Origin of the sequence: Streptomyces sp. NPDC005784, assembly GCF_042871525.1 — a bacterium.
Taxonomy (GTDB): Bacteria; Actinomycetota; Actinomycetes; order Streptomycetales; family Streptomycetaceae; genus Streptomyces.
This window is the reverse complement of the sequence record NZ_JBIAIQ010000021.1, coordinates 1-57,671: the sequence shown is the minus strand read 5'-3', so window position 1 is coordinate 57,671 and position 57,671 is coordinate 1. Positions and strand designations below refer to the sequence as shown.

The window sequence follows — 57,671 nt, the reverse complement described above, 5'->3', positions numbered from 1 at the left end:
CGGAGATCAAGTACACCGGGCAGTATTCGGTGAACCCCATGGACGGGGTGAACTTCCGCGCGCTCAGCGCCCGCCTTCCCTCGGTCCTGCGGCGGATCGCGGGCATGTCCTGGGCGGTCGACCGGACGGCGGTCGTCCTGCTGCTGGTCTGCCAGGCGGCGGTCGGGCTGGCGGCGGCCGGCCAGTTGGCCTTCACGTCGAAGGCGATGCGCCCGCTCCTTGGCGACGGCACCGTGCAGGAGAGGCTGCACCCGGCGCTGTCGGCGCTGATCGTCGTGGCGGTGATGGCTGCCCTGTCCCGCACCGCCGCAGCGGTCTCGGCCTACGGGGAGCGGCGCATCACCCCGAAGCTGACGACCGAGGCCGATACGACGCTCGTCGCCTCGGTCTGCCGGGTGGAGGCGAGCGCGTACAGCGAGGACGGCTTCCACGACCGCCAGGAAGCCGCGGAGATGGGGGTGATCCGTACCCATGTGATGGTCACCGACGCCCAGCAGCTGATGTCCTCGCTGATCAAGCTGGTGACGGCGTGCGGTGTCCTGTCCGTACTCGACTGGCGGCTACTGCCGTTCCTGCTGCTGGCCGTGCTTCCGGCCGGCATCGGCTCGGTACTCACCGCACGCGTGGACTACGAGATCCACTACGCGAACATCGCCAGCCGCAACGCCCGGGGAATGATGAGGTGGTGGGCGACGAGCCCCAAGTACGGGGACGAGGTCCGCGCCAACTCGATGTCCGGCTACCTGCTGTACTGGTACCGGACGCTGTCGCAGCAGTCCGACGCCCGCTCCCTGGCCGCAGCCCCCAAGGTCTTGCGGATCGCTCTGGCGTCCGCTGCGAGCAGTGGTGTGTTCCTGGTGGCGACCTGGGCGGCACTGTACTGGCTGGCGGCCACCGGCCAGATCGCGCTCGCGATCGCCGCGACCGCGGTGTTCGCTGTGCAGACCACCCTGGGCGCGCTGACACAGCTGGTCCGCAGCGCCGCCGCGGTCTTCCACACCAGTCTCTACCTCGGCGACATGACGGACTTCATGGACGAGGCCCAGCAAAAAGCCCCTCAACGAAGCGAGTTGACGGTGACGGCGCCCGTCGAAGAGGTCCGGGTCGAGGGTGTCGTCTACCGGTATCCAGGCAAGGACAAGCCGGCCGTCGACGGGGTGTCGCTGACCCTGCGGCGCGGGCAGATCTTGGCACTGGTCGGCGTCAACGGCTCCGGCAAGACCACCCTCACCCGTCTGCTCGCCGGGATCCTCCTGGCCGACAAGGGCAAGGTGACCTGGAACGGTGCCGATCTCGCCGAGGCGGACCGCGACACGGTGTGGAAGCTGACCGGACTGGTTCCGCAGGTCTTCGCACAGTGGCCGCTCAGACTGCGCGAGAACGTCACCCTCGGTCAGCCCCGCTCGCAGGAGGACACGGCTGTGTGGGAGGCGATCGATGCCGTCGGCCTGCGTGAGGCGGTCGAGGACCTGCCCGACGGGCTCAATACGCTGCTCGCGAGGGAGATCTTCAGCGGGGTGGAGCTGTCCGGCGGGCAGTGGCAGCGCGTGGCGTGTGCCCGGGGCCTGTATCGGCTCCCGGAGCTGCTGATCATGGACGAGCCGACGTCCCAGGTCGACCCGGAAGGGGAGCACCGGACGTTCGAGACGCTCAAAGCCATGGCGGCAGACCGCATCACGATCGTGGTGACGCATCGGCTGGAGAACACGAAGATCGCCGACGAGATCGTTGTGATGGAGGAGGGCCGGGTCACCGAGCAGGGTGCCTATGAGGACCTCGCCGCCGGGGGTGGAACCTTCGCCCGTCTGCTCGCCCTGTCCCAAGATCGCTGACCGCCCGGGTGCCGTCCCTACCGTCGGGGCGGCACCCACCTCCGTACTCATCCCGAATTTCCCCTTCCCGAAGGGACTTTGATGACCACCCAACGACGCGAGCCAGGCGCCGGGCAACTGCAGCTGGGCTTCCCCCGGTCTACGCCGACCGGGGGACGCCGTGATGAAGCCCGAGTCTGCTGGTAACCCGAGCTATCAGAACTTGCGCAATGCCTTCGACTCGGCGTCGGAGGGAGAGCGGGAGACCGGCCGGATCGAATAGTGCTGCGGTCATTCAAGCTGGACCCATCACCAGGCGATGGAGGGAAACAGTGATTCTCCTTGAGGTAGCTGACGCAGCGGCTCATCTCGTACTTACGCCTGAGGTCGATCAACGCCGTGGGATCCAGACTGGGCTCCGCGTAGGGGACTCGGTGGTGAAACGCGGCCAGACTCACGTCGATGTTCCCGTGGACTCCTTGAACAATCATCTGTGCGTAGTGGCTCGGCGCTAGGTCGGTTCTCTCGGCGGTGAGTTGATCGTGGAGTTGGAGAAACTGGCTCATGATTCGGTCCCGCAGACTGATCGCCGCGGCGCGAGCGGCTTGGAGGGACGCCTGTCATGGCCGACTGCCAGCCGTTGCTCGCCGAAGCCGGCAGGCCCCCACGGAGGAGGCAGTGCCCAGCGGGTGGATCCTGGAACAGGAGTTATGAATGGAGTCGGTAGCTGTCCCTTGTCCACGTTTCGTTGGAGCGGAACGATCTCTAGGAACCCGCCTCGGCCTTGTGGCAAACGGTGCAGGTGATGCGTCGCGCAAGGTGGGGCGAGGTGGCGAGCCCCATGCCGCGGACACGATGGATTGGGACGGGGCGAGTCTGGCTGTGCGCGGTACACAGCGCCGCTCCGCAGCGCATGCAGAAGGCAACGGCGACGGTGGCTGGCCGCTCTTGGTCGTGGCAGTCGTAGCAGTTCATCGTTGGCGTCCGTTCGGGTCGGGCACGGCGACGGGGTGTCGGGGCTGCTGAACTGGGGGTGGAAGCGCCGGGCTGAAGTAGCGCTGGGCGAGGGCGGTGGGCAGGACCGCGGTGAGGACGACCACGGTGACCAGGACGGAGAACTGGGCCTTGGTGACGATGCCGGCCGTGTAGCCGTACGTCGCGGAGATGGTGCCGAAGGTCAGGCCGGTGCTCATCAGCAGTGTGGTGAACGGCGCGTGGGGGTGGGCGTGTCGGCGGGCCAGGGGGTACACGGCCGCCGACTTGAGGGCGAGCTTCGCGCCCAGGAGCACGCCGAGCAGGCCGAGGTTGGCGATGACCAGGGGCAGGGAGACGTTCATCCCGGAGCGCAGGAAGAAGAACGGGGTCAGCAGCGCGAACGCGACGACGCGGAAGCGCTGTTGGGTGGCGCGGTGGCGGGCGAAGGCGCGGGAGAGGACCAGTCCGAGGAGGAAGGCGGGCAGAACGGCTTGGCTGTTGGCCTTCTCCGCCAGCCACATCAGGACCAGCAGGGCGGCGAACGCGCCTTTGATCTCGGGTTCGATGACGCGGTTGCCGTACTGGGCGAAGAACCAGCGTTCCAGGCGCGGCATCACGAGGATCAGCAGGACCGAGGCGGCGGCGAAGGGCAGCAGCCACCAGGTGGGCCGGATGAACAGGACGCTGAGCGCGAGGACGGTGGCCAGGTCGGTGACGAAGGTGGTGCTCATGATGAGTTTGCCGAGCGCGGTGGCGTTCAGGCCGGTCTCCACCAGGACCGCGTAGACGACGGCGAGCGAGGTGGTGGACAGGGCGGTGCCGCCGATCTCGGCGGCCTTCCAGGTCCAGTCGAATCCGTAGCGGCACAGCAGCAGCACGCCGGCGAACGGTGCGACGAAGGAGGCGGTGCCGATCAGCAGGCTCGCCTTCCATGTGGCCCGGAACTCGTCCGGGTCGACCTCGGCACCGGCCAGGAAGGTCAGTACGACGCTGCCGAAGGAGGCGAGGAAGACCAGCCACTGGGGTGCGGTCAGGTGGAGGGCGTTGCCGACGGCGACGCCGAGGAAGATCTCGATGACGGCCACCGACAGGCCCAGCTTCACCGAGAGCATGCTCGCGGCGAGGGCGGTGACGGCAAGGACGGCGGCGATGTAGTAGGCGGACTCCACGCGGTGCCTCCGCAGGGGTGAGCGGTTCCTGACGTGTGTGGTCAGGAACCATCAACCCCGGGAGGGTGGTTGGAGCCGCTGGGACAGCGGCTCGGGCGGGATCCATCGCCTGCTTCCGAGTGAACCCCTGCCGGCCGCGCGGGTCAAGGGCGCGCCCGGATGCCTGCCTCCGCAGCCGGCCGTGGGGCGGCGTGTCTTCCGATCTGTGGCCGGCGGGAGCAGACTCGGTCGTATGTTCCACCGGATCGTGGTGGCCTACGACGACTCGCCGGGCGCGCGCCGCGCACTGGAGCGGGCGGTCGAGCTGGCGCGCTCGTCCGGGTGCGAGCTGATCGCCGTAGCTGTGGAGGCGCATCTGCCGCACTACGGGGCGACCGTCGGGGAGGCGGCCGAAGAGCTGGAGGTCGAGGAGCGTTCCTGTCACCGCTGGCTGGCCGCCGCCGCGGCGTACGTCGCGGAGCGCGAGGTGGCGTTCAGGGGTGAGACCCGGGCCGGGCACCCGGCGCAGGAGCTGGTCCGGGCCGCCGGGGAGCACCGGGCGGATCTGATCGTGGTCGGGCACAGCGGGCACTCCTCGGTCTGGGGCCGTTTCCTGGGCTCCACCGCGGAGAAGACCAGTCGGCACGCCCCCTGCTCGGTACTGATCGTGCGCTGATGGTCGCGGCCAGCTAGCCCCGTCCGGCCCATGCCGGGCGGCGCTGGGCTGGCCTGGAACGGCAGAAGGCGCACACTGGAAGGGCACGCCCCCGGTCGGGAGTGCCGGTGATGGGGCTCACCGCAACCGCGGAGGCATCCGCTGACGGTCCCTGGTCCAGCCGTGCTGACCAGGAGGAGCCATGCCTGTATCGCCGACCGGCAGTGGCACTGCCCTGCGGCGCCGTGCCGCACTCCTCGTGACACGGATGCGTCCCCCTCCCGCTCCACCCCCGCTGCCACGCGCGGTCCAGGTGCGGGCGCTGCTCGCCGTGCTGGAGGACGCCGTCGCCACCCAGCAGCGAGCCGACGCTGCGGTGGCCTCCTGCGGGGAGCCCGGCCCCGTCTGCGGGCAGACCGCCCGGGACTGCTGCGACGCGAGCTCGGCCCTCCTCCATCTGCGCGCCCGGCTGCGGGAGTTGCCGCTGACCGACCCCGACCTCGCACAGAAGCGGGCGTACGCGGGGCGGCTCCTCGACTACGGCCAGTGGATGGTGCACCAGTCGGTGAACCTGGCCTTCACGGTGCACCCGGACGCCCGCACGGAGGCGGCCCGGCTGCAGCTGAACGGCCTGGGCCGGCCGGCGGACGATCTGCGGCGGATGCGCGACGCCCTCAACGCGGAGGGGGACGTGCCGTGAGGACAGGCGATCTAGCCCGCCGCCCGTGCCCCGGCCCGGTGGATGCGGACCCGGTCGAGCACCGCCAGCGCCTCGGTGTGCTCCAGCATGTCCCGCACGCCGAGCAGGAAGCACCGCAGCCGGTCCTCCTGGTCGACGAGTACGACCGTGCACGGGCCCTTCGCGGCCAGGTGGGCAGGGCGTTCGTGGTAGATCCGGCGGTCGGCGCCGAAGCCGGTGAAGCCGTGGAAGACGCTCGCCCCGGCCAGGCCCTCGCGATGGGCCCGGTGCACGAGTTCGGCGTAGGCGGGCCGGTGGTGCCACAGCACCGCCCCGTCGAGGTGGATGGTCAGACGGACGGCGCCTTCGGCATCAGGCATCGCCCACCTCCTCGTGCGCGCCGTTTTGACCGTACTGCCGCGTCGGCAGGGCGAACAGAGCCCGCGCCAAGCCGGGTTGCCGGGGCGGCCGGGCGAGAGCGGGACATCGACGAGGCAGGGAGGCCGTCATGGAGTTCGACGTGATCGTGGAGATCCCCCAGGGGTCCCGCAACAAGTACGAGATGGACCACGGGCTGCACCGTATCCGCCTGGACCGGCTGCTGTTCACCTCGACCAGGTACCCGGCCGACTACGGCTACATCGAGCACACCCTCGGCGGTGACGGGGACCCGCTCGATGCCCTGGTCCTGGTCGGTGAGCCGACGTTTCCCGGCTGCCTCATCGAGTGCCGGGCCGTCGGCATGTTCGTGATGAAGGACGAGCACGGCCCGGACGAGAAGGTTCTGTGCGTGCCCGCCCACGACCCGCGCTGGGCGAGTGTGCAGGACATCGGCGACGTCCCCGCTTTCGACCGGCTGGAGTTCACCCACTTCTTCGAGGTCTACAAGGACCTGGAGCCCGGCAAGTCCGTCGAGGGCTCCCACTGGGAGGGACGGGAGCAGGCGTGCGCGGAGATCGAGGCGTCCCGCAGGCGGGCCGCAGACCGGTCCGTGGGGAAGCCCTCGTGAGCGTGCCGGGCACGCTGGTCCTGCTGCGGCACGGGCAGAGCACCACCAACGCTGAGGGCCGCTTCACCGGCTGGGCCGACGTCCCCCTGACGGCCCACGGGGAGAAGCAGGCGATCGCGGCGGCGGAGCTGCTGGCCCGGGACGGACTGGTGCCCGATGCCGTACACACCTCTGTGCTGCGGCGCTCGATCCGCACCGCGGACATCCTCCTGGAGGAGCTGGACCGGTCCTGGATCCCGGTCCACCGCACCTGGCGGCTCAATGAGCGCCAGTACGGTGCGCTCACCGGCCGCGCCAAACGCGAGGTCCGCCGTGAGGTGGGGCCAGCGCGGTATCAGGCGTTGCGCCGCTCCCTCACCGCTGCCCCCGGCCCGCTGCCCGACGGTGAACTCGCCCGCCTGCGCGCGGATCCCCGCTACGCCGCCCTGCGCGGCGGCGGGCTGCCGGCCGTGGAGAGCCTGGCCGACATGATCGCCCGCGTCGCCCCGTACTGGGCGGATGTCCTCGCGGGGCAACTGTGCACCGGGCGCCGGGTGCTGGTGGTCGCCCACGGCAACGCGTTGCGCGCCCTGATCGCGGTCCTTGACCGGCTCACCGAGCAGGAGGTCGAGAACCTGAACATCCCGACCGGGGCACCGCTGCGCTACGGCTTCGACCGCCACCTGCGGCCCGTCGCACGCGGAGGTGGCTATCTGGATCCCGACAGTGCCCGAACGGCCGCAGCGGCCGTCGCCTCCGAAGGCCAGCCTTGAACGGACAGCCTACGAAAGCGAACCGCCCCCTCTCCGACCGGACGACGGAGGAACCCAGCATGTCCCTGCACATCGCTCACCTGCACGCCGTGGAGATCCTCGACTCCCGCGCCCGCCCCACTCTCGCCGTCACCCTCACAACCGCCGACGGCACCCGCGTCCGCGCCGGGGTTCCCTCCGGCGCCTCCACCGGCACGCGCGAGGCCGTCGAACTCCGCGACGGCGACAAGAGCCGCTACAACGGACAGGGTGTGCTGACGGCCGTCGGCCATGTCAACGGCGAGATCGCCCAGGCCCTCACCGGCCGCTCCTTCACCTCCGCCACCGAACTGGACCGCGCACTGATCGAGCTGGACGGCACCGACACCAAGTCCCGGCTCGGCGCCAACGCCATCATCGGCGTCTCCCTCGCCGCCACCCGCGCCGAAGCCGCCCTCGCCGGACGGGAGTTGTGGCAGCACCTCGCCCACGTCGCAGGCACGACACCGCGTTTGCCGGTGCCGCACTTCAACGTGGTCAACGGCGGTGCCCACGCCGCGAACAGCCTGGACTTCCAGGAGTTCATGCTCGCCCCGCTCGGCGCGCCGAGCCTGCCAGAGGCAGTTCGTGCCGGCGCTGAGGTCTACGGCCGGCTGAAGGCCCGTCTGTCCGCCGCGGGGCACGCCACCGGGCTGGGCGACGAGGGTGGCTTCGCCCCGGCCATCGACCGCCCGGAAGACGTCCTTCAACTCCTGGTCGACGCCATCACCGACGCCGGCTACACCCCTGGCCGGGACGGCATCGCCATCGCGCTGGACCCGGCCGCCAGCGAGTTCCGCCACTCGGCTGACGGGCTCTATCACGTGGCGGGCGACGCGCTGAGCAGTGACCAGCTCATCGACCGCTACGAGGCGATGACCGACCGCTTCCCGGTCTGGTCGATCGAGGACGGGCTGGCCGAGGACGACTGGGACGGCTGGGTCCGCCTGACCGAACGCCTCGGCGACCGCGTGCAGTTGATGGGTGACGACATCTTCGTCACCAACCCGGCCATCATCAGCGAAGCGATCGCCAAGAAGATCGGCAACTCCGCCCTGATCAAGGTCAACCAGATCGGCACGGTCACCGAGACCCTCGACGCGATGCGGATCTGCCGGGAGGCCGGCTACACGCAGCAGGTGTCCCACCGCTCCGGCGAGACCGAGGACTCCTTCATCGCCGACCTCGTCGTCGGCACCGGCAGCGGCCAGATCAAGTCCGGCGCCCCGGCTCGCGGTGAACGCGTCGCCAAGTACAACCGGCTCATTGAGATCGCCGCGGCCGAACCCGCGCTGCCATACGGGCTGAACCGCTGACGAGCACCTGGGTAAAGCCGTCGCATGGAGCGGCCGTCCGGAAAGCCGGCCATCTTGACTGCCGATCCGCGGAGTTGTTCACTCGTTTGTGGCGATGGATCCCGCCGGGACCGTTCTGGTCCGAACTGCCTGCCCGGGCTGATGGTTCCTGACCTGGTCAGGAACGCATGCCTTCCCGGAGGTGCGCAGGTGGAATCGCCGTACAGTGCCTCGCTCCCCGTACTCAGCTGTCGGCATGCCCCCACCCCTGCTGCTGCCGATCTCCCACGCATGTGTCTCCGACACTCCTTCGACGGGCTGGGCCGCGCCCCATGGCGGGCTCCCGCGGTTCCAGCCTCCAGCCCTTTGACGCGGGTCCCGCCGGGCGATCACCCGCGCGCCCGGTTCCGGCAAAGGGCACGGTTGGGGGCGTGCCGCCCGACGGGTGGCACGCCCCCAACTCAAGGTGCTCCTGGGATCAGCGCCGGGTAGCCGGCGTGACGGCCAGCAGCACCAGAGCGAGGACCTGGATGGCGATCACGACCGTGATCAGCACGGGGATCGAGTAGCCGTACAGGCCGCCGGTCAGTGCGCCACCGGCCAGACTCGCCACGCCGACGACGCCGGCGAACAGGCCGTAGGCGGTCGCCCGCCGTCCGCTGGGCACCAGATCGGCGACCGTGGCGCGCAGGGTGGACTCCTGGATGCCCATGGCCGCACCCCACACCAGGGACCCGACCACCGCGATCGCCACCGTGTTCGTGAACGCCAGCATCACGACGGCCGCGGTCAAGGGCGGCAGTGCCATCAGCACCCGCGCACCGTGACGGTCGTACAGCCAGCCCGTCGCGAGCGCGGCGAGGGCGTCGACGGCCATGGCGGCGGCGTAGAGCACCGGCACCCAGGCCGCTGCCATGAGATGCCGCTCGACCAAGTGGTACGACAGCACGCCGAAGGTGGCGAACCCGGTCGTGGTGGCGGCGGTGAAGGCCGCGTACGTCCAGAACGCGGCCGGAAGACGGCCGTCGGCCTCCGCCGCCTCGCCGGTGCTCGGTGCCGCCTCCCGTTCGTACGCCTCCGGGTCGGGCACCCGGGCCCGCAGCCACACCAGCAGCCCCAGCGCTGCGACTCCCGGGATGGCGAGCACGCCGAGCGCAGGCCCGTAGTCACCGCCGGTGACCGCGAGCATGCCGGCCACGACGAGCGGCCCGATCAAAGCGCCGACCTGGTCCATCGCCTCGTGCACGGCGAAGCCGCGCCCGCGCCCGGTCGCCGCGGTGGCGTGCGACAGCATCGTGTCCTTCGCCGGCGAGCGCACCGCCTTGCCCACCCGCTCGGCCACCACCAGCGCACACGCCGCCCACAGCACCCCTACGACGCCGAGCAGGGGTACGGAAGCCACCGTCAGCGCGTACCCCGCGATCGCAAGACCCCAGAAACGCCGGGTACGGTCCGCCAGCGGGCCGGAGACCAGCCGCAGCCCCAACGCCGCCGCCTCGCCGGCGCCCGTCACCACGCCCACCACCAGCGCCGACGCACCGAGCGAAGCCAGCAGCGGACCGGTGATCGAGCGGGCGCCCTCGTAGACGAAGTCCGCGAGCAGGCTGACCGCGCCGAACCAGACGACGAACCGCCAGGGCCCCATCCCGGCCGGCTGCCGAGCGGCCGTCCTCTTGATCAAGCCCACAGCGCCTCCGCGAAGGCGACCCCGACGAACACCGCGCCCAGTCCGGCCACCACGCTCGCGATCACGTTGGCGGCGGCGAAGAACCGCGCCCCGTCCTCGGCCAGCCGCAGCGTCTCGTACGAGAACGTCGAGTACGTCGTCAACGCCCCGCACAACCCGGTGCCCAACAGCAACTGCACCTGCGAGGAAGCGGCCCCGGCCACCACCGCCCCGCTAAGCAGGCCGAGCACGAAGCTGCCCACGACGTTCACGGCAAAAGTGCCCCAGGGGAAGACGGTGTCGTGCCGCTTCTGCACAGCACGGTCCGTCAGGTAGCGCAGCGGCGCGCCTATCGCTCCGCCAACGACGACCAGCAGCCAGTTCACGCCTCGTGCCCCCGGCCCACGTACCGGATGACCTCGCAGTCGTCGAGGATCACCAGCCCCTCGGTGACGAGTTCGTCGAGCTGCGGCAGAAAGGCACGCACCAGCTCCTCGGTGTCCACGATCACGATCGCCACCGGCAGGTCCTCGCTCAGCGACAGCAACCGCGAGGTGTGGATCAGCGACGAGGCGCCGAAGCCCTCGATGCCGCGGAAGACGGAGGCGCCCGCCAGCCCGGCCCGGTGCGCGCGGTGCACGATCTCCGAGTACAGCGGCTTGTGGTGCCAGGTGTCGTTCTCCCCGATGAAGACCGTCACCCGCAGGGCCCTGCCCGTCAGCCTCGTCATCCCTGCCTCCATGCCAGAACGCGGCGCGTCGCCGTCACCGCGAGCCATACGGCGGCGAGCGCCGCCACAATCGTCGCCGCAAGATAGGCCAGACCGGTGCGGGCATGGCCACCGTCCACAAGCTTCTGGATGTCGACGGCATAGGTCGAGAAAGTCGTGAAGCCGCCCAGTACACCGGTGCCGAAGAACGGCCGCACCAACCGGTGGGCCGCCCACACATCCGTGATCACCACCATGAAGACACCGATCACCGCACAGCCGACGGCGTTGATCCACAGCGTGGTCCACGGGAACGTCCCGGCCGAGGCCGGCCACAGGAGCGAGGCCCCATACCGAGCGCAGGCCCCAATGGATCCACCGAGCGCCACCACCGCCACGATCGGTCCCTGCGCCCGCCAGGACTGCTGCCGCTGGGCAGGCACGTGCAGATCGACATCGGGATCCGTGGGCTCGTCCACCGCCTGGGACTTCGGGGCTGTCATGAACGCACGTCTCCTACTCGCCGGGGCCCGCACACACGCGGGCACACACCATCGCAAGTAGGGACTGTTGGCGGCACCAGTGCCGCGGTTCGGTACGGCGAGCCCCACCGCCGCGCCGCGATCACAGACCACGGCCGGAGGCCAGAATAGCGCGAGTGTCAGTTACGGCGGTCTCCGGCTCCCTCCTTACCCGTCCTGATGCTCCGGCTGAAGGCCGCGTTCGCCGCATGCCCAGAGCTGCAAGCACTCGCTGGCCGCGTCCGCTCCTTCGCCCGCATGATCGCCCAGCACGAAGGCGCGCAGATCATGGGGGTGCATGCGCGGCGCCGGTGCGCGCACCGCGCCCCTGCTGCCCGTCCGGGACGGTGAGATCGGGATCCGCTTCGAAGACGGCACTCCCCTCGACACCGGCCACCTGGACGCTGTGCTGGGCGGGCCGCGGACGGAAGTCCGAAGCGGGGTGACGGTCGGCGACCACGAGCCGTTCGACCGCCTCCAGCTCTTCCTCGCCACAACGATGCCCCATGCCGCCCGCCTCTCGGTCGACCCGGCCCGTGACACAGGGGTCATCTCCCCGCCTCCGCCCCAGACCTGGCCGGCCATCGTCACGCTCCAAGACGGCTCGCTGGCCCGGCTCGCCTGGGTCCAGGTCACCCAGAACGGCGAGCACCGTACGCGCGAGTTCGTCATCCACGGCTACGGACCGGCCGCAACCGAGCTGGCCATACTCATGGCCGACCAGGTGCAACGGTTCGACCGCGAGCACCGGGCCGCGGGTTATCCCCCGCTGCGAGGCGTCCCCCGCTCCCTCACCGGCAGTTACCCCACCGAGGGGCCCAGCGTGCTGAAGGAGCATGTGCGTCTCGACTTCACCTGGCCCCGCACGACCGAAGGCACAGCACCGTGAGGCCCGAGTCTGCTTGCTGGTAACCCCGGTTATTGGAAGTCGCGGAATGGCCCCACGTGCCGTGGCCGGAGGCGCGGCGACCTGTTCGTGGGGCCGCGCTCAGTGGGTGGGCAGGAGTCTGGGCACGGCGCGGACGTAGATGACCATGCCGATGACTTCGATCAGGGTCTGGGTCACCACGATTACGGCCGCGATGGCCAGGGTGTCGGGCAGGGCCAGTGCCAGGGGCAGGACGACGAGGGAGTTCCGGGTGGCGCCGGTGAAGACGATCGCACGGCTGGCCGGTACGTCGAGGCGGAAGAGTCGGGCGATGGCGAGTCCCGCGAAGGCCATGACCACCAGGAAGATCACGTAGAAGGGGATGACGCGCGCGACGTCGGTGAGGTTGTCGCTGAGCTTGGGGATCTGGGAGGCGACGACAGTGATCAGGGTTGCGGCCATGAGCGGCACCATCGTCGTGCCCGCCGCGTCGGCGGCCTTCTGTCCGGAGGTCTGGCGGGCGGCCCACGCCTGGGTGATCCAGGCCAGAGCGAGCGGGATGACGATCAGCACGAGGAAAGCTTCGAGGAACGGCCCGGCGTCCACCACATCGCCGAGCTCGGATCCCATGAACAGGAAGAGGAAGGCCGGGAGCATGAGCATCTGGGCGAGCAGCAGCAGGGGGGTGGCGGCCAGCAGGCGCTGGCTGCTACCGCCGGCCAGGCCGCTGAAGACGATGACGTAGTCGACGCACGGGCACAGCAGGACGAGCAGGACGCCGAGGCGGACGGCCTGGTCGGCGGGGAGGAAGGTAAACATCGCCGCGACGACCAGGGGGACCACGACGAAGTTGACCACCAGGGCCGCGGCGAGGAACCGTCCGGATCGCAGGGAGCGCACGAGGTCGGCTGCTGGCACCTGGAGGAAGGTCACGAACAGCAGCGCGCCGAGCACGGGGTTGATCGCGTGCTCAAGGCCGGGGCCGGCGGCGGGTGCCGCCCAGCCGAAGAGTGCTCCGGCGGCCATCGCGCCCAGGTAGATCGCCACCTGGTGGCGTTCCATCCCTGCAATCAGGCCCGTGGGCTCCTGCAGCACTCGCTGCTCCTAGCGGTTGATCGCCCGCGCCGGTCGCGGGCCTGTTCGGCCCTCCATCCTCGCGGGTCGCGATGTGAATGCTTCATCGACCCCGGCCCGGGACGGCTGGAAGGCGGTGGTCAGGACCGGATGGTGGCCGGGTCCGGCTTCGAGGAGGAGGTGTCCTGGGCGCAGCCGCAGGCAGTGGTCCGGTCGGCCGTACAGGTGCAGCGGCCGGCCCGCCGCTTGAGCCACCACCAGCTCGTGACGGCGCCGATGGCCAGGATGGCGGCGAGGGCGGGCAGGCCCTGGGCTACTGCGGTGGCGCCGGTGCCGAGCAGGCCGCCGGCGACCAGGAGGGGCAGCAGGCAGCAGCCGAGGCAGGCGAGTCCCGCGAGCCAGGCCAGCGTGCCGGGGGTGCGGGGGCGCTGGTCAGCAGCAGGGCTCGGCATGACGGTTCTCCTGGGCGAGGCCGGTGAAGGGCAGCGGGCACGTCTGGCTGGCCGCGCAGACGCTGAGGTCGTCGCATCCGGCGTTCATGGCGTCCGCGAGCGCGGAGCGGATCGTGTTCAGGTCGGCGATACGGGCGTCGATCTCGGCGAGCTTGTCGGCCGCCTTCTCCTGCAGTCCGGGCATGCGCCGTCCATGGCGGTGCCGGCCGGCTTCCAGGAGCTCGGCGACCTCATCCAGGGTGAAGCCGAGCCGCTGGGCGGCCTTGATCACCCGGACGATGGTGACGGCGTCGTGGGGGTAGAGGCGGTGGCCTCCGGGGGTGCGCTCGGGTTCGGCCAGCAGGCCGCGGCGTTCGTAGTAGCGCAGGGTCTGCAGATTCACGCCAGCCGTCTCGGCGAGCTGGCCGCTGCGCAGGCCGGTCGTCATGACCGGGCCCCGGCAGTGGCGGTGGCCCGCTCGACCAGGGCGGTCAGGACGGCGGCGTGGACCTCGGGCACGGTGATGTCCACCAGCACGGTGCCCTCGGCGGCGCGCTCGATCGAGAAGGTGAAGAAGGAGCAGCAGCCCGCCTCCCGCGCCGCGAGGTCGCGGGCCCGTTCCTCGGTCGTCTCGGGCCCGTCCAGCACCAGCTGGGCATGGGTGGCGGAGACGCTGTTCACGCTGGTGAGGGCCTCGGCGACCAGGGCGTCGAATTCGGCGAGCCGCAGCGGCTGCTCGGTGGCGGGCAGGGTGCAGGCGTCCGGTACCCAGGTCATGGCGGTGGTCCACTTCGTCGCGCGGCGGCGGGATGCCGACGCCTGCCTCGACGGTAAACCTGTACCGGGGTACCGGATGCAAGCCCTTGTGCCGGCCCCGTGCGGGTCAGCGGGTGAGGGTCTGGGTGATGCGCCACAGGCGGCGGGGCAGAGCGCCTTCCTCGAAGGCGTGGACCTCGTTCAGGGTCCACCCCTCGGCGAGGGCGTCGACCAGGTGGCGGGGGAAGAAGTGCACGGCGAAGCCGCCGTGCTCGAAGATGTTGTCGCCGTGCGCGGTGCCGGCGCCGTAGTGGTCGTCGCCGGTGTGCCGGACGGTATAGACGAAGACGCCGCCCGGGCGCAGGACCCGGCGGACCTCGCCGACCAGGGCGTGTATCTCCGGGGTGGACAGCGCCATGCACAGCAGCATGTGCGCGAAGACCGCGTCCACGCCGGCGTCGGACAGCGGCAACGGCTCTCGGACGTCGTGCACGGCGGTGGCCACCCGATGGTCGAGGCCCTGGTCTCGTGCGGCGGCACGCAGCTGTTCCAGCCCGACGGGGCTGAAGTCGGTGGCCTGCACGGTGAAGCCCTCGCGGGCGAAGAACAGGGCGTCGCGGCCATGCCCCGCTCCCAGCTCCAGGACATCTTTCGCCCCGGCTGCACGAAACGCCGCGGCGGCGTGGACGGCGGGGGCGGACGGCTGCTCGCCGTACATGCCCGGGTGCGCGCTGTAGGTGTCCTGCCAGTGCTGGTGCTGGGCGTCGGCCAAGTCCTGGGCGTCGTCACTCACGTCTGTTCACTCCCCATGCCCGGGCCGCCGGTTTCACCGGACAGCCTAGAGCGCGTCGGCGAGGGCCTGCCGCAGCTGGTTGACCCCGGGGACGCCGGCCGGTCCGTGCGGGGTGCGGTATATCCGGCACGTCAGGCCGGGTGCCTGGCCGGGCTCGGCGAACGGGTCACGGCCGTCGATCAGGAAGGCCGGCGAGCCGGTGAACCCTGCCCGCGCGGCCTCGTCCGGGTCGGCGATGATGCGCGTCGTGAACGTCATCCGGTTCAGACCCAGCTCGTCCAGCGCCTGCTGCACCAGGTCGCTCGCCGGTTCGGCGTTCGGACAGCCAGGTATCACCAGCAGCTCGATTTTCATGTCTCCAGCATCGCGCGGACCGGGCGTTGGCCCGGGTGTCCGTATGAACCAGCCCGGCCGATTTCGTTGGCTGCGGGGCTCGGGGCCGCTGGGGCGGGGTGCTCAGCGGCGGACCAGCTGTGCGGCATAGGAGGCGTGCTCTCCGGCGGCGATGCGCCGCCAGGTGTCCGCGGTGGTCTGGCAGACGCCGAGCAGGCGGCTGACGACAACGGCGGGCAGCTCGCCTGTCAGCTCGACCAGGGCCGTGCTGCGGGACACCCGCGGGCGTACGCCCAGGTCGTGCAGACGGCGTTTGAGCTGGCTGCAGCTGAGGCGCTGGCCGGGGAAGCGTCCGGGAAACAGCCAGCGGGCCTGCGGCGGGGCGTCGGCCCGGTTCGCCTGTTCGTACAGGTGGCGGAGGTAGGCGTCCAGGGGCGGCGGCATCTGGGCGGGCACCGGGCCGAGCCGGAGGGCCACGATGTCCTGGCCGAGGGTGACGTGCTCGGTGGTCAGGTAGGTGATCCGGGACGGCGGCTGGGCGAACAGCAGGATGAGCAGGCCGGCCATCTTGTCGGCGACGGGCACGGCATCGTCGTCCAGGAGCCGGTGGACCAGGGCCCAGCGGGTGTCCTGGGCGATGATCTCGCCGGTGATACTCGGGGCGCGCAGTGGCACGGCCAGGGGGCGGGTGTGGCCGTTGCGGCTGGTCCAGGTCAGGAAGGTGTAGACACTGGCACGCTGGGCGGGGCCCTCATCCAGCCAGGCGTCGACCTGGTCCTGGGTGCACGCACTCACGGTGGTGCCTTGCGCCGTCAGCCAGTTGAGCAGCCGCACCGCTTGGCGCACCTGGCTGCGGGCACCGTGCACCTGTCCCTCGGTCAGGAAGCGGCGGCGCGAGACGCCGCGCAGGCGACGCAGCAGGTACCAGGTGATGAAGCCGTGCAGCAGCCGGCGCCCTCGTGGGTCCTGGATGCGGGAGAGTTCGCCGGGCAGCCAGCGTTCCAGGGCGGCGAGGTGCTCGTCGCGAGCCAGCAGGACACCGCCGGATACCAGGATCATCCGCAGGTTCTTCACGACGTTCGCCGGACCCAGCCGGTCCATCGTCTCGTGGGTGACGGGCCCGCGTCCGGTGGCCAGGGCGCGCAGCACGGTGACGCGCGCAGGCCGGCGGTCGAGCCACCAGAGAAGGGCGACCGGATCGCGTCGCAACAGTGCCTGGAAGACGGGTTCGGCCTCCGGGCGCATCTGGTCGGCGACGCTGAGGATGTCGTGCAGCCGGTAGCGAACCGCGCAGGCAGCGCACATTCCGCGGTAGTGGAGGTGGGCCACGGTGCCGCAGTCCCGGCAGGGCCGCCGGCTGGCGGGGTGCTTGCGCCAGCAGGTCTGGCAGACGCCCTCGTCCTCGGGAGTCCGGGCGAAGATCCGAACGGTCTTGCCGCAGGCGGCGCATGGGCGGCGCTTCGCCCCGCACACGGTGCACAGCGGACGGCCGTCCGGCGTGCGGTAGCTGACGTAGTGGTTCCGGCCACACCCGACGCACGTCTCGCGCGGGCGGTTTCTGTGCCGGCATGCCTCGCAGATGGGGGTGTCGGTGTCGGCGTAGTTGCAGGGTCGCCGTTCTCCGCAGCCGGCGCAGATCGCCGTGGGCAGCTGGTAACAGCGGTCACACACCGCCTCGTCTTCGATGCGCGCGTGGATGCGACGGCGCTGGCCGCACCGGGAGCACAGCCGGTGCCCGAGCGGGTCGTGGACGCGGCAACTGCCGCACAGCGGCTGGCCGTCCGGGGTGCGGGCCATCACCGGCCGGCTCCGCCCGCAGCGGGAACACGTCTGCGCCCGCAGCACCGCCCGGCATCCCTCGCAGCAGCGGACGCCATCGCGCACTTTCGTCAGCGCCACTGTGCGCCCGCACAGCGGGCAGGGAGGAATCACCAGCCCCTTGGCGCCGTGTTCCCGCAGGTCCTTGATCAGCGCGATCGTCTTGCGCGGGCCCTTCGCACCGCCGCCGGTGAGCAGGTCCGGATGGTCCAACAGTGCCCATAGAAGCTGTCGTTGGCGGTTCCTGACCGGCTCGATGCCACGTACGACCTCGGTGATCGCGTCCAAGGACAGTTCGGGACAGGCCCTTTGAATCAGCCCGCACAACTCACCGAGCGGGTCTGCGCCTCCCTCGGGCGGATGCGACCGGCAGCGCGGACGACCCTCCCGGTCGCGGAAGGCGATGTCGTGACGGCCGCAGACGGCGCACGGGTTGGCCTGGCGGCGCAGCCTCGACTGGCACCGCTCGCAGATGCGAGCCGCTCCATCTGGTCCCACGCCGGTCAGGCGACCGCCCCCGCCGCACCTGCCGCAGCGGGGAACCTGCACGTGCTCGGCGCCGTGACGGCACAGCGCCCTGGTCAGCCGTTCCAGGAAGGCCGGGGCCTCGGGCCGTCCGGACGTCAGCCACGCCGGATCGTCCACCAGCATTGCGGCCAGCACCCGCCGGTGCGGGGCCCGCTGGAGGGTGTCCACGAGCACCGCGTGCACGGTCTCGGCCGTCAGCGTCGGCTCCAGGGCGCAGACCGCCTCCGTGATCACGGCTTCCGGCTCGGTCGCGTGGCGCGGCAGTTCAACGGCGGGCACCGGCTACTCCTCGGGTGGCACGATGCGGGCGCGCCTGGGGCGGAAGCCCCCGACTCCCGGCACCGACTCCTCACCGCCGCCGCTGGCTGCGGTCTTACCGCGGACGGAGCGGGCGGTCACGGGTTCGATCAGGTCCTCCATCGTGCAGTCCAGGATGTCCAGCAGTGCCATCAGCGTCTTCAGGCTGAGGCGTTCGGGACGCTCGACGACCAGCCGGTAGGTCTGGCTCGGCGAGAGATCGATGCCGCGCTCGGCCAGCAGGGGACGCAGGTCGGTGGTGGAGAACATCCCGCGGGTGGCCATCACCTCCCGCAAATGCCACCGGTAGTCCAGCTTCCCCGTCATCGCGTCGTCTCCCTACTGGCCATGGTGGAGGGCCTTGTCCAATACGTTGCGCATCATCGTGTTCATGAAGTCGCCGCTGACGCCGGTGTAGAGCGCGGTCGTAGAGGCGAAGCGGTGGCCGACCTGGCGCTGAACGAACCCGGGGTCGGCGCCGTCTTCAATCTGGTGCGTGACGTGGCTGTGCCGCAGGCAGTGCGGGACGAGGTCGCCGTCCAGCCCGAGAGCGTCGCGGTACTCCGCGAACCGCTCCTCGATCTCGCGGCTCTGCAGCCGGCCGCCGCGCTCGGTCGGCCACAGCGCGGAGCTGGCACAAGTGCGGTAGCGGGGGCGGATGTTGGTGACGTAGTCGTCGACCGCCTCCACCGCCCACGGCATGACACTGAGCACGGTGCGCCGCTTGGGAGGCGATCCCTTGGTGCGCTTGCCCCAGCGCACGTGCAGCGACCCGAACCGGCCCAGTTCCGGCGCCTTGGGGTTGCGGTACCAGTCGGTGAGGTCGAGCTTGGAGGTCTCCGTGCACCGCAGCCCCCAGCCGTAGATGACCTTGAAGGCGGTGGCGTCCCGGTATGCGGCCAGTGCCCCCTTGCGTCCCAGCCGGACGGCCCGGTCGACCTGGGCGTCGGCGTGGTCGAGGAAGCACTGGATCTCCTCGCGGGACATCGGGCGCCGGGACGCCTCGGCCTCGTAGTCGACCAGGTGGGCGGCGGTGTTCCACTCGAAGCAGACCTGCACCGGGTGGGTGCCGAAGCGCAGTTCGCACTCCTGCGGCCACTGGTAGTGCGGCGAGGTGACGTAGTCGCAGAACATCCGCACCGCGGTCTGGTAGGTGCGGATCGTCGAGTCCGCCCGGTGCAGCTCCGCGATCAGGTACGTCGTCCACTCGTCCATCGCGGCGGCCGACCAGTGCCACGGATACGCCTCGGCAAAGGCGGTGAAGCGGCGCACCACGCCCAGCCGATCACTGATCGTCTTCGGCTGCAGGCGCCGACCGCCACGCTGCTGGCGTGCCCAGCCCTCCAACATCGCCTCGAACACGGTGTCTTCGGGATGCAGCAGCGTCACGCCGTGCAGCAGCACCAGGCGGGCGGAGCCCTCGCTCAGGTCCGTAGTCGTCGTCACGCTCCCTCGCTTTCAGAGAGTGCGCGAATCATGCATCCGATGAGAGATCCACAGCAAGAGGCCAGACCAGAAGGCCGCAACCACCGTTCAAGGGAGGTACGTTGATGTCACAGCTCCCCAGCTCAGACGATCCGGGATCGTGCAGCGGATGCAATTCCCCGGAGATGACCAACACCGAGGCGTGGATTGCCTACGGCCATCACCACCTCCAGCGCGGCACGCCCCTTCCAGAAGTCGAACGGATCGACTGGGGTCCCGGCGCCACCGGGCCGGGCGAAGCGATCCTCGGCTCTCTCGACGGCCGGCGGGTGCTGGACCTGGGCTGCGGCCCTGGCCGGCACGCCGCCCACCTTGCCCGCGACCACGGCGCGCTCGTGGACGCCGTCGACTCCTCACCCACCCAGATCGAACGCGCCCGGGCCCGCTATGACCAGTTGCCCGGGCTGAGCGTGATACTCACGGACGCCGTCGAGCACCTGCACGCCGCCGCCCCATACGACGTGATCTACTCCGTCCACTCTGTCCCCTACATCGACCCGCACCGGCTGCTGCCCGCTCTGGCCACGGGACTCAAACCGGGCGGCAGCCTGTACTTCACCGTCCTGCACACCAACTCCCACGGCGACGACCCCTCCACCGCACTCGTCCCGCGGCCGGAGACCCTTCGTCTGGCCGCGGGCGGGGAACTGACTGTCCAGATGTGGGTGCTCACACCCGAACTGTGGGAAGACCTGCTGGTCCAGTACGGGCTGCGCGTGGAGACCATCACCGTCCTCGACGCCCCGGAGCAGGGCAACCACGCCTCCTACCGACTCTTCCAGGTCCGCCGCCCAGCCCGCGTCACGTCTCGCCCGCGCACCACCAGGCCACCCGTAGCGCACGCGGCACTCGGCGTCGGCGCCATCCTGTCCGGGCCAGACGGTGTGCTGCTGGGCCAGCACCGCCGGCGTACTTTCGAGGTGCCCGGCGGCACGGTGGAGCCCGGCGAATCTCTGTCCGAGGCCGTCGTCCGCGAACTCGCCGAGGAGACCGGCCTCACGGCCCTTCCGGCGGACGTACGCCTGCTCGGCACGCTCGTCGACCACGTCGGCGATGTCGTCCGCATCACCGTGGCCGCCGTCGTCACCACATGGCAGGGGACCCCCGCCGACCAGCCCGACGAGAGCGTGCACGACTGGCGTTGGTGGCCCCTGGACTCCCTGCCCTCCGGTCTGTTCGAGTGCAGCGCTCAGGTACTGACGGCCTGGCGGCCCGACCTGCCCATCGATCACCCGCCCGCGCACTTCACGCCCTTCGCCGACCGGGTGCCCACCAGGCCGGAATGACCGTGGCCGACATCAGCCCACCAACCCTAGGGAGACACCCCCTCTCTCCGCGCCCGGTCGATGATCACGTGTCTGAGCGAGCCGACGCCGGTCAGCCGGGACAGATCAGGACCTTTCTCTATTGGATCAGCGTGTTGATGCTGGTCTGACAGGGTGGCTTGATGGGTAGCTGGCGTGTGTTCTGGGTGCCGAAGCCGGCAAGGACGGTGCCTTCAGGGCGACCAGGGTTGACAGGGTGGGCCGATCTCTCTCGGATACCAACTGACCCTGGATGTGCTTGCCGTTGAGCGCAGTCAGGTACTTGTACAGGCGGCGTGTGTGGAGCGGCGATTCGGCACGCAGCTCCGGTGTGGTTATGGCGAGAAAGGAGCGGGCGGACCGCACGTTGCCGTCCACCGCCAACGTGAGCGCGTACACCGTTACGGGGACGGGTGTGTCACCTTCGGTTGGCCAGTTCCTCGTCCTCGATTCGGCGCCGGCAGTCGCCGCATAGCGTCTGCGCAGTCCCGTCGTCGTCACCCTCATGGGGCCAGAGGCATCCACACCCCCCACAGTTTGCCAACTCTTCAAGGCTGTAGCGGGCTTGGCAGGTGAAGCAGTAGTGCATCTCCTCACCAGGGCCGTCCATGAATGCGAAGCAGGCAAGTGTCGAAGCGTGGCACTGGGGGCATTCGTTGCCCGGATGGCCAGGCTCGAACTCCTGGAAGGCCAAGGCCAAGTCCTCGGCGCTCATCGTGGTGACGCAGAAGTGGCAATGGGCGCCGTTCGGAATGACGGCGAGAGCCCACTGCCCGCACACAGAGCAGGGCAGAACCGAGTCGGTCGTGCCCTTGAGTTCGTTGCCCCGCAGTCGGTTCATGCGTTCGTTGACGAACGCCTCGATGGTGTTCAGGCCGCTGCGTACTTGCAACATGTCTCCTTCGATACTCTCGCGCTCCGGCGCGTCGAGCAGTGGGAGCAATTCGGCGTCGAGGAAGCGGAGTAGGAAATCGAGCACTGCACCGGCTCGTGACTCCACGGCCTCTGCGCTGTGGGTCAGCCCGTAGTGCTGTAGAGCGTTCCGGTCCTTGCCGAGGTCCTTGAGAGCCGCGGCGTCCTTCTTGTTGATGTCAAGGCCGCAGATGTTCCTCAGACGTTCCACGGCGGCGTCCGTTCCGCAGCTGTTGAAGTCGGAGGCGCTGAACTTCTCTGAGGTGGCCCTGGCAGGATCGCTGAACACCAAGCTCCAGTGTTCCCGCAGCAGGCGCGACTTCAGCAGGACCTCGGCTGCAGCCTGGAGGTGCAGGACGGCGTACTTGATTTCGCGGGGCCCGGTATGAGTGTTGGCATCTAGATGCTCCACGACGCTGACGAGGTAGTCGATGCCGTTACGGACCGGCGGGAAGTCGACTTGCATGGGGCCGGTCCGGCGCCACCTCGGCCGGAACGGCTGGCGAGACGCTATAACGCTAGATTCTTCGGATACCACTCAAACCTACCCAGGTCATGCGGCGTTTGGCCTTACGCCGACGATCATCCGAACACGCTACAGGAATGCCGCAGTTCTCCTCTGGGTGATAGCCATAGCGCTCGCGACTGCGTTCAAGTCCATGAACTCTTTGTCTTCTGTCAGCTGGATTTGGTCGAGATATCGCCCGTAGAGATGCGGCGCCTTCGAGTGCCGGTCGAGTTTGAGCCGCTCTTCTCGGAGTTGCTGCGTGCTGATGTCGCCACTTGTTGCTCGATAGTTGCAGGTGTAACACAGCACGATCAGCTCCCAGGGATTGGCGGCATGGATGGCTGCTCGCAGAAGGCCGTTCTGCCCTCCCAGCCGATGTGCCACCTCCATTACGTTCTTAAGACCCAGGATGTGGTGGATGTCGAGGGGCCATGGTCCGCCACAGATCGCGCAGACGCTGGTGAGGGAGAACAGGAGTTGCCTGGCAGCAATAGGAAGCCTTCCCCGCGGATGCAACTGTGCCGGAGGACGCGCTCGGCCTCCACCAGAACCACCTCTAGGTTCCTCATGCTCCTCTGCCTTGGCTGCCATCCAGAGAACTCGGAAGCGTTCGCTCAGCTCGTCCAGTAGCTGTTCCTGGGTCGTGCTGGAGGCCGGCATTCGCATACCGAGCGCGAGAGCCACTTCAAGAACGGTTTCCCGCGGCTGGACCTTCCGGCCGGAGAACACGTTGGAGACGGTGCTCTTGCTCCTCCCTGTGTAGCGCGCGATGTCGGCCTGGCTGAAGCCTCCTGCCTCCCTCTGCAGCTCGATGAGAGCATGCTGAAGGTCCCTCCTGCGGCCTGGCGGAAGGTCGGCCCCCCTCGACTCGCCCTTGCGGCCCATCTCAGGCACCCCCTCCCTTCCGTCGCCACCGGGCCCAGGCCCGGCTCGTGATCCAGACGATGAAGGCGACCATAAGTCCGGCGATAACGTTCTTGGCGATCTCGTCCACGGAGCTAAGTGTTGTGCACGTCCGGGGTCTCCTGGACAGTTGTGGACAACTGGCTGTGGGCCACCTGCTGAGCTCTTACTGGAGATGGGGCCGTTCGCGACTGCCGACGCCGTACGCATGTCGATCGCCGTCGTGGAGCTGTCCGGATGTGGCGACGCGGTCTAGCTAGCGCTTCGACCAGAGCCCCCGGCTGAGTAGGCACCCACGACACGCAGGACTTGACAGACGGAAGTTGCCCCGCAGGTCCAGGCCGCGTTATGTACCGTCCTCGAATTCGGCCTGGCGCAGATCACAGTCGTCGAGCAGGGAGTCGGCGAGGTCGGTCGCGGTGAACGTTGCTTCCCGAAGGGAGCAGCCGGAGAAGAGCTGTCAGTAGCCGTTCCGCCGGCCGCGTCGCCAAGCCCAGAGCGCACCGATAACGGCTACACCCAGGGCCTCGAAGGCAACGCCGGTACCGCCCGGGGCGCCGGCGACCTTCGACGCAGCGAGGACTCCGGAGACGACGAGCACGTACGGAAGGAGGAAGAGGACGGTACGGCCGAGGCGGATGGGATTCATAGGTCAAGTATCCCTATATGTCCGCTAGTTGGCCAGGGCGATTCTCTGCGCCCGTCGGTTGATGGTCCGCACCGCCGCTTCGCCGTCTGGGAAAGAGACGTCCCGGAGAAACGTGACTACGTACGAGGCTGACTCCTTTGCTTCGGCGGGCTGAAGCCGACGCCAGCAGCCCAGTGCGTTGCCGACGGCCCGAACGGTGGTGCTGTGCTGGGGCCCGAGGTGGAGGTGCCACGCCCGAGCTATGAAGACCCAACTCTGTAGTCCAAATCGGAAGTCCTGGTCGAGCCAGGCAATGTCACCCCGCACGAGGCTGGCTGCCAAGGTGTAGAGGTGGCTCGGGCCGAACTGGGCGGAAAGTTCTGTGAGTAGTTGATCGGCGTCGCGGGCGGCTTCGGTGAAGAGGTTCTGGTTGGCGGTTGCGCAGATGGCAACGAGTCGGCCGCGGTAGGGCTCGGGGAGTGGCTCGTACGGCCGGTCGGGCGGCACAGGGTCCACGGTCTGCGGCTGCGGCACCGGCAGATTCGTCGGCGATGTGGGTGTCTGCGGCAAGCTCGGTGCGGCAGGGACCTGAGCTTTGCTGTCCAAGGGATCGCTGGTGCCGTCAGTGTTGACCTGGATCACCGTTGTGTACTGAGCTTGCTCGTCCTGGATCACAGCGCGGATCGGCATCTCCAACGCGGCAGCCTCCAGCTGGAGGTGCGCCAGGACCGCTTCATTGAGCGAGACGCCTGGCGGCGGCGTGAAGTACTCCTCGTCAATGAAGCAGATCCCGTCGGGCGTGATCCGAACCTGCACCGCGTCTGGAGACATGTCGCTCACTGCTGGTCCACCTGCTTGTCCGGGAGAAGGGGGATAGTGCTGATTCCGCCGGCACTCGGGAAGCTCGGTTCGGCCCACCCGCGATACCGCAGACGCCAAGCGCCGTCCGTGAGTTCTTTCCGCGAGACAATGGCGATCTTGCCTTGGCGCGGGTACTCGTCCCCTACGTCGTTGCTGGCCACCTGGTCGTTGCCCAGGTAGAGGGCGACGTGCCCCGCCGAGCTGCCTGTGTCATAGAACAGCAGCGCTCCTGCGGGCGGTGACACGTCGCCCGGGTGCGCGAGTCCGGCGTCCACGAGCCGGCTCCAGTGAACATTGGCCGTTGCCGCTCCGGACGAGCCCCAACCGTAGGCCTGGGCCACGAAGTTGTCGCACTTCCGGTACCAGCCTGTCTTGCCCGCTTCGTTGCGGGCGCTCGCGATGGCTTGGGCAGCGGTGCGCGGGTTCTTGACCTTGAACGTTGCCTTGGGGTCCTTGCCGCCGGAGGCGGCCGGGTCGTCGCAGCCCGTACTGATCGAGGTCACGGCGTGAGTTCCCCAGGTCTTGGCGACGAGCGAGCCGGCTGCGGACTCCCACTTGGCATACTCGTTGCGGTACTTCTCGGCGGGACGCTGGATCGTGGCGGCGACCTTGGTGAGGGCCTTCTGCTGCCAGTTGTCGACCTTGACGAGCCGGTCGTAGAACTTCCCGGATGCGTAAACCGGGTCGGTGAGCTCACTGACCGTGCCCCAGCCCTGCGAGGGCCTCTGCTGGAAGAGCCCGACGCTGTCCGAGTGGCCGTGGTGCAGGTTGTTGAGGGTGCTTTCCTGCATGGCGACCGCCACGGCGATGACCGCGGCGCGAGACGAAAGGCTCCTGGTACGAGCAACGTTGGTGATGGTGGCCGCGTTGCGCACCTGTCGCGGGGTCCACTTGGCGCTGTTCTGTGCACTTTCCGGATGCAGCGGAACCGTCACCTGGGCACTGCCTGCTTCCTGCTCGCCGTCGAACTTGGGCTCCTCACCTCCCGCACCGGCTCCGCTTTCTCCGTCTCCGATCGGCTGAAGGCCGCTCTGGCAGGTGTTGGCGTTGGCCTGGGTCGTGGCGCCGCTGACCGCGAGCACGCAGAGCGAGAGCACCGAGACGCCTGCCGCGGTGACGCCTATGGCGGCCTTACCGAGCCCGTTCATCCCCACCTCAGTCATAAACGTGTGTAGATGAAAGAAGGTCAGTGAACCGCAGTTGCAGCGGAACGGCCACTCGCGTCAGCGGTTCCAGATGGTCGCCCGGGCGCATTTGCGCCGGGGGAGCCATGTCGGTGAGCCGCCGCTTGCTGCACGGCCGCAGCGAAGGCCGGAGTGGTATCTAGCCGCCCTCAAGAGGGTCATACGCATGGCGGGAAATGCCGATTGAACTGCTGGTATGTGAGTCGATGCGAGATCGGCGTGCGTTCCAGTGAACCCCGTTGATCCGGGTCTGCTTCCTGGGGTGACTGCGCTCGCAGTCGTTGCTTGAAGGGTGGCGCAGCCCTGTCTGTCAAGTCATAAACACTTGTCGTCAAGTTTGTGTGTATGTACCTTTCACCGTCACGGCCCGGTTTTGGGTCGGCCTCCGTGACGAGGGTGGAAGGGAGTCGGGGTATGCCCGTTTCGCAACGCCTGGTGGATCTTGCAGCGAGTGGTGACATCGGCACCCTCGTGAACGGGTTGTCCCCGGACTGGGGCCCGTTCGGGGAGCTGGGCACCACGGGGCGGACCGTGATCCAGGCCCTGATGGCGGGCGTCGTTCTCGTCCTGCTGGGACGCGCGATCCTCGGCGCCGTGCATCTCAAGGTCGGCGAAGGGCAGCACGATGTCGCCCAGGTCAGCAAGGGCAAGAAGGAGATCGGCGGCAGCCTCGTCGGGGCCTTCGTCGTCGCCTCGATAGGAACGATCTTCACGATCGTGTACGGAATGGGCATCTGATGGTCCGTCAGATATCCCGTGGCAGGGGTACCCGAGTCCTGGTCGAAGAGACGCCGACCGACGCGCAGGGCGACAAGCCCTGGTGGCGGGGGATGGCCATCACCGGAGCGATCTTCCTCGCGCTGGTCATCCTCGCGGTGTTCATGAGCCTGTCCGGGGGCAGCGGCGGGTCTGGGTCCGACGGCTCGTCCGACGGCCAGAGCCAGACCGCACCGGCGGAGAGGAACACCACGGGAGGGGACACCAAGAGCACCGCGAAGAAGCTGGTCAACGGTGTCCCGGTCGGCTACCCCCACAACCAGTCCGGCGCTGTTCAGGCCGCGGTGAACTACCAGGTGGCGCGGTCGTCCGCCGCGTACTTCACCGACGAGAAGGCACGGCACGCGACGCTCGCCGCGATGATGACCCGTCAGGCGCTGGAGCGGCAGATCCGCAACGACGACACCGGGATGCAGCAGGTCCTTTCCTCGCTGGGTGTCACCGCCGGAAGCGAGGACGAGCTGGTCGCGCGCGGAGCGGCGATGGGCACCCGGGTCACCGCGTACACCGAGCAGATGGCTACCGCCGAGGTGTGGATGGCCGGACTCGTCGGCGTCACGGACAAGAACGCCCCGATGCCGGTATCCGCGTCGTGGACCACCTACACGCTGACCCTGCAGTGGCAGTCCGGCGACTGGAAGCTGTCCGCGATCACATCAGTCAACGGCCCGACCCCCCTGGATACAGGCAGCGACAGCCCCACCAGCGTCGACGAGTTCCGCACGGCAGATCGGGAGTTCAATGCGCCCCCGTATGTCGGCTGAGACTCAGTATCGGGTACGGACCCGCCTCGTCTGGATAACCGGCCTGACCGCCACGCTCACCATCATGCTCGCCCCGGGCCAAGCCCAGGCGAACGACTTCTCCGACTGGTCCTGCACGAACATCCCGTTCGCGGACAAGGTTTGCAGCGTCGTCGAGAAGACGAACCAGGCAATCGACTTCGCGAGCGACCCCCTGGGGTACATCGCCCAGTTCTTCAACAATGCCGTGACCAGCATCTTCACCCAGATGATGAAGGCACTCGGATCGACCACACGCATCGACTGGCAGGACCCGGGGTTCCTCAGGACCTACACCATGGCCTTTGGCGCCTCCACGGTGCTGACGGTGATCCTGTGGCTGATCGCCGTGGCCAAAAGGGCGATTCAGGGGGTTCAACCGCTCCAGGCGCTGGGTGAATCGATCGGCTTTCTGCTGATGTCGGTCCTGGTCTCCGCCTTCGCGCCGCTGGCGGTCGCCTACACCGTGCGGGTCTTCGACGAGGCCGCGGAGACCATGTTCAAGCCCGTGGCCGGAGACGCCGCCGACATGGTCCTCACCGTCACCACGGCCATGCTCGCGCTGATGGCGATCCCCGGCGGCGCCATCATCGTGATCTTCTTCGCCCTGGCGCTGCTGGCGGCGGTGGCCGGCGTGTGGCTGGAGCTCATCGTCCGCAACGCCCTGATCCTGTCCGGACTCGTCTTCGGGCCGACCGTGTTCAGCGGACTGGTGGACCGCGACCTTTGGGGACACACCAAACGCTGGGGCGGCGTGATGGTCGCGATCATCGCTTCGAAGTACGTCACGTTCACCGTCATCGCGCTCGCCACGGGAACCTTGGCATCCGACAGCCCCAACAAGAGCCTGGGGCAGTCCTTCGCCACCGTCTTCACCGCGCTGGCGCTGTTGTTCCTCGCCTTCTACATGCCCTTCCAGCTCTCGAAGTTCTTCCCGGCGTTCGGCGATGAACTGCGCGACATGTACGCCGCCCGCGATGACCTCAAGGGCCGGGCAAAGAACGTCGGCAGCCAAGTGGGCGACTCCTACGGAGAACTCAAGTCGCGTATGGGCGGTGGTGGTGGCGACGGCGGCGGATCCGGCGACGACGGCGACGAGGGAGAGGCCGACGCTGCGGACGGCGACGCCCTGAGCGGCGACGGCGCGGCCGAGACCGGAGCGACCGAAGGAGCAGCCGCCGCGACCGGTATCGGTGCGGCGGCCGTGGCCGCGAAGAAGGGGGTCGACAAGACCAAGGACGAGGCCGAAGCCGCCGTCGAACGCGGAGTCGACGGGGCAACCGCCGGCCTCGACTCCGGAAGTTCCTCGGCTACCTCGTCGGCGGGCGGCGACTCCGACGGCGGCGGTAGCCACACCGTCGGCGGGGACGCGCCTTCTGCCGGAAGTGCTCCTGACGCCCCAGTCCCGGACAGCGTGACGGCCGGCTCGGAGCCAGCTGACCCGGCAGGCCCGCAGTCGTGGCCGCCGCCGGATCCTCCGGACGAGCCGGAACTGCCGCCGCCGGACGAGGAGATGCGCTGATGCCCGTCCCGACACACGCCCAGGAGTAGTTGTGGCTCGAACCTTCACCTACCCGCGGCCCAGGCCGCGCGGCTTCCTCGGCCGGAAGCTCGAAGCCGATGAGCAGCTCGTGTTGGGAGCCGGCTTCGTTGGTGGACTCCTCGCTGCCTGGATCCTCGGCGGCATCCTGCTGAAGATCGTCGGCTTCGTGCTGATCGCGGGCACCTGCCTCTGGGCCACTCTGGCGCCGTACAAGGGGCGCACCTACGTCCGGTGGTTCGAGATCAACCGGACCTTCAAGAAGCTGCTGCGGGACGGCTCGCTGCTGTACAAGTCCAGGGCGCCGTACGCAGGCCGATACGCCGATGGCCGCCGCGTCCCCATCGACGTCCCGGTCGGCGTTCCCCGGAACATGCAGTGGATCACTGCCCGTACTGCTTTCGGCGAGATCGCGATCGTGCTGCAGCCGGACGAACTCATGTTCACGGCGGCCGTCGAGGTGGAAGGACTGCGCGACTTCGGCAGCCTCGACACCGCGGACAAAGAGGCTCTGATCCGGGCCTACGAGCACCTGCTGAAGACCACGGCCGACAGCGGCGGGCGGGTCCGCCGCCTTCAGTGGATCAGCAGGGTCGTCCCCACCGACCCCAACGCCCATGCCCGGGACGCCGCCGACCGCCGCGATGCCGACAGCCCGTCGTGGCTGCAGCAGTCGTACGACGACTTGATCCGGCGCGTCGCGGTCACCGCAGAAGACCGCCGGCTGCTGCTCGTGGTGGGCATCCCCTATACCTCCGACCTGGTCGCCGAGGCCCGCCGCTACAACACCCTCCACGAGGGCTACGCGATCACGCTCGGGCAGGAGATCGAGAGTTTCATCCGGACGCTGGGACGCGGACAGTTGCGCCACGTCCGCAACCTCGACGAAGCCGGCCTGGCCTCCTACCTGCACCACGCCTACGACCCCAGCCACTGGATCGACGACACCACCGGGATGGACAGGATCACCTGCTGGCCCGCCGTACTCGACGCCCGCAGCAAGAAGTACATGGCCTCGCGCAGCTGGGAGGCCGCCGAGGACAACTGGTACTCGATGACCGCCTGGGTGAAGGAGCTTCCCGTACTCCCGGTCGGCATCAACTTCCTCGCGCCCGTCCTGCTCTACCTCCAGGACATCATCCTGTCGGTGTCCGTGGTCATGGACCTCGTCAGCACTGACCAGGCCATCAGCGAGGCGATGGCGGATGCCACCAACGAGCTGGGCCAGGCGGACAAGCAGGCCGGACGCATCGAGGACCCACGGGAACAGAAGGCCCAGAGCGCCTCGATTCGCACTATGCGGGACATCGCCGACGGCGCCGCGGGCACACGGCTCGCGGCCTGGATCACCGTCACCTCGCCCACCCTCGACGCCCTGCGCCGGGACGCCGACACGGTACGCGCTGGCGCCACCCGCGCCGGTCTGCGCCTGGAGTGGTGCGACGCCGAGCATCACCGGGCCTTCGCCAACACCCTGCCCTTCACTGCCGGGTTGCTGAAGGAGGGGCGGTAGCGATGCTGGAGATGCTGCGGCGGCAGACACAGACCCGGCGACGGGCCATCCGCTCGACCACCAGCCACGCCTGCGGCCTCTACCCGGCGGTCGGCGCGGCCAGCATGGACCCCCGTGGCGTGATCATCGGCCGGGAGGCCTACAGCGGCAAGGCCTACATCTACGACCCCTTCATCCTGTACAACCCTTCGGCGCGCGTCCGGCTCGCCAGCGGGCACGCGATGATCCTGGGCAAGTCGGGCTACGGCAAGTCCGCGCTGGAGAAGACCTACGTCCTGCGCCAACTGCGCTTCCGCGACCGGAACTTCGCAATCCTGGACGCGCAGGGCGAGGACGGTGCTGGCGAATGGGACGGCATCGCCCGGCAGCTGGGCATCACGCCGATCCGGCTGGTCTACGGCGCGGGCGACGTCGGCGAAGGGGCGCGGATCAACCCGCTCGACCCGAGGATTCCGGGCGAGCACCAGTTCAAGGTGCTCGTGTCCATGATGGAAATTTTGACCGGCACCCTCACCTCGCAGACCAAGTTCGCCCTGGCCGAGGCCCACAAGATGGCCAGCGCCGCCGCCCGCGAGCAGCAGCGCGTGGCGATCCTCTCCGATGTCCTGGACGCGCTGACCGCTCCGCAGCCGACCCTTCTTGGGCAACAGCCGGTCACGTGGGAGGAGTTGGTGGAGTGGGGCCAGCCGGCCGCGCTGGCCCTGGACTCCCTGTGCAACCCCAGCCGTGACTTGGCGGGCATGTTCGACGGTCCGACGACGGACGGGATTGATCTCGACGCCCGGTTGATCATCTTCGATTTGACGAAGCTGCCACGCGAGGGCGAGGCCATGCCGTTGTTGATGGCGGTCATCGGGCCCTGGCTGAGGTTCGGATGGATCAAGCCGAACGACCGGATCAAAAGGACGTTGATCGTCGAGGAGGCCTGGCACATCCTCTCCCACCGGCCGGTCGCGCGGCTCTTCGAGGAGCTGGTCCGCTACGGCAGGCGCCTGGGGCTGTCCTTTTGGGCGGTGCTGCACCACCTCGGGGATCTGCTGCTGGAGCAGGCGCCGGAGGCGGCGGCCATCCTGAAATTGACGGCGACCCGGGTCCTGTATCACATGGACCGGGACGAGGCCGAGACCACCGCCAACTACCTGGGACTTCCCGACTGGGCGCGCAAGGCGCTGGCGGACGGTTCCAACGTGTGCGCGCCAGGGCGGGCCGTCTGGCAGGTGGGTTCGCGGATCAATCTGGTGGAACATATCCGGACCCCGCTGGAGATCCGGCTGACGGATACCAACCGCCGGATGTCGGAGGGGCAGCGGGAGCCCGCGGACCGTCAGGGCACTCAGGTGGCGGCTCCGTTGATACGCCTCCACAAGGGGGCGGCGGCATGATGCCGGAAGCCGCTACCCCGAAGACCGCGGCACGCCTGCGCCTCGGCCGCGACTCCGTATGGATCATCCCGCTGATCGCGGCGTTCGTGCTTACCGCGCTGCTGTGGCTGACCGCGCTCCTGTCCGGCCTCCTCGCACAGGGACGGCTGGCGGCCATCAGCTGGGATGCTACGGGTCACGCCGTCGTCGCCGTCTTCCGCCACCCCGGCGACCCCGCAGCCGCCTGGCCGCCGGGTGCGGGCGTGGCCGGCCCGTTCGTGTTCTGGCCCACCTTCCTCCTCCTGCTCGCCGCAGCGACCTGGGGGACATGGAAGACGTACTGGTGGTGGAAGCACCGGGGCGCCGACGGCGCCGACGGGATGGCCACCCGTGCCCAGCTGGAGAAGGCCATGGGCGAGCAACAGGCCCTGTCCCGTGCCGGATCGCTGCGTCCCACGCTCGCCGAGCAGAACCCCAAGGCCATCACCATCCGCGACGTCGCCGTCTACATCGGCAGCGCAGACCCCTCGGAAATCCATCTCTGGATCACGATCGAGGAATCGGTGATCCTGGTCGCCCCGCCACGTGAGGGAAAGACCTCCCAGATCATCCTTCCCGAGATCCTTGAATTCCGTGGAACGGTCCTCGCGACCAGCAGCAAGACAGACGTCCTCTACAACACCGCACTTCTGCGGCAGGAACACGGGCCTGTCTGGGTTCTGGACCCGACAGGACTGTCCGGCTGGCCGAATCAGCTGCGCTGGCCGCTGACCGCAGGCTGCGAGGAATACCAGGTCGCGCGAAAGCGTGCCGAGACCCTCGCAGCGACCACAAAAAGCGAGGAAGGGACAAAGAATGGCGGTTATTTCGCGCTCAACGCGAAAACCCTTATTACCTGCTGGCTGCATGCCGCAGCCCTCCACAACCGGCCCGTCCTCGACGTGCTGGCCTGGGCGACGGACCCCGACAACCGCGAGGCCGTCGACCTTCTGGCAGCGAAGGGCAAGCATCTGCTCGCCGCCGCGCTCGCTGGCCAGCACGCCGCGGCCGAGGAGGAACGATCCGCCACCTGGAGGACCGCGGAGCAGAGCTTCATCGCGCTCTATGACGAGAAGGTCGCCGAGATCTTCGCCCCCCAGGGGGACGTGGAGGTCTTCGACATCGAAACGTACCTCCGGCAGTCCGGAACGCTCTTCCTGATCGGCGAGGACGAAGAAAGCTCCGCCCTGGCACCGCTCAATGCCGCGTTCGCCAAAGCGATGTTCGACACCGCCAAGAGGGTTGCGGCCCGCAGCCCTAACGGGCGTCTTCCGATTCCGCTCGGCTGTTTCCTGGACGAGCTGGCCAACGTGGCGCCCCTGCCGGAAATCCCGAGCCTGATGAGCGTCAGCGGCTCGCAGAATATCTTCATCATGGCGGTGTTGCAGGGCTATGCCCAAGCAGAGGAGCGCTGGGGTGCCCTGGGCGTACGGAAGATGTTCGCCAGCGGCACTGTGAAGGTCTTCCTGGGCGGTATCAGCGACCCCGAAGAGCTGAAGTCCTACAGCTCCCTCGCGGGTGAATTCGACGAAGACGTGGAGACCGTCTCCGATGACGGGGACCGGGTCTCGGTGTCCACGTCAGTGCGCCGCCGGGCGGTGGTGGAGCCTGCCACGATCCGGATGATCCCGGAACGCGGCGGGATGGTGTTCCACCGCCGCACCCCCGCCACGCTCGTCACGTTCGTCCGCGCCCACGAGGGGCCGCGAGCGGTGGAGATCAAGGAAGCCACCCGCAGGGCGCACGAGATGGTCGACGACCGCGTACGGCTGGAGAAGGCGGGCGGCGGCCATGGCTAGCGGCTTCGAGGACATCTTCGCCGAACTCACCAACATCAACGCCGAGCAGGTGCTTCTCAGCGAGCGCGTCAAGCTGCTGGAGGAGCAGCTGGAGGCCGGAGGATCCGGCAGCGGGGAGGCCGACGGAGAGCAGGAACGCCCGGTCGGTGCCCCGGTGCGATGGGACGCACTCGACGCCGAAGAACGCGCCGTGCTCTGGCCTCAGTTCGTCCGCTGGGTGATCTGGGTCGCCGACCGGTACGAGATGACTACGGATCAGCTGCCCCGCCAGTGCTGGTGGAAGCACGGCGCGGTCGTCGAAGAACTCACGGCGCTGTGGACCTCCCACGAGTCGGCCTACGCCAGCGGGGAGGACGGGGGGTCGGCGCCGTACCTATGGCAGGACGCCCTCGCCCGGGCCGTGGAGCGGATGGGCCGGTTCTGGCTCGGCGCGTGCCGAAACGGCCAGCACCGGGCCCGCCACCGTGATGCCGCCTGGGGCGGAGACGCGGACTACCTCGTCCTGCTCCTGGCCGCCGAAGGCCCCGAGCCCGACGGCGATGCATCAGGCCCGGGCGGCGACGACCGGCCCGATCCGGACGAGGACGGCAGTGGATGACGACACCAGCCGGGAGCCATACATGGTCATGAACAGGTACGGGCGCGCCGCTTGGGCCCACTGGCGTGAGCATCTGCCCGGCCAGTACGGGATGCTGCCGGACCCGCTGGCGTACTTCACCCGCCTCGGGGAGAAGGCCGAGCGGCAGGGCGGGGAACTGACGAACGCGATGGTCCTCGCGGGCACGCCCGTCGGCGGTGAGACCAGTGAACAGCGCTCCCGACGGCTCCTTGCGGCCAGGGACGAGGCCGAACAGGTCGTGCTCCGCGAGCTGATCCACCCACCCGCCGTGCCTTCCCCGGACGACACCACCGCCGCCCGCGATCTCACCGTGCCGCCATCCCCTCTCTGACCCAGCCCAACCAGTAGCCCGTTGGGCCCCCGATGCACACAACTGCCCTTTTCGACGTTGGGAGCAGGCGTTGAGTACACCGCAGCAGCCGGCCGACGACAATTCGATCAACGACAGCGGCTTCCTGCCCGGTCTGGACTTCGGTGACCAGGACCCTCCGGCGCGGGAAGGGGCTGCGGCACGCCCGGACGGCCCGGTGGCGGGAGAGGATGAGACGGGGCACCCGGCCCCGTCCACCAGGTCCAACAGTGCAGCGCAGGCAGGGGAGTTCGACGATGAACCGGTACGGCGAACAGGCGATGACGCACTGGAGGGAGCACAAGCCCCAGGAGTTCGGGGAACTGGAGAACCGGGAGGAGTTCTTCACGGAACTCGGGGAGGAGATCTCGACGGAGATCGAGACGCGGGCCCGGGATCTGGCGGGCGAGGAGCCGGACGGGGAGGGATACCTGCAGCGCCTGCAGCGGTTGAACAGCTCCCGGATGACAGCGGAGGGCGAAGTGCTGCGGGAGAGGGTGCTCCTGGACGTGGAGCCGGACGCGGAGTAGCACGGCCTGGACCGCGTACGGAGCGGGAGCGGGTCGCCGCGAACATAGCGGCCGTGCACGTTGTGCTGCGGCTGCGGGCGGAGAACCGACCAGCCACCGAGGCCGAACGGCGGGTGCTCCAGCAGTGGACGGGCTGGGGCGCCACCCCCTACCTGTTCGACGAGCGCAAGAAGTTCGCCGCCACGTTCGCGGCCGAACGCGCCCATCTGCGGGACATCCTGTCGGACGACGAGTACGCCAAGGCCCGCTCCTCGACCCTGAACGCCCACTACACCGATCCTGCCTACGCCCGCGTCGTCTGGCAGGCCCTGCAGCGATTCGGAGTGCCGGCCGGAGCACAACTGCGGGTGCTGGAGCCCGGCGTGGGAGCAGGGCGCTTTCTCGCCGATGCCCCCGCCGATGCCGAGATCGTCGGCGTCGAGGTCGACTCCATCACCGCCGCAGTCGCCCGCGCCCTCTACCCGACCGCGGAGATCCTCACCGAGTCCTTCGCCGACACCCGGCCACCCGAAGAGGATTTCGACGTCGTCGTCGGCAATGTCCCGTTCGGCAAGTACAAGGTCACCGACCGGAAGTACAACCCCGGGCGGCGCCACTCGATCCACAACCACTTCATCCTCAAGAGCCTGGAGTTCACCCGGCCCGGCGGCATCGTCGTCCTGATCACCAGCCGCTACACCCTCGACGGCACCGACCAGACCCACAAAGAGGCCCGGGAGCGGATGGCCGCCCTCGGTGACCTCCTCGGCGCGGTCCGCCTACCCAGCGGCGCCCACCAGGAGGCCGCCGGCACGCCGGTCGTGACCGACATGCTCATCTTCCGGCGCCGCGCCGAGTCAGAGCCCCCGGCAGATGCCGACTGGCTGGACATCGAGCCGACCATCCTGCCCGGCTCCCGGCCGGGCGTGGCACCGCAGCCCATCGAGATCAACAACTACTTCGTGCAGCACCCGGAGATGGTGCTCGGCACACCCAAGGCCGACATCGCCAGGCACGGCCCCGATCTCGTCGTGCAAGCAGACCAGTGGGTGGACACCGCCCTCGCTGCGGCCCTGGACCAGGTGGCGCAGCGTGCCCAGGAGACGGGCCGCACCTTCACCGAGCGGATGGTCTTCCACGGGGCGCTGGAAAAGTACGACGGGCTGCTGGAACTCGGCCCCGAGGGCACCTTCACCGAGATCCGCAACGGCCGGCCCGTCCCGCACGTGCCTGCCAAGGCGCAGGCCAGGGAACTGCGCGAGCTGATCGGCCTGCGCGACATCGCGGTGGCCCTGCTGGACGAGGAGTCCGAGCACCACCTCATCACCCCGCGCATGACGCAGCTGCGGGCAGAACTCAACCGCCGCTACGACGCGTACGTGGCACGGTTCGGCCCGATCAACCGCTTCAAGGTCAACAACCCTCCTTCCGGTGAAGCGGCACAGGACGACAACGCGACCGAGCGCCGGACCTACCCGCGCATGGGCGGGTTCCGCAACGACCCCTTCGCTCCGTACGTCCTCGCGCTGGAGGCTTTCGACGAGGACACGCAGACAGCCAAGAAGGCGGACCTGTTCGCCAAGCGGGTCGTTGCCCCGCCCGAGCCGCTGACCCGGGCGGAGAGCCCGGAAGATGCGGCGTTGATCTGCTGGGACCAGCACAACGAGATCCGCCTCGACATCGTGGCGGCCCTGCTTGGCCTGGACAGCGAACGCGCAGCACGTGAGGCGCTGGGAACCCTCGTCTACGACGATCCGGCCGGCGGTCTGGTGCGCCGCATGGAGTACCTGTCGGGCAACGTCCGCCGCAAGCTCGCCGCGGCCGAGAAGGCCGCGGCCAAGGACCTCACGTACGCCGTCAACGTCGAAGACCTGCGCGAGGTCATCCCCCGCGACCTGCAACCCGCCGAGATCCAGAGCCGGCTCGGCGCCGCCTGGGTCAGCGCCAAGTACGTGCAGCAGTTCCTGCGCGAAATCCTGGAAGACGACGACATCAAGGTCAGCAACCTCGGCGCCCGCTGGAGCGTCAAGGGCGGAGACACCGGAAGCCTGCTGGCCCGCACCGTCTGGGGCACCCAGGCCCGCTCCGCCCAAGCCCTTGCCAGCAACCTGCTCAACAACCAGGAAATCCTGGTCACCAAGAAAATACCGCCCGACGGACAGGTGGTGACCGACCGACAGGCGACGGCGTTCGCCCTGGCGAAGTCCAAGCAGATGGACGACCGCTTCCGGATGTGGCTGTGGGAAGACCCCGACCGGGCCGAAACCCTGCTGCGGTACTACAACGACCGCTACAACGCCATCGTCCCGCCGAACTACAACGGCGTGCAGATCACGGCCCCAGGACTGTCCAAGGCCTACACGCTGCACCCTCACCAGAAGGCCGCGGTTGCCCGGATCCGCGCCTCCAAGCACGGCGTCGGGCTCTACCACGGCACTGGTGCAGGCAAGACCCTCGAAATGATCGTCGGCGGGATGGAACTGACCCGCCTCGGCCTGGCCAAGAAGCCGGTCTACGCCGTACCCAAGGGCGTTCTGGGCCAGTTCCAGCGCGAGTTCCTCCATGCCTACCCCCGGGCCCGAATTCTGGTCGCCGACTCCTCCGACCTCACCGGAGAACGCCGGCACAAGTTCGTCGCCCGCTGGTCAACCGGCAACTGGGACGCGGTCATCATCAGCCACACCGCGTTCAAGAAGATCCCGATGTCCAAACCGGCCCGCCTGGACTACATCAACCAGGAGGTCAAGCGCCTGGAGGCGCACCTGGACAACGCCGACGGCGACGACAAGTACACCGTCAAGGACATCGAGAACCAGATCGCCACCCTCAAGGGGCGGATCGAGGACGAACTCAAAACGTCAGGCGACTCGGGCGTCGAATTCGAGCGCACCGGCAGCACCTACATCTTCTACGACGAAGCCCACACCCTGAAAAACCTCCGGGTGATCTCCTCCATCCGCGAACTCGCCCTCGAAGGCAACCAGATCACCGCGGACATGGACATGAAGCTGTCCTACCTGCGCAAGAACTACGGCGGCCGGGTCACGACCCACGCCACCGCCACGCCGGTGGACAACTCCCCAATGGAGATCCTGACCGCCATCAAATACCTCGCCCCCGACCTGCTGCGCGACGAATGGGGCATCGAGGAGGACGACCAGTTCGTCTCCACCTACATCCAGCCCGTGAACCGGGTCGAGATGAGCCCGGACGGCAACTCCTTCTCCACCCGCGCCCGTTACGCCCGTTACGTCAACCAGACCGAACTCAAACGCGTGTTGTTCACCGTCGCCGACGTCAAACTCAAGCGCGATCTCCAGCTCGGCGAACCCGCCATCATCGGCGGCGAGATGCGGATCCTGGAAGCCGAGGCCTCCCCGGAACTGCGCCAGCAAATGCAGTCGCTGGGCCGGCGGATGATGGGCATCCGCCTCGGCAGCCCTGACCTGAAGTACAACCGCAAGGGCAAGCTGGTCGAGGACAACACTCTGTGGATTTCCACGGACGGGCGCCTGGCCTCGCTCGACGTACGGCTGGTCAACAAGAGCACCGACGAAGCCCAGAAGGTCGACGTCGCCGCCGACGAGCTGTTCCGCCTCTGGCAGCTACACAAGGACGACGTCTACTACGGCGACGACGGCAACGAGGAACCCAACCGCGGCAGCCTGCAACTCGCCTTCTGCGACCTCGGCGTGCCCGGCCCAAACAAGGAGTTCGTGTTCTACGAGGCGCTGCGCGAGGCACTGACCGCTCGCGGCATGCCAGGCAGCCTCATCCGCTTCGACCAAGAGGCGAAAAACCCGCAGCAGAAGGCCCGGCTCGACAAGGACGCCCGTGAAGGGCGGATCGCCGTGCTGGTCGGCAGCCGCTCCGGCCTGGGCACGGGCCGCAACCTGCAAAAACGAGTCATCCACGTGATGCAGATCGACCCCACCTGGAAGGCCACACCGATCATCCAGAGCCTGGGGCGAGGCAAACGCCAGGGCAACCAGAACAAGGAAATCCACCACACCGCGATCGTCACCAAGAAGTCGTACGACCCGTTCCTGTGGCAGAAAGTCGCCACCAAGCAGGCGTTCGCCGAGGCCATCCTCGACATCAACGACACCAGCCGCATCCTGGAAGCTGCCGAGGACGGCGACGACGGACGCATCCCCGCCGGTGTGATTTTCGCCGTCGCCGCGGACAAGCCAGAGCTGGAACAGCTGGAACGCGTCGAAGGCATGCTCGCCAAGCTGCGCCTGGACCAGCAGATGTGGCACGACGAGCAATTCGCCTACGAAGTCACCGGCGAGCAGGGGCGGCGGCGCGTCCAAGACCTCAAGGCCCGCATGCAGGAGGCCCAGGCCGCCATGCAGCGGCGCACCGGCACCCGAGGCGACGCCTTCACGATGACGGTCGACGGCCGCGCCTACGACGAGCGCCGGGAGGCCGGCGAGGCACTGGCCCAGCGCCTGGAGCGGCTTGCACGCTCCTCGGTCGGCACCGGCACGCAGCAGAACGCCGTCGTCGGGGAACTCGGCGCCTTCCCGGTCCACGCCCTCACGGAGCGCAGCTTCGAGGGCCTGATCGTGGGGGTGTACTTCCAGGGCGTTCCCGTCGACACCATCTGGCTGTCGGCGAGCGGCCTGGCCAAACAAGATCGCGTCGGCCTTATCCGCAAGCTGGAAAACGCCCTGGACGGCTTGGAGACCGTTCACGCCAAGGCAGAGCAGCACGTCGCCCGGATCGAGGCGAACATCGCGCGGGCCAAGGAACTGGTCGGCAAGCCCTTCCCGCAGCAAGCCGAACTCGACAAGATCGAGGCCCAGCACCGCAAGCTGACCAAAGCCCTCGGCGTGCAGGGAGCCGCGGAAGCAAGCGAGCCGGAAGTTCACGACGCGGGGGTCACCGAACCCGGCGCCGACCTGGTCGACGCAGCGGTCCACGACGCCATGGTCATGGCGGGTGGCTCCACCGACGGCTGGGTGGAGGTCGATCCGGCGACCCTCACGCCCGACGACCTGAGCGATACCACCCGCGGACTCCTGGACGCGTTGGCCGACGGCACGGATGCCGGGGCCATGCCAGATGCCGCGCCCGCCGGCTCGGATGCCGGTACGACGGAACGCGCTGCGGCCGGCGCGGGCGGAGAACCTGGCCATGCTGTGTCGGCCCCGCCGCCGTATCCGGATGAGGCTGCCGCCGTTGCGGGTGAAGACGCCGTCTTGGCGGACTTCGCCGCCTGGCGGAACTTGGACGTCGTCGAGGGGATGTCCGGCCGGGGCCAGGAACTGGCCGGTCAGATGGAGCAGGCCGGGCTTGCGCTGGCCGAGGCCTTGCACCATGCGCGTGGGTCCGCCGACGAGACCCCTGTCTCCGGCGGCGATCCGTGGGCCCTTGATCTCTTCCATGGTCTTGCTCGCGACTGCGAGGACTTCCTGTCCCACCTGGACTCTCCACGCTTCAGGCTCAACGAGACCGGGCGCGCGATGAGGGACCTCACCGAGCAGGTGGCCCGCTCCGCCCGGGAGCACGCCACTTGCGTCGCCCCGTTGGAAGGCCGACGGCGCCCTGTACAGCCGACCACGGCAACAGCGAATCCTTTCCCCTCACGTCAACCGGAGCCCGGCGCCACTGCGCCCGACGCGGGCCGACCGTTTGATCCGGATCGCTGGTATCAGCACACCATGCTCGGCGGGACCCTCAGCGACTCGCGCGGCAGGTTCCTCAACGACATCGTGCAACAGCTCGGCCATGACGGGTCGGACGTCGCGATCGAACCGGACGCTACGGGCGCGGTTGTGATCACCGGCCCCGTCGGGTCGGTGAGGGTCACGCCGCTCACCGAGGAGTTTCCTGCCAGTGTCGCCCAGGCGTACGAGGCGGCCATCGACCAGCTCCTTCAGGACGCCCAGCGTGATCTTCGCGCCAGCGGCAGCCAGGCAGGTGACCTGTTCGATGCCTGGCTGACCGACCAACTCGAAAGCCGAGCCAAGTCGTTGAAGGCCGCCCTGGCAGGTGATGGCGACGAAACCGCGTTCCGACAGGCGATGCGGGTGCGCTTCTATGAGATCGCGCCATGGGCCCACCCGGACACGGCCGACCGTCCCCAGCCCGGACCCGCAACTCAGCAGGAAACCGCGGCCGACGCCGAACTGGCCGATGCCCCACCGCCGTCCCGCGCCCGCGCACCGGAACAGACACCAGACGAGGCGGCCTCCACGTCCGTAGCCGGGCCGGCCGAGAACCTGCCCGCCGCAGGAGACGGCCTTCAGGACAGCGCGCCAACGGCAGAAACCGCCCGGACAGTACAGGAACCGCCCGACGCCGCAGACGATCCGGAGCCGGTCCCGGCGACGACACCAGACGCGACCGCAAAGCGACCTGGGCACGTACCGAACACCCCCTATACCGACCGGTCCGAGTCCTGGGCCGCCGAGCAAGCAGCACTGACCGCGTACCGCCGCTGGGCGGCGGACCATGCCCGGCGCCTGGCCACAGGCGAGCGGGCGGACGCCCTGACGGCGGCGGCCGACACCGCGATGGCCGCCAGCCGGACGGGTCGGATCGCCCGCCTGCTCGGCATGGACGTGGCACCCGAGTGGGCGCACCTGCAGCACGTCGCCGACGAATGCCGTGCCGTGGTCGAACAGTGGGAGCGAGAAGACGGACGGAGCACCGAGGGGAACTGGGAGATCTACACGGGCCTGCGCGACCACGCATCCCGGTACCGCAGCACCGTGGAGGACCCCAGCAGCGACGCCTACCAGCAGTTGGTCCGCTCCCCGGAACCTCTCACGCTCGACGAAGACGCCCTGGAATTCATCCCCGGCATCCTCCCGTGGGACCAGTACATCGTCGCCGGGCCCCAGGGCCTGAACGCCGGCCCGGTCAGCGGCCGTGACCTCGCGGCCGGCCTGGCGCAACTCGCCGCCGACGGCACGGACCTGGAAGAGACCGAGGACGGACTCGTGGTCTCCGGCCCCGGCGGTGTCCGGTTCTCCGTTCAGCTCGCCACAGAACAACCGGCCACCCCTGCGCCGTCGTCCGCCACCACGACCACACCAGCACCGCAACCGACGACCAGCGCCGCCCCCTCACCGGAGCCGGATTCGACAACCGATCCGCAGGCCGAGACTCCCGTAGCCGTAGCCTCCGCCCCGCCGGCCAGTGCGGTGGGCGCGGGGGGCGAGGGCTTCGGCTCGGCACTGCCCCAGGTGGCGAACCTCGCGATCGTCCTCGAAGGCTACGCGGACGCCGCGGAACTGGTCGGTGGACGCCACTACGTCGCGATGGCCGCCGAGCAATTCCGGCATGTCCTCGCACGACACGAGAGCGACTCCCCGGGCCCGAAACCGGCACACCACGAGGCGGTCGCGGCAGCCGCGGCAGTCATCGAGAGTGAACCGAACACGCCCGCCGACGTGTTCAGCCTCTATGACCGCCTCGCCGAGACCGCCGTACAGCTCGCTGGCGACCCCCGTCACGACGTGAGCACGGCCGCCCAGAAGGCCGCCCAGTACACGGAGCGCCACCTGGCCCGCATGCAGGCACGTCGAAACGACCTCGCCGACCTGCTCCTGGACGCAGCCGACCTCGACGACGACCACACCGCCGTCCTCGACCACATCGACCCACTCCGGCTGACAGCTCCCTGGTACCAGGACAGCGCCGAGATCGGGCGTGCTCTGTCTGACATCTTCGACAGCTTCCCGAAGTGGCCGCACGCCTACGACGACCACGGCGGCCCGTACTCGGACCAGCTGCGCGGAGCCATGCTCATGCTGCGCCGGCCGCACGACACGGTCGCCTCAGCCCTGACCGACTGGATGGAGGTCACCTCCTACGCCCTCGGCGCCGCGCAGGAAGCCGAGGACGGAGTCAGTCGGTACGCGCTGCGCGACCTGGCCCGCAAGGCCTTCCAGCACCACCAGCGCCTCGCGGCCCACGAGCTGGGCATGGAGGAGATTCCGTACGAGGCGGCCGACGACTTCGTCGGCGGCGCCAACAAGGCGGAATCCGCGTGGAACTGGTGGATGGCGAGCGATACCGCCAAGGCGCTGCTCGACAGCACGCCTGAAGGGTCCGCCGCCCGCGAGGCCCTCGACGCTGCCCGGGACACCCGGTATGCCGCCGATTTCGTCACACTCGCCGCCGAGACCCTGGACGAGGTCAACCGGCACGTGACGGCGATGGTGCACGCAGCGTACGACCTGGTGCTGAGCCTGCGCGCCAGCGACTACCGGCATCCCGACGACGCCAAGCGGCTGGGCGACCTCGTCCGCCGTTCCTACGAACACGCGGTCGCCTGCCGGGCCTCCACCGCACGCCCGGAGACCGTCGCGGCCGTGCAGGCCGGCGTTGCCCAGCGCCGTCAGCGGCTCGACGTCGAACACAGCCCCGCCCCCGAGCCGCAACAGACCCCTCCGTCCACCGGCACCGCCCTGGAGATCGAGCACCACCACCGGGGCACCGTGGTCCGCGGCACTACCAGCGAGGACGCCGACGCGCCCGTACGTGCTGTTCTGGACCGCCACAAGTTCAGGTGGAGCCGCAACCAGGGATTCTGGTACCTGCGGCGCAATATGAGCCGTCCCACACGGGACCTCCACGTACGGAATCTCACCGACGAGCTGACCCGCATGGGACGTCCCTTCCGCATGGTCGAGGAGCCCGAGCAGGACACGGCTCCCGAGATCGTCATCCCCGTTGGTGAGCCGTACACGTCGAAGGAGGATGCCCAGCAGGACTTCTGGGAGATGTACGGCGCGCTGTCGGGGCTGAAAGACACCCCGGCGGGCCGACGTCTGATCGGACGGGGCCTCACCGGCCAAGGAGTGCAGACCCGACCGGACGGCCAGGCGGTCTGGCTGGCCATGGAGGAGCTGTGTGACGGTCCAGTGGGTCGGGTGCGTGATCCGTTCACGCATCCCGCCGGCACCGTGGTCGAGCGCTGCACCAAGCTCGCCCACACCGTCCTGGTCCTCGCCCAGAATCTGGAGGAGGAGCGCTACCGGGCCCCCGTGGTGATGGGCCACTTCCGCACGATGAAGCAGTACGCCGTACAGCTGGCCTCGCGTATCACCGCGACCGCCCAGCAAGGAGACGACTGGCAGGAGATCTTCGGGACTCCCGCGCTCCCGGCAGCACAGGCCGAGGGCGAACGCTCGGAACCGGTCGGACAGGAGCCCGCCCCGGCACCGGGCAGCCCCCGTCATCCCGACACCCGTGAGGACGAGCAGGCCTCCGTGCCGACCGGCCAGGCGGCTGGGCATGAGCCGGCAGAGGTGCAGCAGCGGCGCATCGAGATAACCGTGGCGCCCAGGAGCGCCGCGGGACACCTGCTGGTCAACGTCGCCATCCCCGCCGAGCGTACCGGCGCCGCCCAAGAGGTTCCCGACCTGCGCGGCGCTGACATACCGGGCCTGACACTGCCCGCGCATGCCGCGCTGCCCCTCCTGGAACGACCGCCGAAGCTCTCCGACTCACTCGTGTCCGACGAGGAGGTCGAAGCCTGGCTCAGCGAGCACCTGCCCGACAGCCCGGTGGCACCGGCTTGGAACGCTCCCGCCGTACGCGCGGTGATCCAGCAGACGGTCCGCGATCTGCTGCGCGACTCCATGGCCCCCGACCCCGAGGACGTCGCGGCGTGGCTGGTGAACACAGCGAGCGAGAACCCTGCTCTGGTCCAGGCCGCGCACGCAAACGAACAGGCCGACTTCCTCGCTGTCTTCGCGACCGCTGCCGACGAACTGATCACGGACGGCGGTTCGGAACACCTGCTGTGGACCTACCTCAAGGAGGACGGACACCGCCAGGTCCTCGATCTGGCAGGCCCCCGTGCCTACCGGCAGCTGCGTGCGCAGACCGTGGCCCCCGTGCCGCAGGAGTCCGGCCCGCCCGTCCCCGATGAGCAGCCAGCGGCTTCGCCCGCTGCCGACGAGAGCGAACGCGAGCGGAAGCGCGCCGATTTCCAGGCCGAGAGCGCCCGCTGGGCCGCCGCGATGCGCGACGACGCCCAGGAACGGGCCGTGCGAGCGGCCCTCGCCGATGACCATCTGCGGGCGCTGCTTGCGGACGGGCGGCCCCGCGAGGAAGCCCGTCAGTTGTTCATGGCCTGGCTTAGCGCCGCCGATCTGTCGGCAACAGGCGCAGGAGGTGACAGGTTCCGGGACTGGTTCCGCCACGACCGCCAGGGAGTGGAGGAGCAGTACGCGGAAGGCGCCTTCGAGCAGGTGTACGCAGCCGTGTCCGCAGCGCCGACCGATCAGCCCGCCGAAGCAGGCGCAGCCCGCCAAGCTGGCGCGGCGACGGCCGAATCGTCGGCACCATCTGCCGCGAGCAAGAGTCGGCAGAGCGCCGCTCCGCGCAACAGCAACACCGCCGAGCCCTCGGCCCAGGCGGTCAGCGAGTCCTCGACCGGTACGCTCACCGGGCCCTTCCTGACCGAAGAGCACCTGCACTCACTGCCCCGCGGCGCCGAGCACCGACCCGGTGAAGACGTCCGTCTCGCCGTCCTGGCGACACTGCCTTTCCGGGACGGACAGGTTCGCGACGCGCTCCTGCTGCTGCAGCAAGTGGAGGACGACGGCGACGATCTCCTCGTGTACGGGGCGCAGATCGTGCCGGCGAACGATCACGTCGTCAGCAGCGTGGACGCCCGTTGGACTCCCGAAGAGCTGCTGCTCTTGCCCGACTCCCGCGTACTGCCGCTCGCACGCCCGATCCCCTGGGCAGAAGCCGAAGCCCTGGCCGCGCTGCCGCACAAGGAGGCGGTGCGGTGCCTTCCCATGACCGGCGCAGACGAGGGCAACCGGCACACGCCGGAAGTGCTCGCACCGGCCGAGAACCCTGCCTCTGCAGATCAGGCAGACCCGGCCGAGGAACAGACCGCCGACCCGGAACAGACCGCCCCTCATGCTCCCCAGCAGATCGCTCCCGCTCCGCCTGCACTCATCGACGCTCAGCAGCTGTTGAGTACCGCCGTCGAACCGCTCACCCAGGAGCACCTTGGTGCATTGCCTCGCTACGACGAACGCCCCCCGAACGACGCGGAGATCCAGTTCGGTGTCGTGGCCACCCTCGCGTTTCCCAACGGTGTGATCCCCGACGCCGTGATCCTGCTTCAGGCCGCTGAGGAAGACAGGCGGTACGGCGACTTGCTGCACGGTGTCCTGATCGCCCCGGAGAGCGAACTCAACCTCACCTCCAAGACCGGGTTCACGGTGTTCCCCCGTGAGCTGCTTCATCGGACCAACGGTCGGCTGCTGTCACTTGGGGACGGCCTGACCTGGAAGCAGGTGGAGGAACTCGTCCAGCTGCCCTATGTGCAGGCCCTGGGACGGCTGCCGCTCGCCGCCCAGAACGCCTCCTCCACAGGCGCAGCCGCTCGGGATACCCAGCAGCGACCCGACCAGCCCGAGCCAGGGGCCGCGCCTCTGCAAGAGCTGATCGGTGCCTTCGGCGACCGCGTCGTCATCGGTCACGTCGGCCCCAGCAGCCCCGCACAAGGAGGGAATGCCGCACCGGCTCCGGCGCCGGAACCTGCGCCTGCGCTGATGTCCCCGGCCGACGAGCAACAGGAGGAGAGCGTGACGGCGACCGAGCCGGAGACGGCGGCCGGAGGACCCTGGACGAGCCGGATCAAGATCGTTAGCGACAGGACCGGTACCTATGTCACGGGCACGACCGGCGCCCCCGCGGAAGACGGTCTTCGCGAGCTGTTGAAGCGGGATCGGAACTTCAAGTATGAGAAGGGCCGTTGGCGCTACAACGGCATGCGTGGGCAGAAAGAGCAGGTCCTAGAGGAAGTCCGGGCCTTCCTCGTGGCCAGGGACGCCCAAGAGGGCGCGGTCGCGGCCGTGGCCAGCGGGAAGTACCCGCCAACCGCTCAGCAGCAGGCGATCATCGACGCGGCCGTCGAGGGCAAGCACGTTGCCGTGCAGGCGCTCGCGGGCACCGGGAAGACCTCCACTTTGGTGATGATCGCTGCGCAGATGCTGGAACGGCGCATCGGCTACATCGCCTTCAACCGCTCCATCGCCGACGAAGCGGGCCAGAAGTTCGGCCGCAACGTCACCGCCCGAACCAGCCACTCCTTCGCCCTGCAGGATCTGCGCAACACCCCCTACCGGCACAAGGTGTCCATCGCCGGCTCGCGCAACAGCGGCTCGCGGCGTCCCAAGGACGTCGCGGCTGCGCTCGGCATCACCACTGAGATACGGGTCGGCGACCGCGACGGCAACCTCCAGTACGTCGGGCCCGAGGACATCGCCAAGATCGTGATGGGGGCGCTCCGCCGCTACCGGCAGAGCGCTGATGCCGAACTCGGGCGCCAGCACCTCGGGGAGAAGTGGGCGCACGTCCCCGCCGCACGCACGCTGCTGGAGTACGCCCGCCGGGCCTGGGCGGACATCGCGGATCCGAACAGCAACAAGATCTTCTTCGACCACGACGACTATCTCAAGATCTGGGCCCTGTCGAACCCGCGCCTGAACTTCGACACGATCTTCTTCGACGAGGCCCAGGACATCAATCCCGTGTTGAAGAAGGTGATCCAGGACCAGGACGCCCAGATCATCGTCGTCGGCGACAGCAATCAGGCGATCTACGAATTCCGCGGTGCCGTCGATGCTCTTCAGGACTGGCCGGCCGACGTGGTCCTGCCCTTGACACAGAGTTGGCGGTTCGGCCCCGCCGTCGCCGAGGTGGGCAACGCATACCTCGCTCTCCTCGAATCCAACCTCCGGCTGGAAGGCGCACCCACACTCGACACAGTCCTGGGAACCGTCGAAGAGCCCGATGCGATTTTGACCCACACCAACGTCGGAGCCATCTCCGCCGTCTTCGCGGGATTCGAGGCTGGCAAGCGCGTGGCACTCGTCGGCGGCGGCCGGGACATCGAAGACATCGCCCGGGCCGCCCGAGATCTCCAACAGGGCCGCCACACCAAGCACCCCGAGCTCTCGGCCTTCGAGAACTGGAACGAGGTAAAGGAGTACGCCGAATCCGACGAGGACGCGACCACCCTGCAGACGTTCGTACGGCTCGTCGACCGCTACACACCCCAGGGCCTGATCAACATGATCCGCGACCTGGTCCCGGAGGAAGCCCGAGACGAGGAAACCCGCCCCGAACTGGTCGTCTCCACCGCCCACAAGTCCAAGGGCCGCGAATGGGACCAGGTCCAGATCTGGAGCGACTTCCCCCAGCCCAAGGAAGACACCAAGACCGGCGAACTCATCCTGCCCGCACAGGACAAGCTGCGCCTGGCCTACGTGACGGTGACCCGAGCCAGGAAACGCCTCGACATCGGCTCCCTCGGCTGGATCCACTCCATCGTCACTCTCACGGACACCCTCCCAACCGAGATCACTGCCACCCCGGCACCCCAGCAGACCGCCCCCGTCCCTGTCGGGGTCGCTGACGAGACCGCCGCCGTCCCCGAGCCGCCTCTGCCCCCCACGTCCCATGAGGCCACGGAGACCGCGACGCCGGACGCTGTCCCCGAAGAGCAGCCGGAGCGCGCGATCACCGAGGCGGCAGACAACGAGACCGCCGCCCCGGTTCGCCGAGCCGCTGCCGCCACTGCGGAGCCTGCCGACCCTGAGCCGACCGGCGACACCGAAATCACGCCGGAGGCAACCGCACGGACCGCCCAGACGGAGCCCGGCCCTGAGGAGCAGCCCGGGACGACCGCCCCCACCTTGCAGGACCCGGGCGAACCACTCCACGGCGCCGACCAGCCATCCCTCTTCGCCGGCCGGGCAGACACTCCGCCCGCCGACGAGCAGACAACCGCTCCTGCCGCACAGGACAGCGACCCGGGCATCGTGCCCTTGCCCTGGGACGACCAAAAGATCAAAAAGCGTGGCACCGCGGGAATCCGCCGCGGGCAGAAGAACGAGATCCCCAACCTCGCCCGCGAGCTGCGCGAGGCCCTCGGCGACAACCAGGTCCGCGACATCTGGGAACAGGACAACCCCTGGGCCCAGTTCGAGGAGAACCTCCGGCACACCCAGCCCGAACTCGCCCAGCCCGACTCCGCCCTGAACACCCTGGTGACCCAGGCCGCGGAACAACTGCGCGCCCAGATCGACCAGCTCGCCACCGAGGCCTTCAACGCCTTCGAGACCCTGATCCAGGCCCGCGCTGACGCCCCGGACCAGCTGGCCGACCTCGACGCCCAGCTCGCTGAAGCGCACCGCCTGCCGGAACTCACCGACCCACTGGTTCGCCAGGGCCTGATCCTCTGCCTGGAGGCCGTCGACGACATCGAGCGCGCAGCGCGCAGCCGCAAGGTCAGGGCCGCCGCCGCACGGGATGCCCTGGAGCAGGTCATGGGGCTGGCCGGCACCTCGTACAGCCCCGACGGACAGCAGGTGTGGCCGAACGTCGACGCGGCCCTGGCACCGGTCAAGGTGCAGGTGGACCGGGCCCGCGAACGCATTGCCGAGCTGTCCAACTCGACGGTCACCGAGCACTACGCCCGCCTCCGTACGCTCATCGCCACCCACGAGGCGCAGCCGGCTGAGGAGCCCCAGGCCACGGACGCCCCGGCACCCGCCGCCGAGGCCGCCGAGAACACCGGCGAGCCTCCGGCCCCTGCCGAGCAGGAGGAGCGCGCACCGGAGTCACTGAGCGACCGGGACATCGCCGCGGCACTGGGCAAGCTCAGCCCGTGGGACTTCGGCCAACTGATCTTCGAAACGGACCAGAAGACGAAGACGACCCCGCAACTGTACGAGGGCTGGATTCGCCTGCCGTCGGAGCCTGGTTACAACGAGGCGGGCAACGAGTTCGCCAGTGCCTACGCCCGAAGCGGCGCCATCGAGATCGATGTGAAGGCCTCTGACGATGTCATGACAGCGATCCGCGCCGGACGGCTGACCCTGGCCAAGGTCCTTGCGTGGCTCCGTCCAGCTCTGCCGCCGGAACGGCGTCAGCTGGTGGCGGCGGCCTGGCGGGCCAAGAACGCCATGTCCCGCAGTGAGCGGGGCTTCGAGGTCATCGGCGAGTCGGGCCGCTGGAAGGCAGCCGACAAGGAGCTACGGCGCATCCTCGGCGACACCAAGGCCACTGTGATCAAAGAGGCCTTGGAGGCTCACCTCACGGGTACGGCAGACGAACGCCTCGCACGGATCCGGGCCGCCGAGAATTGGGAACAGGGGCAGATGCTGCCGATCGACTTCGGCGGCATGGAGGACTCCTTTGCCGACATCGCCACGTTGGAGCGGGTGACCGCGCTCAGGGCGCTGCTGCCCGACCGCCGCAACGGCGCCTGCCGCCTCAGTGAACTCAAACCAGGTGACTGCATCACCGACGTGTCCGAGGAACGGCTGCCGTTCATCGTGCGAGAACGCTCCGTCGTCAGCGCAGACACCGAAGTCTTCATCGTCGGAGACCTCGTCGTCGGGCCGGGTGACCTCCGTTCGTACACGTGGGAAACCGGCGGCTACCGGGACGACCATGTCGAGCCCCTCCTGCTTCCGCAGTCGCTGGCCGGGCTCGTCGACCTTCCCGCAGACACACCACGCCCCCTCGCGCTCGCCGCCTCAGCGACAGCGCGCGACAGGCTCACCGCGGCGGAAACCGTGCCGGAGACGGCGCCCCCCGTTGCTGGATCGCCCACCACCGAGCCGGACTCCGCCACCGCGTCTGAAGAGGCTCCCCGCGCCGACGAGCACCAGCCCGACGTGCCCGTGGCGGCTGAGGCCACCGGCCCGGCACCCGGCGCCAACACCCTGCCCAAGCACCTGCCGTACGAGAGCCAGCACGATTTCCTGGACGATCTTTGTGCCACGGAAAGCACCTACGACGCCTGGGCCAACTCGGCCACGGGCCGGTTGCTGTTGTCCGAAGCCCGGGAACTCCAGGAAGAAACCGGGGTCACGGACGCCAACGAAGCGGCTCGTATCCAGACGGCCTTCCGTGGCGCGATCCGCGCAGCCGATACCACACACTCCTCGGCCGACGATCTCCTTAGTGCCTGCCGGGACCTGCACACGACCGTCGCCGAAGCCGGGCGTTCGCTGGCGACACGCACGGCGTTCGCTGCCGAGGAAGACCGACACCTGCTCCTCGCGGTGTACACCCAGGCACAGCAACAGCTGACCCGTCTTGAAGCCACCCCAGACGTGCAGGCCCTGATCGACAGCGAACACGAAGGGACCAGGCTACTCTCCCGCTTCAAGGAGACGCGTCTGGCCGAACGCCCCGGCGCTGCCGCCGGTCCCGAAACCGCGCCGGCGCAACCTCAAGGACTCGGTCAGGAACCGCCGCGCGCGGAGTCCGCACCGCTTCTGGAGGCCGACGCAGCCACCGCAAGCACGGGACCGGAACCCGCTCCGGCCGATCCGGGCGAGCCGGAGGCGACCGCAGTGGTCGCCGAGCTGCCGTCGGCGCAGGAGGAGAGGGCCCCGGAGTCCGGACTTACTGCCGAGGCCCAGGAGACGGAGACGTCTTCGCCGGCCGAAACGGACGCAGACGACGACTTGGAATTCTTCAGGGACGTCATCGGCGATGACCTGGTGGTCGGCGGCGTCGTCTACAGCAGCGCCGAATGGGAGCCGGACCCGGAGGAGGGCGTTCGTCGCCGCACTGACGAACAAGACGAGCCGGTGTCGGCCGAGGAACTGGCAGCGATGGAAGTGGACCAGGAGTACGAGGCCCTGATGGAGGAGGAACGCATGGCTGCGGCCGAAGCAGTCACGGGAGAGCCTGAAGTTCCGGGGCAGGACGACTTCGACCGGCACTTCGAGGACATCGTCGCCCTCTTGCGCGGCGCAGAACCTCCGGCCGAGACGCAAGCCCCCATACCCCGGCCCCGATTCAGCGCCGAGGACGAACAGCGGCTGCGGGAACAGTACGCCGCCACACGGCAGGCGTTGTCCGGGATCCTCACCAGCATCGACGCAGACCCGATCCTGTCGGCGGCCGAGGACCCGGCGATCGAGGCCGGTGACGCCGCCGCCCTCGAAGCGGCCATGGGCAACGCCGAGGCCGAGGCAGGCTACTACTGGGGCACCCCTGAATGGACGATGATCCGCTCGATCGGCCAGGCGGGACAGCAACTCCGCGGAACCGTCCGGGAGGCATTGCTGACCTACGCCGAGACGACGCTGCGCGACATCCGCGCCCACGGCATCAACCGGACGATCGAAGCCCGTACGGCGCGGGCCATCTCCCACGGGGCGATGCACCTAGCACGGCGCCTGGAACGGTCGGGCCAGCGTGACTCGCGTGGCTGGCGGGCGGTGTGGGGACTTCACCGGGCTGCCGCGACCCGCGCGGACAGGCTGACCGGGCTACTGCCCGCCGGCCAACGCATCGACCTAGCCGACCAACTGGGCCGCGCCTGGCACTGGTTCACCGAGCGGCTCGCCGCCCGTCGCCAGGGCACGGGGAACGGCACAAGCGGCGACGACCGGGGCCGTATACGCGCGATGCTGTCGAACAGCGTCGAGTCGATCCGCGGCATCTACGGTGCGGTCTCGGAGCGGCTCGGGGCCCTGACACAGAATCCCGTGTGGCGCCGGATCGCATCCGTGTGGTCCGCGGTGCGCGAAGCCGTCAACAACGGCTGGCTCGGCGTGGGCCGCTTCATGACGGACCGCCAAACCCTGGGCACTGGACGGGCGTTGTGGGTCCGCACCCTGGAGATCATCTCGTCCGGAGCACAGGCACTGATCAACCGGCTGGCCGCGAACGGCGGCCGGAACGGCCTGCGGTGGAACCTGCTGCGCGTCCTGCGCCACACTGCCGAAGACCACATTGCCCACATCCACGGTCACCTGCCCGAGGACGTGAGCACTCCACTGGGCACCTACGAATCCGCCGTCGACGAGGGGGCCGAGCAGACACCCGCAGCGGGTGAAGAGACCGCAGCGCCCGCACCACAAGGCCCCTCGGCAGCAGAGGCCGAGCCCGCGGGGGTCGGCGAGAGCCTGGCGGGAGATCCGGACCGGCTCCGCGCTGTCGTCCTCCAGGTGGCAGCGAAGGAGTACACCCTGGCCATGGACCTGGTCTACGAGTACGGCATCCCGGCAGCCGAGGCCGACGCCTTGTTGACGCGTATGGAGGAACTCGGCATCGTCGGGCCTCAGGGCGAAGGCGGCGTGCGGAACGTCCTGGTCACACCCGGCGAGGCGGAGAGCCTCGTGGACGCGAGCCGGGCGGCCGACGGTCCGGCGCCTCGATGGCAGCCGGTCAACGAACCTTTGACCCCGGCCTGGTTCGACGAGGTCAGGACCGCCGTACGACGGGACGTCCAGCCCGATCGCGGGCTGTCCCGCCGGGACTTGATGAGCCTGCTTAACCACGAGAACGCGCGCCCGGGCAACCGGACGGACGCCGGCCGCCGTGCGAACGAGTGCGTTGACCTCTTCCTGCAGGGCCGCGGCGACGAGGTGCCGCAGCACCTGGCGGGCGAGGGCTTCGCCTACGTGCGGGGCGAGGAGAACAGGGACTGGGCGCTGAGGGAGGCCGCGCCCTCCCCGGCCTCGCCGACGCCTGCCGGCGGGCAGGCGGAGGCGGCGGGAGAACAGGAGGCCGCTGCGGGGCCGCAGCTCCCGCGTCGGCGCCGGCCGACGCCGACGGATGGTCCGTCGAAGATCGAGCAGGCGGCTGCCGGACGGCGACGGCAGTCGTCCGCCACAGAGGGAAACCGGCCGGCGGTCACCGTGAAGACATTCGCAGCTCAGGCTCAACGGATGCAGGACCGCGCGGACTTCGCGCGGGCTGCCGCGACCAGCCCGGCCGAGGAACGGGCCGCGGGAGTCCTGCAGACGATCGCGGCGAACTCGCGGGCCACGGCTGACAAGATCGCCGGAGCTGCACCCGCCGGGGGACCACCGGCATCTCCACACGCCGGATTGACCGCCGAGGCCTTCCTTGCGGCGCTGCGGACCACGGCCCAGGCGCGGGGGGCACAGATCCCCGACGATTTGCTGGCCAGTGCCATGGAAGCGGCCCAGGAGGCGGTCGCCGCAGTGCCGCAGGGTTCCGCGGGCTCCGCCGCAGCGGCGCCACGTCCGTCACGACGGGGACAGGCCGAGCGAGAGCAGGCCGAGCATCGACTTCACGGGCAGCAGAACGCCCCGAGCGGCGTCGGCCGCAGGTAGGCACGACGATGCTCGGGGCTCAGCGCGGTGGGCGGTCAGGAAGCGGGATAGACCGCGACCACGTCGCGGGTGCAAAAGAGACCGTGCCCGTCCGCCGCCACATAGAGCGGGACCTCGGACGCGGCGGCCAGCGCCTTGGCCGTCCCGCTCCGCACGCTGACGCGGGCCGAGTCGCGCTCGGGGGTGTCCGCCCCGTCCTGTGTGATCGGCAGCCGCCCGTACAGGGACGTGGCTTCCGTGTCGTCGACGACGTGCACGATGCCGTACGCCGTGCCGTCGTCGGCCACGGCGGTCAGATCGATGCCCTTGGCGCTGGCGGTGCTGGTGAAGCAGTGCCCGCGGCCGGTGGCAAGGTCGAACCCAGCCTGCCCGGAGACGAGGAAGTCACCGTTCGGCGAAAGGCGGGTGGAGGACTGCGCGGCCCCGGGCTGAAGGGTGAGCGCATCGGCGGAGGTACAGCTCACCCGCGCCTTGATCTTCCCCGTCGCGAGATCGTGCACCGCCAGGATGGTCTTGTCCGTGTCGGAGAGCGCGGGCGGATCGGTCTGCGTGTCGCTCGTGTGCCAGGCGGCCACCAGGTACTGCCCGGTGACGGCGAGCGGGATGCCGACGTGCATGCCGCTGGGGGCCACGCTGGTGCTGGTCCACGCATCACCGACCCGGAATCCGTGCGTGCACGGGGTGCCGCCCTCGGCCCACTGGTCGCATCCGTCCTGCTGCTGGAAAGCGGAGACCACGCCCCGGGCGGTGGCGAAAGCGGGAGAAGCCTGGATGGCGCAGGACCCCGAGCCGCAGCCGGAAACCGTCATCGTCTTCTTCTGCACGGTGCGCTGGGCGCCCGTGGCCGCGTCGATCGTGACGGCCTTCTCGTGCACGCCGTCGGTCACCGGGCCGACCAGGAAGCCGGAATCGGTGGCTGTGAAGGAAGAGGCGGTGTCGTCAGGCACCGTCAGGTCGAGGTGATGGTCAGCGGTCGCCTTGCTGGCCGAGTCCGCCGCGATGATATCAATCGTGATCGTACGGCGCGACGTGCTCAGGCCGCTTCCGCTGGTCTTGCCCTGGCGGGCCAACACCACCTTCTCCCCGGCCTTGCCCTCCTGGATGAAGACACCGGTCCGGGCACTCGTGAGGGCCCTGGGGGTGAAGGTCCACGCGGTCTTGCCGCTGGCGAGGGAGAAAGCACGCACGCGCGAGCCGTCGGCGGCTGCCTGAACCACCAGACCGCTCTTGGGCGCGACCGTGACCAGCGGGAATCCGCTGGATCCCGACTCGTCATCGGTGGCCTCGGGGCTCGCCGACGTGCTCCAGCCGGTCCCCGTGTCGAATCCGTCCGGGACCGGGAGCCGGACCGGTGCCGCAGCCTTGCGCGTTGCCCCGGCGGTCGGATCGGCCTTGCCGCCCGAGGTGTCGCTGCAGGCGGCCAGCGCGCCGAGGGCGAGTGCAGCCATTCCCGCAACAACCTCCCGGTGTGGCGCGCGGCGCGATCTTGTTGCCGAGGACGCACTACGTGCACCGGTCGGCACGGGTATGGAGCAGTCAGTCATCAAGTCCTCCGTTCTGGGACATGTATCGCAGCCGGTCGAAGCCACACTCTCACATTTTTAGATACCCCTGGGGGGTATTGTGTGGTGGGGTTGGCGCGACAGTCGGATGACTTCTCCACAAAGGGAAGCCGCCGTTCGGTGAAGTTATAGGCGAACGGCGCGGATAGCGGGCGACTTCGCCGCAACTAGTCAATCAATGCGTGTACTTGACGCATCACCAAAGGAGAGCGGACCACATGGTCAGCACCCCCCGGCCCGATTTCGCGCGTGTGGCACGCCTGCGGGGCGCCGAGCAGGGAGTGATCGGCGAAGCTGCCCGCCAGGGGCTGATACCCGAGGACATCGCTCATGTGCTCACCGCGCCTGGCGTCGGTGACCTTCTCCTGTTCCACGGGTTCGAGGTGGTAACGGACCTCGACGCTCTCGCGGGCCCCGGATCGGGTGTCGTGGACGTTCCCCGTCATCTGGTCGACGGCGACGTGTCCGCGCTCGTGGACGTGGCGGACGCACCACAGTGTGCCGCGCTGTATCGCAGACTCCGGGTACGAGGAACCGCGACTGAGCAGGCAGCACTGATCAACCGTGACGTTCTGCTCCGCCTGTGGCGCCAACGGCTCGCACCGCAAGCCGTCGTGCAGGTGTGGGAGCGGCGGTTCCCGGAGCTGACCGCACCATGAACGCCGAAGGAATGCTCGCGGTCGCCCGTATCGTGCTGGCCGCCTGCGGCCCGAACGGCTACCACCTGTCCGGATCCCTGGCACTCCATGCCCTCGGTGTCGCCGGGGCACGACCCGCCCACGACATCAACGTGTTCACCGACCAGGTCCAGGACTCCCCGGCGGTGCGGGCGGCCGTCGCCGGCGCGCTGGCCGCCCACGGGTACCGAGTTGAGGAGGTCCGGACCTGGGCCTTCCACCTGCTCGCGCAATACGACCAGAACAGCGACCTGCTGGTCACGCACGCCGAGTACGGCACGGTCACCGTTCAAATGGCCCGCATGCCACGCTACTTCGACTCTCATACCGCCGCGGGCATGCCGGTCGCGGCGATGGGGGACCTTCTCTACGGCAAACTGGAGGCTCCTGAACACCGCCTGGCTGCCAAGGACTTCGTGGACCTGGCCGTGCTGAGTCAACACTTGGGGCAAGGGGACGTCGACTCCTACCTGGCCGACTACGCGATCGGAATCGCGGGGCTCCGACAGCTCCCCGAGACACGGGTGCGCGGGGACCTGTACGTCCGGCTGGCCCAGGTCGCCGACGTCCCGGATGCGGCATTCGCCGGTTACGGATTGGACCCGCAGGCCGTGACGCTGCTGCGCGCCGACCTGCTCGCCTGGGCAGACCGGATCGCACCGGTCGAACTCAACCAGAGCCGCCTGGAGCCAGGCGTGGCCGCCGGTCTGGAGGGCATGGGCCAGGGGGACGTGCTGGCCACCCTGGCCCGACTGGCGCGCGCGGACTCCCTGGCCTTGCTCACCCCGCCCGAGCTGAGCAGCCGGCGCGGTCAGGTCATGAACCGGGCGCTGACCGCCTCCTACGGACTCCGGCAGTTGGCCGAGCAACTCCCCGAAGGCGCAGCGGTTCCCCCGGGCGCCGCCGAGGCGATGCACCGTGTCCAGGAGCTGATAGAAGAGGTACAGCGCATCACGCTGGAAATCCAGCGTCGCTCTCGGCTCACGGCACTCCAGCGTGCGGAAGAGGCCGCCGTACGGCGTGCTTGACGGCGGCCGTGGCAAAGTCCAGGTGTGTGGCCAGTCGAGTCCAGGCTGATGGCCACCGGAATTCCCGGTGGATGGCCGTCTGACCAGTGGTG

General features: G+C 69.0%; 42 protein-coding genes, 1 pseudogene and 2 riboswitches (1 of these 45 running past the window's edge). Of the genes and pseudogenes, 20 read left to right on the top strand and 23 right to left on the bottom strand.

Annotation, left to right across the window (positions count from 1 at the left end; all coding sequences use genetic code 11):
• On the top strand, positions 1 to 1,832 hold the 3' portion of the coding sequence (locus ACFYR3_RS28425) for an ATP-binding cassette domain-containing protein (protein WP_389285073.1). Its footprint begins 22 nt before the window's first position; only the last 1,832 of its 1,854 coding nucleotides appear in the window; its start codon lies off the left edge, out of view; the stop codon is at positions 1,830 to 1,832.
• 744 nt (positions 1,833 to 2,576) lie between these two features.
• On the opposite strand, the gene ACFYR3_RS28420 is transcribed toward ACFYR3_RS28425, so the two are convergent.
• Positions 2,577 to 2,726 (bottom strand): hypothetical protein, encoded by a 150-nt coding sequence (locus ACFYR3_RS28420; protein ID WP_389285072.1) that lies wholly within the window; start codon positions 2,724 to 2,726, stop codon positions 2,577 to 2,579.
• A 56-nt stretch (positions 2,727 to 2,782) separates the two neighbouring features.
• Positions 2,783 to 3,955, bottom strand: coding sequence for a cation:proton antiporter (locus tag ACFYR3_RS28415; protein ID WP_389285023.1), 1,173 nt, complete (start codon positions 3,953 to 3,955; stop codon positions 2,783 to 2,785).
• A gap of 35 nt (positions 3,956 to 3,990) precedes the next feature.
• Positions 3,991 to 4,074, bottom strand: a riboswitch (Fluoride riboswitch).
• Between the two features lie 113 nt (positions 4,075 to 4,187).
• Here ACFYR3_RS28415 and ACFYR3_RS28410 point away from each other — a divergent pair.
• Together ACFYR3_RS28410 and ACFYR3_RS28405 are read left to right on the top strand one after the other, a co-directional pair.
• Positions 4,188 to 4,610: a universal stress protein gene (locus tag ACFYR3_RS28410; RefSeq protein ID WP_389285022.1), complete on the top strand. Its 423-nt coding sequence runs from the start codon at positions 4,188 to 4,190 to the stop codon at positions 4,608 to 4,610.
• 181 nt (positions 4,611 to 4,791) lie between these two features.
• Positions 4,792 to 5,289, top strand: coding sequence for a hypothetical protein (locus ACFYR3_RS28405; RefSeq protein WP_389285021.1), 498 nt, complete (start codon positions 4,792 to 4,794; stop codon positions 5,287 to 5,289).
• A gap of 11 nt (positions 5,290 to 5,300) precedes the next feature.
• Here the strand turns inward: ACFYR3_RS28405 and ACFYR3_RS28400 are convergent, their stop codons facing one another.
• Entirely contained in the window at positions 5,301 to 5,648 is a 348-nt protein-coding gene (locus tag ACFYR3_RS28400) for a DUF190 domain-containing protein (protein ID WP_389285020.1), read from the bottom strand.
• Between the two features lie 128 nt (positions 5,649 to 5,776).
• On the opposite strand from ACFYR3_RS28400, the gene ACFYR3_RS28395 reads away from it, so the two are divergent.
• From ACFYR3_RS28395 to eno, 3 genes are read left to right on the top strand one after another with little or no spacing between them, the layout of a single operon-like run.
• Positions 5,777 to 6,277, top strand: a complete 501-nt coding sequence (locus tag ACFYR3_RS28395) for an inorganic diphosphatase (RefSeq protein WP_389285019.1) — start codon at positions 5,777 to 5,779, stop codon at positions 6,275 to 6,277.
• Positions 6,274 to 7,029 (top strand): 2,3-diphosphoglycerate-dependent phosphoglycerate mutase, encoded by a 756-nt coding sequence (locus tag ACFYR3_RS28390; protein WP_389285018.1) that lies wholly within the window; start codon positions 6,274 to 6,276, stop codon positions 7,027 to 7,029. Before ACFYR3_RS28395 ends, ACFYR3_RS28390 begins: the two co-directional genes overlap by 4 nt.
• A gap of 59 nt (positions 7,030 to 7,088) precedes the next feature.
• On the top strand, positions 7,089 to 8,363 hold the full coding sequence (gene eno, locus ACFYR3_RS28385; RefSeq protein ID WP_389285017.1) for a phosphopyruvate hydratase: 1,275 nt from the start codon (positions 7,089 to 7,091) through the stop codon (positions 8,361 to 8,363).
• Positions 8,364 to 8,444: 81 nt separating this feature from the next.
• Positions 8,445 to 8,521: riboswitch (Fluoride riboswitch) on the top strand.
• A 299-nt stretch (positions 8,522 to 8,820) separates the two neighbouring features.
• Here eno and ACFYR3_RS28380 read toward each other — a convergent pair.
• Genes ACFYR3_RS28380 through crcB (ACFYR3_RS28365) form a run of 4 tightly spaced genes read right to left on the bottom strand, consistent with a single transcriptional unit; the run spans position 8,821 to position 11,220 of the window.
• Positions 8,821 to 10,023, bottom strand: coding sequence for an MFS transporter (locus ACFYR3_RS28380; RefSeq protein ID WP_389285016.1), 1,203 nt, complete (start codon positions 10,021 to 10,023; stop codon positions 8,821 to 8,823).
• Positions 10,020 to 10,394, bottom strand: a complete 375-nt coding sequence (gene crcB, locus ACFYR3_RS28375; protein WP_389285015.1) for a fluoride efflux transporter CrcB — start codon at positions 10,392 to 10,394, stop codon at positions 10,020 to 10,022. Before crcB (ACFYR3_RS28375) ends, ACFYR3_RS28380 begins: the two co-directional genes overlap by 4 nt.
• Positions 10,391 to 10,738 carry a DUF190 domain-containing protein gene (locus tag ACFYR3_RS28370; protein ID WP_388267226.1) on the bottom strand — a complete coding sequence of 116 codons (348 nt, stop codon included), beginning with the start codon at positions 10,736 to 10,738 and terminating at the stop codon, positions 10,391 to 10,393. Before ACFYR3_RS28370 ends, crcB (ACFYR3_RS28375) begins: the two co-directional genes overlap by 4 nt.
• On the bottom strand, positions 10,735 to 11,220 hold the full coding sequence (crcB, locus tag ACFYR3_RS28365; protein ID WP_389285014.1) for a fluoride efflux transporter CrcB: 486 nt from the start codon (positions 11,218 to 11,220) through the stop codon (positions 10,735 to 10,737). The genes ACFYR3_RS28370 and crcB (ACFYR3_RS28365) overlap by 4 nt, the downstream gene beginning before the upstream one ends.
• Before the next feature lie 316 nt (positions 11,221 to 11,536).
• Between crcB (ACFYR3_RS28365) and ACFYR3_RS28360 the strand changes: the two genes are divergently transcribed.
• Positions 11,537 to 12,127, top strand: a complete 591-nt coding sequence (locus ACFYR3_RS28360) for a hypothetical protein (RefSeq protein WP_389285013.1) — start codon at positions 11,537 to 11,539, stop codon at positions 12,125 to 12,127.
• 99 nt (positions 12,128 to 12,226) lie between these two features.
• On the opposite strand, the gene ACFYR3_RS28355 is transcribed toward ACFYR3_RS28360, so the two are convergent.
• The 9 genes from ACFYR3_RS28355 to ACFYR3_RS28315 form a co-directional block, all read right to left on the bottom strand.
• Positions 12,227 to 13,168 (bottom strand): arsenic resistance protein, encoded by a 942-nt coding sequence (locus ACFYR3_RS28355; RefSeq protein ID WP_389285012.1) that lies wholly within the window; start codon positions 13,166 to 13,168, stop codon positions 12,227 to 12,229.
• Between the two features lie 152 nt (positions 13,169 to 13,320).
• Positions 13,321 to 13,632 carry a hypothetical protein gene (locus ACFYR3_RS28350; protein WP_389285011.1) on the bottom strand — a complete coding sequence of 104 codons (312 nt, stop codon included), beginning with the start codon at positions 13,630 to 13,632 and terminating at the stop codon, positions 13,321 to 13,323.
• Positions 13,613 to 14,059, bottom strand: coding sequence for a MerR family transcriptional regulator (locus tag ACFYR3_RS28345; RefSeq protein ID WP_389285010.1), 447 nt, complete (start codon positions 14,057 to 14,059; stop codon positions 13,613 to 13,615). The genes ACFYR3_RS28350 and ACFYR3_RS28345 overlap by 20 nt, the downstream gene beginning before the upstream one ends.
• Positions 14,056 to 14,388, bottom strand: a complete 333-nt coding sequence (locus ACFYR3_RS28340) for a hypothetical protein (RefSeq protein WP_389285009.1) — start codon at positions 14,386 to 14,388, stop codon at positions 14,056 to 14,058. Before ACFYR3_RS28340 ends, ACFYR3_RS28345 begins: the two co-directional genes overlap by 4 nt.
• Before the next feature lie 106 nt (positions 14,389 to 14,494).
• Positions 14,495 to 15,160 carry a class I SAM-dependent methyltransferase gene (locus ACFYR3_RS28335; protein ID WP_388267164.1) on the bottom strand — a complete coding sequence of 222 codons (666 nt, stop codon included), beginning with the start codon at positions 15,158 to 15,160 and terminating at the stop codon, positions 14,495 to 14,497.
• Between the two features lie 45 nt (positions 15,161 to 15,205).
• Positions 15,206 to 15,514, bottom strand: coding sequence for a hypothetical protein (locus tag ACFYR3_RS28330; RefSeq protein ID WP_388267162.1), 309 nt, complete (start codon positions 15,512 to 15,514; stop codon positions 15,206 to 15,208).
• A 102-nt stretch (positions 15,515 to 15,616) separates the two neighbouring features.
• Positions 15,617 to 18,118 (bottom strand): hypothetical protein, encoded by a 2,502-nt coding sequence (locus tag ACFYR3_RS28325; RefSeq protein ID WP_389285008.1) that lies wholly within the window; start codon positions 18,116 to 18,118, stop codon positions 15,617 to 15,619.
• A 3-nt stretch (positions 18,119 to 18,121) separates the two neighbouring features.
• Positions 18,122 to 18,463: a helix-turn-helix domain-containing protein gene (locus ACFYR3_RS28320; RefSeq protein WP_389285007.1), complete on the bottom strand. Its 342-nt coding sequence runs from the start codon at positions 18,461 to 18,463 to the stop codon at positions 18,122 to 18,124.
• A gap of 12 nt (positions 18,464 to 18,475) precedes the next feature.
• Complete coding sequence (locus tag ACFYR3_RS28315; protein ID WP_389285006.1) at positions 18,476 to 19,582, bottom strand: tyrosine-type recombinase/integrase; 1,107 nt, start codon at positions 19,580 to 19,582, stop codon at positions 18,476 to 18,478.
• A 164-nt stretch (positions 19,583 to 19,746) separates the two neighbouring features.
• Between ACFYR3_RS28315 and ACFYR3_RS28310 the strand changes: the two genes are divergently transcribed.
• Entirely contained in the window at positions 19,747 to 20,907 is a 1,161-nt protein-coding gene (locus ACFYR3_RS28310; RefSeq protein ID WP_389285005.1) for an NUDIX domain-containing protein, read from the top strand.
• Positions 20,908 to 21,343: 436 nt separating this feature from the next.
• On the opposite strand, the gene ACFYR3_RS28305 is transcribed toward ACFYR3_RS28310, so the two are convergent.
• The 6 genes and pseudogenes from ACFYR3_RS28305 to ACFYR3_RS28280 all read right to left on the bottom strand — a co-directional run bounded on the left by ACFYR3_RS28305 (position 21,344) and on the right by ACFYR3_RS28280 (position 25,885).
• A complete protein-coding gene (locus ACFYR3_RS28305) occupies positions 21,344 to 22,303 on the bottom strand; it encodes a hypothetical protein (protein ID WP_389285004.1) in 960 nt (319 codons plus the stop codon).
• A 129-nt stretch (positions 22,304 to 22,432) separates the two neighbouring features.
• The gene (locus tag ACFYR3_RS28300; RefSeq protein ID WP_389285071.1) at positions 22,433 to 23,230 is read right to left on the bottom strand and encodes a helix-turn-helix domain-containing protein; all 798 of its coding nucleotides are present in this window, start codon (positions 23,228 to 23,230) and stop codon (positions 22,433 to 22,435) included.
• A 364-nt stretch (positions 23,231 to 23,594) separates the two neighbouring features.
• Positions 23,595 to 23,681 (bottom strand): annotated as a pseudogene (locus tag ACFYR3_RS28295) (hypothetical protein); the annotation flags it as partial.
• Positions 23,682 to 23,708: 27 nt separating this feature from the next.
• Positions 23,709 to 23,897 (bottom strand): hypothetical protein, encoded by a 189-nt coding sequence (locus ACFYR3_RS28290; RefSeq protein ID WP_389285003.1) that lies wholly within the window; start codon positions 23,895 to 23,897, stop codon positions 23,709 to 23,711.
• A 24-nt stretch (positions 23,898 to 23,921) separates the two neighbouring features.
• Positions 23,922 to 24,716: a hypothetical protein gene (locus tag ACFYR3_RS28285; RefSeq protein ID WP_389285002.1), complete on the bottom strand. Its 795-nt coding sequence runs from the start codon at positions 24,714 to 24,716 to the stop codon at positions 23,922 to 23,924.
• Entirely contained in the window at positions 24,713 to 25,885 is a 1,173-nt protein-coding gene (locus ACFYR3_RS28280; protein ID WP_389285001.1) for a hypothetical protein, read from the bottom strand. Before ACFYR3_RS28280 ends, ACFYR3_RS28285 begins: the two co-directional genes overlap by 4 nt.
• 450 nt (positions 25,886 to 26,335) lie before the next feature.
• Between ACFYR3_RS28280 and ACFYR3_RS28275 the strand changes: the two genes are divergently transcribed.
• The 10 genes from ACFYR3_RS28275 (at position 26,336) to ACFYR3_RS28230 (ending at position 54,312) form a co-directional block, all read left to right on the top strand.
• Positions 26,336 to 26,659: a hypothetical protein gene (locus tag ACFYR3_RS28275; RefSeq protein WP_355621174.1), complete on the top strand. Its 324-nt coding sequence runs from the start codon at positions 26,336 to 26,338 to the stop codon at positions 26,657 to 26,659.
• Positions 26,659 to 27,462 carry a hypothetical protein gene (locus ACFYR3_RS28270; RefSeq protein WP_389285000.1) on the top strand — a complete coding sequence of 268 codons (804 nt, stop codon included), beginning with the start codon at positions 26,659 to 26,661 and terminating at the stop codon, positions 27,460 to 27,462. Before ACFYR3_RS28275 ends, ACFYR3_RS28270 begins: the two co-directional genes overlap by 1 nt.
• Positions 27,452 to 29,002 carry a hypothetical protein gene (locus tag ACFYR3_RS28265; RefSeq protein WP_389284999.1) on the top strand — a complete coding sequence of 517 codons (1,551 nt, stop codon included), beginning with the start codon at positions 27,452 to 27,454 and terminating at the stop codon, positions 29,000 to 29,002. The genes ACFYR3_RS28270 and ACFYR3_RS28265 overlap by 11 nt, the downstream gene beginning before the upstream one ends.
• Positions 29,003 to 29,033: 31 nt before the next feature.
• Positions 29,034 to 30,533 (top strand): SCO6880 family protein, encoded by a 1,500-nt coding sequence (locus tag ACFYR3_RS28260; RefSeq protein WP_355621165.1) that lies wholly within the window; start codon positions 29,034 to 29,036, stop codon positions 30,531 to 30,533.
• Between the two features lie 2 nt (positions 30,534 to 30,535).
• Positions 30,536 to 31,915, top strand: a complete 1,380-nt coding sequence (locus tag ACFYR3_RS28255; RefSeq protein WP_388271427.1) for an ATP/GTP-binding protein — start codon at positions 30,536 to 30,538, stop codon at positions 31,913 to 31,915.
• Complete coding sequence (locus ACFYR3_RS28250) at positions 31,912 to 33,732, top strand: type IV secretory system conjugative DNA transfer family protein (protein WP_389284998.1); 1,821 nt, start codon at positions 31,912 to 31,914, stop codon at positions 33,730 to 33,732. The genes ACFYR3_RS28255 and ACFYR3_RS28250 overlap by 4 nt, the downstream gene beginning before the upstream one ends.
• Positions 33,725 to 34,330 carry a hypothetical protein gene (locus tag ACFYR3_RS28245; RefSeq protein ID WP_355621156.1) on the top strand — a complete coding sequence of 202 codons (606 nt, stop codon included), beginning with the start codon at positions 33,725 to 33,727 and terminating at the stop codon, positions 34,328 to 34,330. The genes ACFYR3_RS28250 and ACFYR3_RS28245 overlap by 8 nt, the downstream gene beginning before the upstream one ends.
• Before the next feature lie 22 nt (positions 34,331 to 34,352).
• Positions 34,353 to 34,682 carry a hypothetical protein gene (locus ACFYR3_RS28240; protein WP_388271423.1) on the top strand — a complete coding sequence of 110 codons (330 nt, stop codon included), beginning with the start codon at positions 34,353 to 34,355 and terminating at the stop codon, positions 34,680 to 34,682.
• Between the two features lie 275 nt (positions 34,683 to 34,957).
• Complete coding sequence (locus tag ACFYR3_RS28235) at positions 34,958 to 35,230, top strand: hypothetical protein (RefSeq protein ID WP_389284997.1); 273 nt, start codon at positions 34,958 to 34,960, stop codon at positions 35,228 to 35,230.
• 53 nt (positions 35,231 to 35,283) lie between these two features.
• Positions 35,284 to 54,312, top strand: coding sequence for a UvrD-helicase domain-containing protein (locus tag ACFYR3_RS28230; protein ID WP_389284996.1), 19,029 nt, complete (start codon positions 35,284 to 35,286; stop codon positions 54,310 to 54,312).
• A 35-nt stretch (positions 54,313 to 54,347) separates the two neighbouring features.
• Here the strand turns inward: ACFYR3_RS28230 and ACFYR3_RS28225 are convergent, their stop codons facing one another.
• Entirely contained in the window at positions 54,348 to 55,760 is a 1,413-nt protein-coding gene (locus tag ACFYR3_RS28225; RefSeq protein WP_389284995.1) for a hypothetical protein, read from the bottom strand.
• 332 nt (positions 55,761 to 56,092) lie between these two features.
• Here ACFYR3_RS28225 and ACFYR3_RS28220 point away from each other — a divergent pair, with 332 nt between their 5' ends.
• Together ACFYR3_RS28220 and ACFYR3_RS28215 are read left to right on the top strand one after the other, a co-directional pair.
• A complete protein-coding gene (locus ACFYR3_RS28220; protein ID WP_389284994.1) occupies positions 56,093 to 56,533 on the top strand; it encodes a hypothetical protein in 441 nt (146 codons plus the stop codon).
• Entirely contained in the window at positions 56,530 to 57,579 is a 1,050-nt protein-coding gene (locus ACFYR3_RS28215; protein WP_389284993.1) for a hypothetical protein, read from the top strand. Before ACFYR3_RS28220 ends, ACFYR3_RS28215 begins: the two co-directional genes overlap by 4 nt.
• Positions 57,580 to 57,671 lie beyond the last annotated feature (92 nt).

What these genes read in the sequence shown, in the direction of transcription:
- ACFYR3_RS28275 (WP_355621174.1), top strand. Translation starts at nt 26,336, where the DNA reads ATGCCCGTTTCGCAACGCCTGGTGGATCTTGCAGCGAGTGGTGACATC.
- ACFYR3_RS28350 (WP_389285011.1), bottom strand. Translation starts at nt 13,632, where the DNA reads ATGCCGAGCCCTGCTGCTGACCAGCGCCCCCGCACCCCCGGCACGCTG.
- crcB (WP_389285014.1), bottom strand. Translation starts at nt 11,220, where the DNA reads ATGACAGCCCCGAAGTCCCAGGCGGTGGACGAGCCCACGGATCCCGAT.
- ACFYR3_RS28300 (WP_389285071.1), bottom strand. Translation starts at nt 23,230, where the DNA reads ATGGGCCGCAAGGGCGAGTCGAGGGGGGCCGACCTTCCGCCAGGCCGC.
- ACFYR3_RS28250 (WP_389284998.1), top strand. Translation starts at nt 31,912, where the DNA reads ATGATGCCGGAAGCCGCTACCCCGAAGACCGCGGCACGCCTGCGCCTC.
- ACFYR3_RS28255 (WP_388271427.1), top strand. Translation starts at nt 30,536, where the DNA reads ATGCTGGAGATGCTGCGGCGGCAGACACAGACCCGGCGACGGGCCATC.
- ACFYR3_RS28330 (WP_388267162.1), bottom strand. Translation starts at nt 15,514, where the DNA reads ATGAAAATCGAGCTGCTGGTGATACCTGGCTGTCCGAACGCCGAACCG.
- ACFYR3_RS28355 (WP_389285012.1), bottom strand. Translation starts at nt 13,168, where the DNA reads ATGGAACGCCACCAGGTGGCGATCTACCTGGGCGCGATGGCCGCCGGA.
- eno (WP_389285017.1), top strand. Translation starts at nt 7,089, where the DNA reads ATGTCCCTGCACATCGCTCACCTGCACGCCGTGGAGATCCTCGACTCC.
- ACFYR3_RS28270 (WP_389285000.1), top strand. Translation starts at nt 26,659, where the DNA reads ATGGTCCGTCAGATATCCCGTGGCAGGGGTACCCGAGTCCTGGTCGAA.
- ACFYR3_RS28400 (WP_389285020.1), bottom strand. Translation starts at nt 5,648, where the DNA reads ATGCCTGATGCCGAAGGCGCCGTCCGTCTGACCATCCACCTCGACGGG.
- ACFYR3_RS28220 (WP_389284994.1), top strand. Translation starts at nt 56,093, where the DNA reads ATGGTCAGCACCCCCCGGCCCGATTTCGCGCGTGTGGCACGCCTGCGG.
- ACFYR3_RS28290 (WP_389285003.1), bottom strand. Translation starts at nt 23,897, where the DNA reads ATGAATCCCATCCGCCTCGGCCGTACCGTCCTCTTCCTCCTTCCGTAC.
- ACFYR3_RS28265 (WP_389284999.1), top strand. Translation starts at nt 27,452, where the DNA reads ATGTCGGCTGAGACTCAGTATCGGGTACGGACCCGCCTCGTCTGGATA.
- ACFYR3_RS28370 (WP_388267226.1), bottom strand. Translation starts at nt 10,738, where the DNA reads ATGACGAGGCTGACGGGCAGGGCCCTGCGGGTGACGGTCTTCATCGGG.
- ACFYR3_RS28410 (WP_389285022.1), top strand. Translation starts at nt 4,188, where the DNA reads ATGTTCCACCGGATCGTGGTGGCCTACGACGACTCGCCGGGCGCGCGC.
- ACFYR3_RS28320 (WP_389285007.1), bottom strand. Translation starts at nt 18,463, where the DNA reads ATGACGGGGAAGCTGGACTACCGGTGGCATTTGCGGGAGGTGATGGCC.
- ACFYR3_RS28340 (WP_389285009.1), bottom strand. Translation starts at nt 14,388, where the DNA reads ATGACCTGGGTACCGGACGCCTGCACCCTGCCCGCCACCGAGCAGCCG.
- ACFYR3_RS28245 (WP_355621156.1), top strand. Translation starts at nt 33,725, where the DNA reads ATGGCTAGCGGCTTCGAGGACATCTTCGCCGAACTCACCAACATCAAC.
- ACFYR3_RS28360 (WP_389285013.1), top strand. Translation starts at nt 11,537, where the DNA reads ATGCGCGGCGCCGGTGCGCGCACCGCGCCCCTGCTGCCCGTCCGGGAC.
- ACFYR3_RS28240 (WP_388271423.1), top strand. Translation starts at nt 34,353, where the DNA reads ATGGTCATGAACAGGTACGGGCGCGCCGCTTGGGCCCACTGGCGTGAG.
- ACFYR3_RS28305 (WP_389285004.1), bottom strand. Translation starts at nt 22,303, where the DNA reads ATGCAAGTCGACTTCCCGCCGGTCCGTAACGGCATCGACTACCTCGTC.
- ACFYR3_RS28345 (WP_389285010.1), bottom strand. Translation starts at nt 14,059, where the DNA reads ATGACGACCGGCCTGCGCAGCGGCCAGCTCGCCGAGACGGCTGGCGTG.
- ACFYR3_RS28310 (WP_389285005.1), top strand. Translation starts at nt 19,747, where the DNA reads ATGACCAACACCGAGGCGTGGATTGCCTACGGCCATCACCACCTCCAG.
- ACFYR3_RS28395 (WP_389285019.1), top strand. Translation starts at nt 5,777, where the DNA reads ATGGAGTTCGACGTGATCGTGGAGATCCCCCAGGGGTCCCGCAACAAG.
- ACFYR3_RS28405 (WP_389285021.1), top strand. Translation starts at nt 4,792, where the DNA reads ATGCCTGTATCGCCGACCGGCAGTGGCACTGCCCTGCGGCGCCGTGCC.
- ACFYR3_RS28225 (WP_389284995.1), bottom strand. Translation starts at nt 55,760, where the DNA reads ATGGCTGCACTCGCCCTCGGCGCGCTGGCCGCCTGCAGCGACACCTCG.
- ACFYR3_RS28420 (WP_389285072.1), bottom strand. Translation starts at nt 2,726, where the DNA reads ATGCGCTGCGGAGCGGCGCTGTGTACCGCGCACAGCCAGACTCGCCCC.
- ACFYR3_RS28235 (WP_389284997.1), top strand. Translation starts at nt 34,958, where the DNA reads ATGAACCGGTACGGCGAACAGGCGATGACGCACTGGAGGGAGCACAAG.
- ACFYR3_RS28215 (WP_389284993.1), top strand. Translation starts at nt 56,530, where the DNA reads ATGAACGCCGAAGGAATGCTCGCGGTCGCCCGTATCGTGCTGGCCGCC.
- ACFYR3_RS28280 (WP_389285001.1), bottom strand. Translation starts at nt 25,885, where the DNA reads ATGAACGGGCTCGGTAAGGCCGCCATAGGCGTCACCGCGGCAGGCGTC.